Source organism: Lentibacillus sp. L22 (assembly GCF_040812445.1).
Lineage (GTDB): Bacteria > Bacillota > Bacilli > Bacillales > Amphibacillaceae > Lentibacillus_C > Lentibacillus_C daqui.
The window spans coordinates 1-47523 of record NZ_JBFNXI010000024.1 but is presented as its reverse complement, the minus strand read 5'-3'; the positions used below and the strand labels follow the sequence as shown (position 1 = coordinate 47523).

Sequence of the window (47523 nt, the reverse complement as noted above, 5' to 3'; positions counted from 1 at the left end):
ATTTATTTAGCACCATTACCATATTTACCTATCAATATCAACCATTGGTTTTGGTGTTGACCCAACAAAATAGCAAAGAACATTCACAGTGGAATAATGGATAAAGTAGGTCGAGTTACGGGAACAACAGTCGACATTTGGCAAAACAGACAAGTTTTTGATAGATTTAAAGCATAGAAGGGAGACGGGAATACAATGGAAAGATGGAGCTATAAAGGGTTTATGAGTGAAGTGCAGCGGCGACTGGCTGATTATTCAGCAGAAGAAATCCGGAATCTGATAATGGAATGGGCGGCTGAAGAACTTCCGGATAAGCGGATGGATTTTTTGAACAAATTGAAACTGGAAAATCAGGAGGGAATGTCACAAACAGATGCTGATACCTTGAGGGGTGAAATTGAAACTTTTGCTAAGGATGTGGAAGATGGTGCTTATGTCGATGGGTATGGATGGGATGATGATCTAAAGGAAGAAAGGGACTTCGGTGATGAGAGCTGGTCCGGGGAAATGGACAACTTTTTCCTTAAAGCCCGAAACTTGCTTCGTGAAGGTCATCATGAGGCTGCAGAAGAAGTATATAGAAAACTGTTCGACATACTGGAAATGGGAGAGGAACCGGGATTTCTTCCGGGAGTTTTGGACATCAATCATATGCTGGAAGTTGATCTGCACGAGCAAATTGCTCTTTTCCTCAGGTCGGTTTACTTGAATGCCAAACCTGAAGATCGGGTGAATCTACTATTTGAAACAATGAATGAATTTGCTTATTGGACCTCACCAAGGGTTAACCTTACCGATGTATGCGATTCATTGGATGCGCCATTACCAGACTTTCACGCCTTTTTGACAGATTGGATTGAATTCTTAAAGGAAAAACCACCTTTCCATGTTAATCAGTTACTTCGGGAAGCTGTTTTTCTTAAGGGTGGTATTCAAGCCATAGCAGCTTTTGCAAGCAGCTATGCAGACAAATTTCCGGAAGCATATATGGACTGGATTTGGGCTTTGGAAAAAGAAGGTAAAGAGGAGTCCATGCTTAAGGTTGTTACAGAAGGATTGGAAAAAATTCCGGACAACTTTACAGTAAGGGCGAATATTGCCGAAAAGATGACAGAAATTGGTCGTGAACACAATGACAGCAGAATGGAATTAAAGGGTCTTGGGGAAAGTTTTCATTCCAATCCTTCCATCAAATATTTGCTGGATTTGTATATTTTGGCTGAAAAAGAAGACTGTTTGGATGAGATAAGAGATGAAGTGGAAAATAGAATGAATGAATTAAGGGATGAGGGAAGTGTACGTGGTGAAATATTTAGATTTACAGATAGCCGGCATACAACAATCGATGAAGGAGATTACATTCAAGCGCTTATCTTAGGCGGCAGATATGAGAAAGTATTTGAGATGTGTCAAGGAAAGGGCTCTTTGGGGTGGAGTTCCGCTGCGCATCCTAAACCGATTATGCTCACCTTTTTGATGGATGTATTGTCTAGGGGTAACAATAATTCAAAAGTTCTTAAGGATCAGTGGAGGTATGCTATTTCCAGGGGTATTTTTGGTAATCAAGAGATAAATATGGATAAATACAATCAAGTCCTAAATCAGGTGAAAAGCGCTGTTTATTTAACAGAAGAACAAGAAGAATTTTATTTGACATGGTGCAGAAATGAAACGGGAAGGAGGATAGACGCGATCGTGGGTAATAAACACAGGGGAAGTTATAATAAGGCGGCGAAACTGTTGGTTGCAATGGCTGAGACGCTGGCAAGCAGTAGAAATAAACAAGATGGACTTCGCTTTGTCGAGAAATATCGCAGTAAATATTGGAGACATTCGGCATTTAAAAGAGAAGTAGCCGAGGCACTAGAAACGTCTGAGTTATGAGAGGTCGGTAATGAAAAATATCTGTCACGTGATAATTTGCAAATGGCTTGTTCGGTTCCTACAGCTGCGAAGAGCAAAAAAATACAGCGATATTGATATGATAGTAGAATTTAGTGATGCGGACTTGTCTTTTGATAATTACATGGACTTAAAATTCAACCCTGAGGATCATTTTCAGAAGCCGATAGATTTAGTCATATTAGATGATATTAAACCCGCTTTAAGACCCAGTATTTTGGGGGGAGTGCTATATATGCAGAGGGAGCCTAAAGTTTTTTAGAAGATATTTTATCCGCTGCAGTTAAAGTGGAGAAATTCACTAGAGGAGTATCCTATATCGAATCCACTATCCCGGCCGAACTCCTTCATTCAAATTTACATGAACATATGCGTTGTAGAATGCATATAATTTTTTAAACTTTAAATACCCAACATGGGTATGGTAAATTAGAAAGGAATTAAAATAAGGAGGTAATTTGAATGACCAATAAAACACTTAACGTACAAGGTATGTCTTGTGGACATTGCGTGAACGCTATCGAAGGAAATATTGGAGAACTAAACGGGGTTGAAGCGGTACAGGTTCACTTGCAAGATGGAAAAGTCGACGTAACCTTTGATCCAGAAAAACTGGACTTGAAGGATATTACAGAAGCTATTGAAGAACAAGGGTATGATGTCGCCTAGTGATCGTGCTTATGTAGTGCGATCTCTATATAACAACATTTTATATCCTTTTAGTCAGAGAGCTATGACAAGCAAAAGTGAGTTTCTCCAGGTATTTTATATTTTGGGTTGGTTATTTTAACGTATAGCTTGATTACTGGAGATAGCCCCTTTCAAAGTAGCGGAATAGACCATAACCAATATAAAATTTTAGAAGTAGTTCACAAGGAGGAAGAAACAATGGATCACAGTCAACATCATCATCATGAGTCTCATGTCGAATCAGAGGTCAAAACGAATGTCACATACAATAATGGGAAAGTTTTCATTGAATTGGAAGATGATACGGGGAACCCTCCTGAACTTGCAATACAACATGAAAAAGAGATGCATTTCATCATGGTCTCTAATGATTTAGAGGAGTATTATCATTTGCATCCAGAGAAGGAACAACAAGGATTGTATGCTGTAAACCAGGCTCTAAATGATGGTACCTATCAGGCGTTCGTTGATATTGCACCGGAGAATAAGGTATACCAAATTACACCAAATACGTTACAGGTCGGGACAAATGAAACAAGTAAAGTACGTCTTGATGGAAAGGATAATTGGACGAAAGAGCGTGATGGGAAGACAGTCACGTTAGATGCCGTGGATGCAATAGTTGGGGAAGAAGTATCTTTGAGATTTGACACACACGGGGAAAAATCGGATCCATATTTAGGTGCCTTAGGTCATGTGGTTATTGTAGATGAGGATGTGAAACAGTATATTCATGTCCATCCAGAATCAGATGATACAACCACGTTCAATGCGCATTTTTCTAGACCTGGCATGTACAAAATCTGGGCGGAATTTAAGTTTGGAGATGGAGTGCACGTCTATCCTTTTATTATCGAAGTAAAAGCATGAGCAAGATCATTAATAAGCTACGAGGGGTAGGATAATATGAACAACTATCAACTTGAAGTCTACACCAGACCTACTTGTTCTGATTGCCAAGACTTGAAAAAGTTCTTGCAAAGCCATCATATTCCTCACAAGGAGTACGATTTAGCAAAACAACCAGCAAAAGAAAAAGATCTGATAAAGGTAACGGGAAATAGAATCGTTCCGGGAATCGTTTTTTCTCAGTCCTCCTTCTTAGGGTTGAGAAAAAAGCCAAAAAGCATGACAGGGTTTGAGAGGAATAAGGATGAAATAAAGAAGCTGTTAAATGTAGGGTAGCTGTCATTATATACCCTGATATCTCGGTTAGGGGAGTTTTTTTTTTTTTTTTTTGAAAAAATTATACCCGCCCCCAGTAAGGTAAGTAGTAAAATTAAAATGTAATACTGGAAGGAATATTAGTATGTCTACACATTCACCGACAATTTCGCAACCTGATCCAAGGCGTTGGAAAGCACTCTTTTTGTTGCGCTTTGCGAATTTCCTTGTGATGATGGATGCTGTGATTATTCAGATTACGCTACCATCTTTAAGTGGGCTTGATACAGGTTATTGTTAAAATGACAAATTCAGACTGTGCTTTCAATATGGTAATAACCATTTACGAGTTATTTTGCAATATATGAAGGTTTTCTGTTGACATAAATACCTTATGGGGGTATAGTATAGATAGAACAGAAAAGGAAGTGATTCATTTGGATAAATTCTTACGTGATCACCCAAGTAAACCAAGAACACAAGATGAAAAGCAAAAAGTTATTAACCGTTTGAAACGTATCGAAGGTCAAGTTCGCGGCATACAGAAAATGGTGGAAGAGGATCGATATTGTGTCGATATTTTAGTACAAATCAGTGCCATTCAATCCGCATTAAAAAATGTAGGTTTCGCCGTCACTGAAAGACATATCAACCATTGTGTCAGTGATGCGATCAAACAAGGTGAAGGTAAAGAAACGATTGAGGAATTAATGGATGTATTGAAGCAGTTTTCCAAGTAGGGGGGATTGTTATGAGTGATGCAAATCATGCAACATTAGGTATAACAGGAATGACTTGTGCTGCATGTTCCAGTCGTATTGAAAAAGTTTTAAATAAAATGGACGGTGTGGAAGCACAAGTTAATTTAACGACAGAAAAGGCCACCGTAGATTACGATTCAGAGAAAACTTCCATTGAAGATATCACCAAGAAAATTGAAAATGTCGGCTACGGTGTTTTAATGGAAAAAGCAGAACTCGATGTTTTTGGAATGACCTGTGCTGCATGTTCGAGCCGTATTGAAAAGGTTTTGAATAAGCAAGAAGGGGTTCAATTTGCCGCTGTAAACTTAACAACAGAAACCGCGTCTATAGAGTATAACCCCGGACTGGTAGATCTTAAAGCATTGATTGGGAAAATCAAAAATATAGGTTATGATGCAAAACCTAAAGCCGAAGCAGCGGAAAAGCAAACGCATAAAGAAAAAGAACTGCAACATAAGAAGACGAAGCTGATCATTTCGGCTGTATTGGCTGCACCATTAGTATTAACGATGCTCGTTCATTTATTTGGCATGAATTTACCGGCAATATTCATGAATCCATGGTTTCAATTTGTATTGGCAACGCCTGTGCAATTTATCATCGGATGGCAATTTTATGTCGGCGCCTATAAGAACCTCCGTAATGGTGGAGCGAACATGGATGTACTTGTTGCATTAGGTACAAGTGCTGCTTATTTTTATAGTTTATACGAAGCATTGAAGACTATCGGCAATCCGGCGTATGAACCGCATCTGTATTTTGAAACAAGTGCTGTGTTGATCACATTGATTTTATTTGGCAAGTATTTGGAAGCAAAAGCGAAAAGCCAGACAACGAATGCACTATCCTCTTTGCTTAATTTACAGGCAAAAGAAGCTCGCATCATAAGAAATGGCGAGGAAGTCATGGTTCCAGTTGATGAAGTTGTCGTTGGTGATCGATTAGTTGTAAAACCTGGGGAGAAAATACCTGTAGACGGCAGGCTTGTAAAGGGAAAAACTTCTGTCGATGAATCAATGATTACAGGGGAATCCATCCCAATTGAAAAGGACGTAGACGCAAGTGTTATTGGTTCGACGATAAACAAAAATGGCTCAATTGAAATGGAAGCAACAAAGGTTGGTAAAGATACTGCCCTTGCATCGATTGTCAAAGTTGTGGAAGAAGCTCAAGGATCGAAAGCGCCAATTCAACGTTTAGCTGACGTCATTTCCGGCTATTTCGTTCCGATCGTTGTAGGGATTGCCATTCTGACATTTATCATCTGGATAGCGTTTGTCCAGCCTGGCCAATTTGAACCTGCATTGGTTGCGGCAATTGCTGTACTTGTTATTGCCTGCCCATGTGCGTTAGGGCTTGCAACGCCAACTTCGATCATGGTAGGAACAGGAAAAGCTGCAGAGAACGGAATTCTTTTTAAAGGTGGAGAACACCTGGAAAGAACCCATCAGTTGAATGCGATTGTTCTTGATAAAACAGGAACCATCACGAAAGGAAAACCGGAAGTAACGGATTTTACGGGTGATGAAGAAGCATTACAATTATTAGCCAGTGCAGAAAAAGGATCAGAACATCCACTTGCAGAAGCGATCGTGGCCTACGCAACGGAGAATAACATCGATTTATTGGATGTGGATGATTTTACTGCTATACCTGGCCATGGTATTGAAGCGAAAATTTCCGGAAAACAAATTTTTGTTGGCAATCGCAAATTGATGAATGACCAGCAAATTGATATTGGTGCTAACGAGGAGAAATTAGTTGCATTTGAAACCAATGGCAAGACAGCGATGTTGATTGCCATTAATGGAAAATATCGCGGAATTGTTGCGGTTGCCGATACCATTAAAGAAACGGCCCCACAAGCAATCAAAGAGTTACAAGAACAAGGTCTGGAAGTAATCATGCTAACAGGTGATAATGAAAGAACAGCCCAAGCTATTGCAAAACAAGTAGGAATCGACCATGTGATTGCGCAGGTATTACCTGAAGAAAAAGCGGATAAAGTCAAAGAAATTCAGGACGAGGACAAAAAGGTAGCAATGGTTGGTGACGGTGTAAACGATGCACCTGCGTTGGTCACTGCAGATATTGGAATTGCCATTGGAACTGGTACAGAAGTGGCCATTGAAGCTGCTGACCTTACGATTCTTGGTGGGGAGCTATTGCTCATACCAAAAGCCATCAAAATCAGTCATGCTACGATTAAAAATATCCGTCAAAATCTCTTCTGGGCTTTCGGCTACAATACAGCAGGAATCCCGGTTGCAGCAATCGGATTCCTTGCACCATGGGTCGCTGGTGCAGCAATGGCACTAAGTTCAGTAAGTGTTGTTTCTAACTCTCTTCGCTTAAAGAGAGTGAAGATATAATTTCCAGACAACTTTAAAGGAGGTGAGAAGGTCATGAAGACAACTTTAAATGTACAAGGCATGTCATGTGATCATTGCAAAGCGTCAGTTGAGGGTGCATTAAATAAATTAGATGGTGTATCAGCAGCTGAGGTTAATTTGGAAGCGGGCAGTGTGGATGTTACCTTTGATGATTCAAAAGTAACTGTTGATGCCATGAAAGAAGCTATTGAAGAGCAAGGCTACGATGTTGTGGCCTAATATAAGCAAGAATGAAAAGCTGGTTTTCCTTTTTGGGAAACCAGCTTTTTACATAAAAAATCATTATTAACCAGTATGTCCCTCTCTATATCTTCTTCCATAATTACTATTTTTTGAGTTTGATGGTCAATTCAGCTGGAATATTTGCATCACTCTTTCGTTTAATCGTTACGTTTAAAGGAACATACAAGCCATTTGTAATGGTGTATGCTCCTTTTTTGAACACCAGATCTGCCTTTTAAGTTGTTACCAATAAGTTCATACCAATTATAAGGGATATGGCAGTCCGGGAAGGGAAAGATAATGACAGCAAGCAACATTAATTGGGAGCGAGATTCTGCTGACTTATAAATAACTAAATAATTTTTTATTACATCCTAAATAATGTAATGCCAGTGAGTTTGGCTTTGAGAAGGAGTTGACACAGGGTAAAATGAAATTTAACAAGAAAAAAATTAATGTTGTCGATATAAAACAAACGAAGAAAAGCGTGTTTGCTACAGGGGTAGGAAACGCTATGGAATGGTTTGACTTTGGTTTATATTCCTATTTGGCAGTTATTATCAGCCAAAACTTTTTTAGTGCAGTTGAGAATAATGAGCTAAAATTGGTCTTCACATTTGCCACATTTGCGATAGCCTTTTTAATGCGCCCATTAGGCGGTATTATATTTGGTAAAGTCGGTGATAAATATGGACGAAAAGTGGTTTTAACCGTCACAATTATTTTAATGGCTTTGTCCACATTACTAATTGGTTTATTACCTACATACGATCAAGTAGGTATATGGGCACCTATCCTCTTATTAATCGCTCGAATTATTCAGGGCTTTTCAACTGGTGGTGAATACGCTGGTGCAATGGTCTATATTGCGGAATCCTCCCCAGATAACAAACGTAATATGCTGGGAAGTGGATTAGAAATTGGTACGCTCACCGGTTATATATTAGCTTCACTACTTGCCAGTGTCCTCTTTATTACATTATCTGATCAACAGATGGCCTCATGGGGGTGGAGAATACCGTTTTTACTCGGCTTACCTCTAGGGTTGGTTGGCTTTTACCTAAGAAGGAGTTTAGGGGAAACGCCGATTTTTGAAAATGAACTCTCCGATGATGACATCGAGGAGGAAAGCTTCCTGTCTATTTTGAAAAACCACAAAAGAGATGTTCTGGTTTGTTTCGTGGCTGTCGCATTCTTTAGTGTGACAAACTACATGTTACTATCATACATGCCTTCTTATTTGGATGAAATTATTGGATTATCCAGCACAGTAGGAACCGTATTGATTACGGTTACAATGATTATCATGGTACCACTTGCTTTCATGTTTGGAAGGCTCAGTGATAACATTGGAAACAAGACTGTTTTCTTAATTGGTTTAGGCGGATTAACCCTGTTATCCATTTTCGCTTTTTATTTATTAAACTTGAATGGTTTAATATTTGTTTCTTTAGGCATTCTCATTTTGGGTGTTCTGCTTTCAACTTATGAAGGTACCATGCCTGGATCGTTGCCAACAATGTTTTACACAGATATACGATATCGAACATTGGCTGTGACCTTTAATGTCTCTGTTTCCATATTTGGCGGGACTACCCCATTGGTTTCAACATGGCTGGTCCACCAAACCGGGAACAACTTAGCCCCTGGTTTTTACCTGACAATCTTCAGTATTATCGGGTTTTTGGTGATTTCATTCCTGTTCAGTAGCACAACAGGAAAATCTCTAAAAGGTTCCTACCCAACAGTGGCCTCCAAGTCCGAGTATAAAGAAGCTGTTGAAAACCCAAAAGATTCATTATGGTGGGAAACAGAAAAGAGGGATGAATAAAGTGAAACTTCATTCAGTGGGGGGGTCTTTCTACCCCGCTGAATCAAGTGAACAAAACGAATTTTAATTAGAACATATACTTTAAGAAGGAAGAGGCTGTTCCAAGGTTAAAAAGTCATAACCAATCGGGACAGCCTCTTTTTTGTGAACGAATGTACTTAAACAAGCGGGCGCAAAATTTTAATCACGCATTGCGCTTGCCTCACGGGAAGTCATTGCACCTTGTCCTTCGCTTATATCTTTCTGAATTTCTTGCTTGACTTTTTTGGCATCGGTTCCGGCAAATCCTGGTTTCGTACTGGAATTTTTTGTGCTTTGTTGATCTTGTTGTTGCATACAAATCCTCCTTCATTTATTGCTTAACAAGCTTATTATTTACAAAAAACAAAAGGTGATACTGATAGAGGATGTTCAAAAAGTCCGGTAGAAATGACATGCCCCTGCAAAAGGGGTATGCCGACGTTGGCGCAAAGCCCGTTTTTAGTCGGCCTTCCTTTGAAAAAGCTCGTTGGCTTGCCGAACTATCCTCCCCAGGGCAGGTTAAACTATGGAATAAAAACCTGTCATTAGCACAATTTAAAGAGGATTCCAGTAATGCATGTAAATGGTGAATGGACAACTTTCAAGGTGAAGGGGGTTGCGATTTTGAAGAATGCCATTACACATATACTTACACACAGACTTGCCATTTTCGGAATATGTATCGCCATATTTTATCAGTTTTTGTTTATTATTTGTTGGCAAACCGGCTTTGGGAGTATCCCGAATAATACCTCACATCTGAAGGTAGCGATCATTAATGAAGATACGGAAATAGGTCCTGCTTTAACCAATGCCCTTGCAAAGCAACTCCCTTTTCGTACTAAAGTTGAACACTCTTTACCTCAAGCAAGGGAGAAATTAGAGCGACGTACTATTCAGATGATTGTTCGTGTTCCGGAAAACTTTACCCAACGTGTTGGAAATCTTCAAGACAAGGCACAAATTGATTTCTTTGTTAATGAATCAAATCCCTTGCTGATCGGAAATACGGTGACACAAACAGCTGCAACAGTGACAGCGAAGATTGACCAACAGTTTGCCACCCATGCTTTGGAAAGGATCATGGGAAAACCAAATATTCCACAAGGACAAATACAAAAACTTGTCCACCAGGCATCACAAAGGGTTATTCCCGATGTTCATAAAATCCATCAAGAAGAGAACATGGGCAATCTCATGGCACCGTTTATGTTGGGGCTGGCGGGCTTTATCGCGGCAATGATTCTGCAATTGAACTTATTTAATGCGTCGAGAATGATTGGCGATGTGGCTAACAAATGGCAGAAGTTTGCTGTAAGAAATGGAATTAACGTTGTGATTGCCATCATTTGCTCCTTTATCGCAAGTGAACTGTTGGTTTTATTTCAAGTGCCGATGGTGAAAGGCTTTTTTGCCATTTGGGGATTCCAATTTCTTGTGATGTTAGCTTTTATCGCTTTAACTCAAATTTTTGTCATCCTTTTCGGTTTGTACGGGTTGTTTTTTAACATCACGATTCTTATTATACAAACCATGTTAGCTGGTGGATCCATACCGCGCGTGGCGTTACCGGATTTTTACTATCACTTGGGGAAAGTCATGCCCATGAAATATTCCGTTGACGGCAGTTTTGATCTTTTGCTCGGCGGAACAACGGTATCAAAGGATATCCTTGCTCTGATAATCATTACAATCATTTGTATCGGCATTTGCGTCCTGTTAACCGCCATCGTGATTAAAGATGAAAAAAAGGATAAACCAGTTCAATATGCAAACAATGAAGAAGAAATCACAGATGTTTTGCCGCCATTTCATGATGGAGATCAAGGAGATGGATCAGATTCATTCAGCGGATCAGAGGGGCATACAGATGATCATGGTACAAAAGAGGAATAAGAGATACTGCATTTCGTCTGCTGATTCAATAAATTTACGTGTTTCTCCAAACCAAACCAGCTATTTTGTTGACAAAGATAATGAATCGATGTATTGTTGTTGCATCAACGTTGTCTAGTCAACAACATTTTGGGAGGATGGATGCCCTTTGAACGCGAATAATCATATGGGTGCTTTAATTCACCATGCAGATTTAACGATTGCAAATTATGTAAGGAAACATTTAAAGCCTTTCAACCTCGCACCGGAGCAAAATTTTATAATGATGATGCTTTGGAAGAAAGATGGAATTTCATCTCATGAACTCGTATCAGAACTCAAAAAGGACAAGGCCAGTATCGCACGTATGATCAATAGCCTGGAAGGAAAAGGGTACATCAAAAAGGTCGAGCACCCTTCTGATAAACGTACCTTTAGGATCCATTTAACGGATGAAGGCAAACGGCTTGCTCATTCAGTCCTGCCAGTTCAACAGAAAATACGTGAAACGATTGCTGCCAATATGACTAAAGAAGAAATGAATGAACTCCAAAGACTAATCACAAAAGTTATTGATAATGTTTTGGAAGCTTAAACAGGAGGAGGGATAGATGATGAGCAGTATGATGAGCCTTGGACTCTTGATTATTCGTCTGGTGATGGGATTAACCTTCGCCGCTCATGGTGCACAAAAGATGTTCGGGTGGTTTAAGGGTACAGGCCTAAAGAAATTTTCTGAAACCCTGGCATCCATGAATGTGAAACCCCCCATGTTGAACGCACTTGTTGTAGCTTCGGCTGAAATAGTGTCCGGACTTTTAATTGCCACTGGGTTATGGATTAGGCTTGGGGCTGTATTAGTGGTGATCACTATGCTGGTTGCCATCATTAAAGTGCATGGTAAAAATGGATATCTGCAAAAGGGTGGTTACGAATATAATCTACACCTTATTGCAATTGCAAGTGGACTCGCATGTATAGGACCGGGTGAATATGTTCTGTTTTTTTGATGGATAAGTATAAAAAATCCTGGCTTCAATGTGTTCATGCCAGGAAAATGCTGAGAGAGTGCGCCTCACGGTTGATTCACAGTGCGATTTGCTTTCCATCCGCTGAGAGAGTGTGCCTCACGGTCGATTCAATGTACGTTTGTTTTGCTTCCTATCTGCCGAGAGAGTGCGTCTGACAGACGATTCAAAGCCCAGCCTGCTTCCTATCTACCAAGAAAGTACATCTCATGATCACCAATTTTCGTTTTGGTTTTCAAGTGGTTCGATGTTGGGCCTTTCATTAATCGCTTCATTTAATGTAAACTGAATTCAAGCAAGTATTTAAACCACTATGGGTAAAAACGATAAGGAGAAACCAAAATGACAAAAGGAATCAGCAACAAAAGGGAGTTGTCACAGGAACAATGTGGAGATTTACTCAGTGTGTTGAAAGCCCGTTTTGAAAAAAATATGCACCGTCACGAAGGTCTTGAATGGGCTAAAATCCAAAAAAAGCTTGAAGTGAATACGGAAAAACTGTGGTCACTCAACGAAATGGAAAGAACTGGCGGAGAACCAGATGTTATTGGTTATGATAAAGGGAAGAGCGAATACATTTTTTATGATTGTTCAGCCGAAAGCCCTAAAGGTCGCAGAAGTGTTTGTTATGACCGTGAAGGACAAGAGTCAAGAAAAAAACATAAACCGGAAAATAATGCTATCGATATGGCAACTGCCATGGGCATCGAACTTTTAACCGTAGAACAATATCGAGCGTTGCAGAAACTTGAAAACTTCGATATGAAAACATCGAGTTGGGTGCAAACACCAGCTGATATTAGAGAACTCGGTGGTGCCCTATTTTGTGATTATCGCTTTGGGCATGTCTTCGTGTATCACAACGGTGCATCCTCTTACTATAGTGCCAGAGGCTTCCGTGGCTCACTGCGGGTTTAAAAAATATTTATATGGTGACGGGAACTGGCTGATTGTTAAGTTCAATCATCTACCTAATGAAAAGGAATCCATTTTGATCAATGTTATTTTCAAAATGGATTCCTTTCATTTATCACAAAATATGGGATTATGGCGTATTTTTCTAAACCTTACAAGGCAGACGTGGGAGCACCAATGGAATTAGGCTTCACATTATTACGGATTGGAGAAACGGTGATTAAGAGAACGATTACTACATTTTCAAGAAAGCGGTTGCCTTTTTGATTGATTATGACTGTTTTTGATGTTATTATAATGTTATTGGAGGGTTGATGCGATGTTAACAGAAGAACGGCATGCATTTATTTTACAAGTGTTAAAGCGGGACGGGATCGTGAAATCACAGGATTTAATGAACCAACTTGAATGTTCCGAGTCAACAATCAGAAGGGATCTTGGACAGTTGGAAGATGCCGGGGAGCTGAAACGCATCCATGGAGGAGCCAAACGAATTTATCAGTTAGATGAGGAATTATCTACTTCTGAAAAATCATTCAAAAACATTCAGGGGAAAAGTGCGATTGGAAAAAAAGCTGCATCGCTTATTCAAGGTAACGATGTCATCTTTATTGATGCCGGTACCACAACACTTGCCATGATTCCCCATTTAAAAGGGAAGTCTATTACAGTTGTGACAAATGGTATTCAGCATGCTTCCCTCCTTGCAGATCAACAAATAGAGACTTTTCTAATTGGGGGAAAGATCAAGCATTCAACAAAGGCTATTATTGGTTCAGTTAGCTTGAATGAATTAAAAAACTATCGCTTTAATCAAGTGTTTTTGGGTATGAATGGAATTGACCCGGAATTCGGCTGCACCACTCCTGACCCTGAGGAAGCAGCGTTAAAGCAACGGGCGCATAAACAAGCTGCTGTCACGTATCTTCTGGCGGATCAATCCAAATGGAATAAAGTCAGTTTTGCAAAAGTATGTGAAATGGAGGAAGTGTCCATTGTAACAGATAAAATACCTGACAATCTGCAATACTATAAAGAAAAAGCAACGATTTTGGAGGCAGAAGGAAAATGATTTATACCATAACGCTGAACCCTTCCATTGATTATGTGATTCAAGTTGATCAGCTGAAGCTTGGCGATTTGAATAAAATGGATGATGAGGCAAAGTTCCCTGGTGGAAAAGGGATCAATGTTTCCCGGGTGCTTGATAGACTTCAATATAAAAATACAGCATTAGGATTTCTCGGTGGATTTACCGGGGAATTTATAGCGGAACAACTACAGCAACAGGCAATCAGCACAGATTTCATTCCTATTAAAGGTGAAACGAGGATCAACATTAAGCTTAAATCGGATAAAGAAACGGAAATCAACAGTCTTGGCCCGGATATACTACCGCAAGAAAGAGAAAAATTACTCCAACAGCTTAAAAAGGTAACAGAAAAAGATACGGTTATTTTATCCGGTAGTGCTCCGCCATCTTTGCCAGGGGATTTTTATGAAAAAATGGTGAAACAAATTGACCATTCAGGAGGGGCATTTGTTATTGATACAACAGGGGATTCCTTGAAATCTGTATTGGCTTATGAACCACTTTTGGTAAAACCAAATCTGGAGGAACTAGGCGAGTTATTTGATGTAACACTTCGTAGCCGGGATGAGGTCATGCACTATGGAAAAAAGTTACTGGATCTGGGAGCTAAACATGTAATTGTGTCCATGGCTGGCGATGGAGCGTTGTTGTTTACAAAAGAGGGTATCTTTCAAGGTTATAGTCCCAAAGGTGAGGTCAAAAATTCAGTGGGCGCGGGAGACTCCATGATTGCTGGATTTACCGGGAAGTATAACGAAACGCAACATGCGCTGGAGGCATTCCGTATGGGCCTGGCAGCAGGTAGTGCCACAGCTTTTTCTGCTGATTTGGCAACAGGTGAGGATATTCAAGCATTACGAAAAGAAATAACCATCACCCGAATTCCATAGGTTGAAAAAAGAAAGGATGAAAACCATGAGAATCATTGATTTACTGAGAAAAGATATCATGATCATGGATTTGAAGGCTCAGGACAAGTCATCTGCAATCGATGAAATGGTGTCCCGTCTTGAGGCGAAACAAGTCGTAAATGATGCCGGGACATTCAAGGAAGAAATTTTAAAACGTGAGGCACAAACATCCACCGGTTTGGGTGATGGGATCGCCATGCCGCATGCAAAGACAGATGCGGTCACCGAACCAACTGTGCTATTTGCGAAAAGCACGAGTGGAGTTGATTATGAAGCACTTGACGGACAGCCATCCTATTTATTTTTTATGATAGCGGTACCGGATGGCGCGAATGATACGCATTTACAAACGTTGGCTGCACTTTCCAGAATGCTGATTGATAAAGATTTTGTGGAACAATTAAAGCAGGCAGCTACACCGGATGAGGTGCATGCTCTATTTCAACGGGAAGAATCAGAACGTGAATCCGAGGAAAACCAGGAGGAAAATGGAAAAGAGGAAACCGAAAAGCCATTTGTTGTGGCCGTCACTGCATGTCCAACAGGAATTGCCCATACTTATATGGCGGAAGACTCACTAAAGAAACAAGCCGATAAAATGGATGTTGCTATTCGTGTTGAGACGAATGGATCGGATGGTACTAAAAACGCCCTGACAAGTGAAGAAATTAAGAAAGCGGTTGGAGTCATCATTGCCGCTGACAAGAATGTGGAAATGGCTCGGTTTGATCGAAAACCTGTACTGGAGAGGCCGGTCAGTGATGGGATTAATAAAGCCGAGGAATTAATTACCAAAGCAGTCAATCAGGATGCACCCATTTTTCATGCAGAAGAGGCAACGGGTGATGAGGACAACGGAGCAAAACAATCCAAATCTGTCTGGAGAAAAATTTATAAAGATTTAATGAACGGTGTTTCCTTCATGCTCCCCTTTGTTGTAGGCGGCGGTATTCTGATGGCCATTTCCTTCTTGTTTGAAGGTTTTCTGGGGGAAGATTCCGAGCTTTTTGTGTTCTTCAATACGGTCGGTGAAAATGCGTTCAATTTCCTGATCCCGATTCTCGCTGGTTTCATTGCCATGAGTATTGCGGATAGACCCGGTTTGATGCCTGGTCTGGTTGCCGGCTTGATGGCAGTTAATAGTGATGCCGGTTTTCTGGGCGGACTGGTTGGTGGTTTTCTAGCTGGTTATCTTGTTGTTTTTGTAAAATGGTTGTTCCGTAACATACCAAAGTCACTAAATGGTTTGAAATCCATTTTGCTCTATCCTATAGCGGGACTACTTTTAATTGGATTATCCATGTATTTTGTTATTGGCCCGGTATTTTCGATGATTAACACGGCAATGATGACCTTCCTTGAGAATCTTGGTACTGGAAATGCAGTGCTGGTAGGTGCGCTGCTTGGCGGTATGATGGCGATTGATATGGGGGGACCGTTCAACAAGGCAGCTTATACTTTTTCGATTGGCTTGTTTTCCGATACCGGAGACGGCAGTTTGATGGCCGCAGTGATGATCGGCGGGATGGTTCCTCCGATTGCGATTGCTTTAGCAAGTACCTTCTTTAAAAATAAATTTACGGAAGAAGAGCGGCAATCAGGTCTGACCAACTATATCATGGGATTGACCTTCATTACGGAAGGTGCGATTCCATTTGCAGCAGCCGACCCGGTTCGCGTGATTGGTTCATCGGTAATTGGTGCGGCGATTGCAGGTGGTTTGACACAACTTTGGGCGATTTCGGTACCAGCTCCCCATGGTGGTGTTTTCGTTATTGGACTAACCGGTTTGATGCCTGCCCTGTACTTCCTGCTGGCGCTTCTCATCGGATCCGTCATATCCGGTCTCGTACTTGGACTATGGAAGAAACCCAAAGTTTGATGGGATAAATGATACTTTAAAAACACTTCATTCTATTAGGACCGTTTTGAAAAAGATGAATCGTTAATTTATAAAAATTACGCCGTTTTACCCTCTTTGGATATGGTTATCCGAGGAGGGTTTTTAATTTCCAGGGAAAAAGAGCAATTGATCAAGCGAATACATCCTGCAAGTCTGCTTCCAATCCTTCAAATAAATCGGAATGAACCGCTTGGTGGGCAATTTTTGAGTACGTTTTGTTATTTACAATTTCATTATTCTCCAGAGCGTAAATCAAAATATGTTCATTAATAGGGTCAACAATCCAGTATTCTTTGACATTACATTGTTTATATAACTCAAGCTTCTTCAGCATATCTTTACTTCTCGTGGAAGGCGATAATACTTCGACCACCAGGGTTGGCGTCCCTTTATATTTGTCTTTCTCATTCAAATTATCCTTGTCGCAAATGACCACAATATCCGGTTGGACCACACAGATGTTGTTTTCCTCCTTAAAGAAAGTCACATCAAACGGGGATGTAAGCGGTACACACGTTTTCCCTTTAAACCAATTATAAAATGTACCATGAAGTTCGCTAACTACATGTTGATGCTTGTAAGTAGGAGAGGTAAGGTTGTAGATAACACCATCAATTAATTCAAACCGTTGTTCCGATTTCTCCGTTAATTCCAGAAATTCTTCATAAGTCATCCAACCGCTTGAAGATTGATATTCTGGTTGTTCTTCCCTGATCGAATCTGTGTCATGACAAGGCACAATTGTTGCAGCATCTTTTCCGCTTTTCGTTACAATGATTTCTTCGTTAGCTTCCACGTACTTCAAGTATTTTCCGAAGTTATTTTGGATTTTAGTTGAAGGCACTCTCATTTTCGACACATCCTTTTATTAGCTAATTAACTTATACTATACATGGTATTAGCTAATAGTTCAAATGAAATTTATAAAAATAGCTAATTTGCCTTTTTTGAGATGACATCAATGTTTGACTATATCAATATTAAAAAAAGCAAAAAGTTAAGTTATATTCGCCTGTTGAATCCTATTCCAATGCTGATATACAATTGGTTTATTAAACATCTTTTTAATTAAAAATTGATGGAGGTAGGATAATTGCCGATGCAAAATGGTTCAAATCCAATACCTAAAAGTGATGAAGATCTTCAGAAGGTCACGGTTGGAGAGCGTAAACCTCACAATGCACCTATCACTCTAATAAAGTATGATCCGCGCTGGCCAGGGCTATTTGATCGGGAGGCAACTCGGATTCACTCCGTACTTGGTGACAAGGCACTGCAAGTAGAGCATGTTGGGTCAACTTCAGTGCCGGGATTATGTGCCAAGCCAATCATTGATATTCTACTGATTGTAGCGGATGCTGCCGATGAGATGGCCTATGTCCCGGACTTTGAAAGGGCTGGCTACACACTACGTATTAGGGAACCCGAATGGTTTGAGCACCGTATGTTCAAGGGGCCTGATACAGACATCAATCTACACGTGTTCAGCAAAGGGGCATCCGAAGCCGGCCGAATGTTACGCTTTCGTGATTGGCTACGTACCAACGATGCTGATCGGAGCAAATACGCGCGTGTTAAGTGCACTCTGGCTCAGCACGAGTGGCGACATGTGCAACACTATGCAGATGCCAAAAACGCGATAGTCCAGGAAATTATGGAGCGAGCAAACGCAGCCGAATAGAACGAATAATAAGTACGAAAACGTGGTTATGGAAAACAGCAGATTACCAATGTTTAAAATGCCTGAAGCATAATTTAATAGTATATATACATTGTCACCAAATGCCTGTATTGACAAGCTATTCAGAAATATATATGATTTAAATAAATCCATTATTCAGGCGATTTGGGCACAGTTAAAGTGTTAACGGTTTCAAAATGGATTGTAAACAGGGAAAAACATTTCATTAAGGAGGAGATGCATTTGCGTACAGATGTTGGAGGGATTCATGACATTATCAATGGTAGTGAGATTGTCTATCCAGATAAGGCGAGGCAGGAGTTAACTGAAATTGGTAGCAGTGAAGCGTTCCAAGCATTACTAAAAAGATCGCAGGAAGATCCTGAGGCATTTTGGAATAACGTTGCCCAAGAACTACACTGGTTAAAACCATGGAAAAAAACGATTAGTGGGAGTTTGCCAGACTTTGAGTTTTTTCAAGGGGGCATCAGTAATCCTTGCTACAACTTATTAGATCGGCATATCGCAAACGGGGCAGGTAATAGAACCGCGTTAATTTGGGAAGGAGAAGATGGAGAAACAAGTTTTTACACTTATCAAATGCTACTTATGGAAGTAAATCGTTTTTCCAACATTCTTCAGTCTTTGGGAGTGAAGAAGGGCGATCCTGTTGCTATTTATCTCCCAAATCTTGCGGAATCGTTTATTGCTATTCTTGCTTGTTTTCGATTAGGGGCCGTTTATAGTACAATCTTCTCCGGTTTTTCCGAACAATCCTTAAAGGATCGACTGTCCAGTTATGAGCCGAAAGTGGTTGTTACCGCTGATGCAAGTTTACGGCGTGGTAAAGTAATTCCACTTAAGGAAAAGGTTGATCATGTCATTGATGATATTTCCAGTGTAGAAGCGGTTATTGTTGTAGATCGTCTAGGCACGAAACCGTCTATGGAAAAAGGAAGAGATGTTTGGTGGCATGAGGAACGGCAAAAGGCAGCTATTCATTTTGAGCCTGTTCCCATTGAGGCAAATGAGCCAGGTATTGTTTTCTATACAAGTGGGACAACAGGTAAACCTAAAGGGGTTGTCCATGCTGGTATGGCTTTTGTCGTTCAAAATTATGTATATGCCAAATATCATATGGATCATCATCCGGATGACGTTTTTTGGTGTACAGCTGATGTAGGTTGGCTTACGATGCACATCTGGGGAGTTGTTGGCTCCTTGGCAAACGGAGTTACGACGGTTGTTTATGAAGGCGCCCTCAATTATCCAGAGCAGGATCGCTTTTATCAAATCATCGAAAAATATCGGGTGAACAAGTTATTTACCGCTCCAACTGCATTACGTATGCTTCGAAGTCTCGGAGAAAAGTCGCTTCAGCGGTATGATCTTTCTTGTCTTGATGTTGTTTCGTTGGTTGGAGAACCGTTTGATCCGGAAACATGGCTTTGGACGAAAGATGTATTGGGTGGAGGTAATATTTGTGTCAATAATACATGGGGACAAACGGAGACGGCAGGATGTCCTTTGGCTGGTGCTGCTTGGCTCACACCTATGAAGCCAGGCTCAGCAGGTGTTCAATTTTTGGGTGCGGATGTGGGCATTGTTGATGATGATGGAAACCCCGTTCCCAAGGGTACGTTAGGGAACCTGGTTATCCGAAAACCATTCCCGATGCTGTGCCGAACACTATGGAAAGAACCTGAGAGATATTATCAAAAATATTACAGCCAGGTGGAAGGAAGCTATTATGCTAGTGATCATGCTTTAGAGGATGAAGATGGGTATTTTTGGGTAGTGGGACGTTCTGATGATGCATTCAATGTCTCGGGTCATCGTTTAAGCACCATGGAATTGGAGAATGCCGTACTGGAATGTGCCGCCATTTCTGAAGTAGCGGTTATCGGCGCCCCGGATGAAATCAAGGGTGAAGTTCCTGTCGTTTTTGCAACCCTGGCAAATGGATTCACGGCCAATAATGATTTGAAAAAACAAATTGAAGAAAGTATCGTAGGTGGAATTGGTCAGTTCGCCCGCCCTCAACAGATCTTCTTTGTTAAGGCTATGCCCAAAACAGTCAGCGGAAAGATTATGCGGCGACTCCTAAAAGAAGTTCTGACAAGCGGGAATGTCACCAGTGATGTGACAGGACTGGAGGACCCTACAGTTATCAACCATATTGGAGAAGTGGTTTCAGCACAAATGGGTTCGAAAATATAATAATAGTATGCAGCCAGGAAATATCAATTTAACAAGAAAACAGGCTGCTGAGGATATATGAATCAGTGGCCACATTGTTATTTACGGTTACTCGTTTTTTAAAGGAGAAATAGGCTATGAACCTGAAGATTTTCACGTATAGAAAGTAGTTCAATAGTTTAGATTTCAAATTTGACAACGCTAATATGTTTTTTCATTCCGAGGAGGAGTGCAGGTTGAATTTAAAAGTTGGAGATAACATCAGGTTTGAACGGACATTCACAAAAGATGATGTTGAATTGTTTACAAAAGTATCCCGGGATGAGGGTAATCACCATACCAACCCTGATGAACAGGGAAGATTTGTTATTCAAGGGTTGTTGACCGCCACATTACCAACAAAAATTGGCGGAGATAACAATGTACTGGCTCGTACAATGAATTTTGAGTTTTTGAGACCAGTTTTCACAGGGGACACAATAACATGTGAAGTAACGATCGAGGAGCTGGAAAAGCAAGATAATAATCGGACATCGATTGTGGCATCTTTCTTGTGCACAAATCAGAAGGAGAAACAAGTGTTGCAGGGAAACTTCGCTGGCGTAATATTATAGGCTTATAAAGGATAACTGTTGAATTTTTTGTTGGCTTGCTTTTCCGCCCCTCATGTATCCAGGATAAGTATCTCCCGCTAAATTATCACAAGTATTAAAAGTAAAGGTGGATGAGTTGTTTCATTATGGATAAATTTAATACGGATTATTTAATTAAGATGAAGGATATTGTTAGAGAAGGAAACCTTATTCTGCATCAAGCCACACAAGAAGTAAAAGTGCCACCCTCCAAAGAAGATCGGGAAACACTAATTTGCATGATGAACTTCTTGAAAAGTAGCCAGGACCCGAATCTTGCCAAAAAATATAAATTACGTGCAGGTGTAGGTTTATCAGCAAATCAGATTGGTTTGAACAAGCGTATGTTTGCAGCATATTTAACAGACGAAAAAGGTAGAGAACACGAATATACCCTTATCAATCCGAAAATAATCAGTCATTCTGTATCCATGATTTATTTGCCGCAAAGCGAAGGATGTCTTTCTGTTGACCGGAATATACAAGGGTTTGTTCCAAGATATGAACGGGTTAAAGTAAAAGGGTTTAACCTATCAGGGGAAGAAATAGTATTGAAACTTAGCGGATACCCTTCCATTGTGATTCAACATGAAATAGACCATCTAAATGGAATTATGTTTTACGACCGGATAAATAAAGAAAATCCGTTCAAAGTACCTGAGGGCAGCAAGAGTTTGTACTGAAATTTAAACTCACTGATTATAAAGATAGGAAAAGATGTTGAAAGCCCTAATACAAGTTATAACGGAGTATAATTAACTTTCATGCATGTGTAAGATAACCGAGAATGCTGAGATTTCAAGACCTTATTGGTTGACGAAATAATTTAATTGTGCTATAATTTACAATTTAAACACTCTTGTGTATAATAAGATTCTCCTGGCCAGGGGAATCTTATTTTTGATTATGCGGAGGGTAATTGTATGAAGCAGAATGAGTCAAGTTTAACTTCCTTAATATCGGCTTTTGGCCGAGCATATCACAGTAAGTATGACACACCAAAAATTTTCGATGATTTTATTGCAAAAGATTTAATTTCTGAACAAGAGTTTCATGATATCAGCGAGAACATGATGCAAGGCATACAGTTTTTCAACAAAGATATAGCGGAAAGGTTTAAAAATAACCCGGAAGAAATTTTAAAATGGATTACGCAAGTCCAGCTTTCTCCAATAGCCTTGGCACGTGCTGCATATTGCGAAAAAGTATTACTTCATGAAATTAGCTTAGGGGTAAAACAGTATGTCATACTTGGAGCCGGGTTAGATACGTTTTGTTTCCGTCACCCGGAATTGGAAAGCAGCATAGAAATATTTGAAATTGATTATGCAGCTACACAAGAATTTAAAAAGAAAAGACTTGATAATGTGGGTTTTGAAATACCAAGTAACCTCCATTTTATTCCCATGGACTTCACCCAGGCGTTTTCTTATCAAAGTCTAACGGATCAAGGCTTTAAAAACAAAAAATCCTTCTTTAGTTTATTGGGTGTTTCGTATTATTTAACGAAAGAGGAAAATTCAATTTTGATCAATCGTTTGTTTAACCAAATACCAGCAGGAAGTTCGATCGTTTTTGATTATGCGGATGAAGAACTCTTTAAAAAAAAGGGATTATCCAATCGAGTTGAAAACATGGTCAAAATGGCTGCAGCAAGTGGCGAACCAATGAAGTCGTGTTTCACTTACAATGAAATCGAAGCAATGTTGGAAAATGCGGGTTTGCTAATTTATGAGCATTTATCGCCGGCTAAGATAAATGAACAATTCTTTCGTAACCGGAAAGATTACTTATCCGCATATGAAACGGTTCATTATATCCATGCTGTAAAAGAATAAAGAATAATAAATTACACATTTGCCGCTCAATGCTCCAGGTCATTGGGCGGTTTCTAATTACCCGAATTAGTTCGTTAATCTTATTTCCTTTCTATTTTATTTTTGCGGAATGATAGGTGTATAATGTTAGCGGCGTTTTTTAAATATAGCAAACTGTACATATATATAGAGAGGGGATCAAAAAATTAAAATGAAGTAAATTGGGGATGTTAATAATATGAACTACATAAGCGAATGAACACGTGTTAGCAAAAAGAAAAACAGTGTGGAAAGAGGAAAAAAATGAGTACAGAAACAGAACAAAAAGGAAACAGCAGAGTAAAACAGGTATCACAGGCAATTATAGTTATTATTGGTGCATTCATAGCAGCATATGGATTAGAGTCGATATTAATTCCAAACAGTGTATCAGACGGTGGTGTGACAGGCCTGAGTATCGTTGGGTCACAATTAACGGGAATACCGCTTGGAATACTAATTGCAGTATTAAATATCCCCTTTATATTTTTGGGATATAAACAAATCGGGAGAAGTTTTGCTATCTATTCTGTTATCGGTATTGCATCGCTCGGATTTGGGACGAGCATTATGCATCATATACCAACCATTATTCAAGGAGATACATTGTTGGTAACCGTTATTGGTGGTATTGTCATTGGTTTTGGTATGGGATTGGCATTACGAAATGGCGGTGCTTTGGATGGAATTGATATGTTGGCGGTATTACTTTCCCGCAAATTGCCTTTTGGAACCAGTGATCTCATTTTATTCTTAAATTTGTTTGTTTTTATTATTGTTTCCACAGTCTTCGGTCTTCGCGGAGCTTTCTTATCAGGAATTGCTTATTTTATTGCATCTAAGGTGATTCATACCGTTGAAGAAGGTTTAAGTGGTTCCAAAACCTATAAAATAATTACAACTAAACCCGAAGCAATGGTAGAAACTATACGTGATCGCTTGGGCCGTAGTGCAACATATAATTTGGTTAAAGGCGGTTATTCAAATGAACGATTCAAAGAAATTACTTGTGTCATTAACCGTTTAGAAGACAGTAAAATGAAGGAAATTATTTATAAAATTGACAGATACGCCTTTGTTACTGTATATGATGTGGCTGAAGTGAAGGGCGGCAACTTCAAGAAGCAAGATATTCATTAGTATTTTCCTAACCCGCCAATTTGGGAATCGCCGATAAAAGTGTGAAAATCGCCGTAAAATAGGATGAAATCGCCGAATGATAACTCAAAAACGCCGTATAATGTTCAAAAATCGCCGTAAAAAAGTACAAAACCGCTGATACTGTGTGGAGTAGTTGTTGAAAGAATTTAAAAACAATCTATGGATGAAAAAAGGTGTTTTTGAACTGTACAATGATGGTGTTGAATAATGGTTTATTTGCGCAACGGGTACTTGTCCGTTGCGCATCAGTGTCTAGCTTTGAACAATTTTATCCTTACATTCTTGCAATGGATGCTTTTACCAAATTCAAAAACTTTTCTCTGACTAAAGCTGCTACTTCTATTACTTCATCATGGCTAAGCGGTTGATCCAAAATCCCGCATGCCATATTGGTTAGACAGGAAATACCAACTACTTTCATGTTTCCATGTGCAGCTACAAGTGCCTCTGGTACAGTTGACATCCCAACGGCATCTGCGCCTAAAGTACGAATCATACGGACCTCTGCTGGGGTTTCATAGGCGGGGCCAGTCCACCATGCGTATACACCTTGCTGCATTTTTGTTCCTTGTTCTTCCGCTACTTCTAATACAATATTACGCAATTCCTTGTTGTAAACCTCGGAAAGATCGGGGAAACGTGGACCCAGTTCATCGTTATTTGGTCCAATTAACGGATTGTTTGCAACAAGATTTAAGTGATCAGTAATTACCATTAAATCCCCAGGTTCAAATGAGGTGTTTACGGCACCACATGCATTGGTGATCATTAATTTTTCGACACCGAGTGCTTTCATTAATCTAACCGGGAATGTAACCTGGTCCAATGACACGCCTTCGTAATAATGGAATCTGCCTTTCATGGCTACAATATTCTTTCCGTTCAAGTTCCCAATAACTAATTCATTTGCATGGCCGATCGCATTGGATTGAGCAAAATGAGGTATCTCGTTATAAGGGATTCTGACTGCATCTGTTATTTCATCGGCTAGCGCGCCTAAACCGGAACCTAGGATAATTCCAATTGTAGGTACGATTTCTGTCTTACTTGTTACATAGTCCTTTGCTTCTAAAATATGCTTTATATTATGCATTTGTATCCTCCTGACTCTACATACACTTCTAATTATACGATAAGTATGACTGATGTGACTGATTTTGTAAATATAATATTTTTACCACGCGTTGCGTTAATACAGCAGGATAACTGCATCAATATAGTAAGGATAATCCTTTCCGAAAAATTCAGCAGGGGAGTGCAGGCTTATTACACTACGCTCCTCCTGATGCGTTTTCACTATTATTCTCTCCGTTTTGATCGACGAACAAACTTGTAGTTATAACGATGGGTTTTGACGATTAACTGAAGTGTTTCCTTTAAGAAATCAACAGCTTTTCCGGCATAGGGTCCTTTATTGAGCATAATGCAATCAAATGAACTGCCAAACATCACGTCCGCTAATTCCGACCGTGCTGGCACACCTTTTTTTGCAAGTGTATCTAATACTTGTGTAGCTAGAATTACGGGGACATGAGCTGCCTGACACATTGCCAGCATTTCATGTTGAATGATAGATAACTTTTCAAACCCGACTTCATTAGCCAAATCCCCTCTGGCTATCATGACCGCAAACTTTGGGAAATGTAACCCTTCCAATAATATCTTTGAGAAGTTATTCACAGCATCTCTTGTTTCAATTTTAGCTACAATTGTCAAGTTGGCTATTTTATTTTTTGGGATCATCAGCCGTAAATAAGCGAGATCATCTGCAGTATGGACAAAGGATGCCCCCAAAAGATCAGCATACTTGTGAATAAATTGCAAATCGTACATATCCTTGCTGGTAAAAGCGGGTAATTTCATTGCGGTTTCCGGTAAGTTAATCCCTTTATCTTCTTTTATTTTTTTTGGCGTATCAGGATAGATAACTTTTGCGATAATAAAGTTAACATCTACGTGTTCAATGATTCCATGTATTTTCCCGTCATCAATATAAATACTTTCTCCGACTTTGACATTGGCAAATGCATCAGGAAGGGTAATGGATATTTCAGCTGGGTTGTTAATAGTGGCTGCTTGCCCCTCCATATAATTAGATAAATGTATTTTTAATCGGTCACCGTTTTTAACGAAAATATCAACAGGGCTGCTTGCCAGTTTCCCTATATGATAAACATTGTGGGAAGGTGCGTGACATAATGCAGTTCCTTCCCCGATATAACAGGTTTTGCTGATGGTAACGATATAACCATTGGGATGGATGCCTGAAACAGTGAACTTTCTTTTTTTCATACGGGCATCCCTGAATTGAAGTGTGTCTCCCACCAAAAATAATGGCGAATTTTCTTTTACAATTAATGGAATAATAAAATCAAACCCGTTTTGTTTTAAATCTTTAAAGTCTTCTCGTGTTACAAGAATTCCCGTTTTAACATTTAATGGAGCTCCATAGCGGTCTTTATTCACTTTTATTTTTAAAGGATATGTGGTTCGTTGTATTTTACCAACCCTTATTTTTGGACCCGACAAATCCATATAGATTTTGCAAGGGGGGATAGTGGTTCCATTTGCTTGTAATTGTTCTTCCATCCATCGAATAGATTGTACCAACCTTTGCCATTCTTCCCAGGTACCATAGGCGCAATTAATTCTGGCAATTGTCATACCCCGGGACAAAAAATCCTTTATTGATTCTTCCGGGGTATTTAGATCCAGTGTTACCATCACTTCAGGTGTATCACTTTGGCGAGTATTTAATATGGAATTTTTCCGTTTGATCGCTTCATGATATTGGTTCATGGGAGCTGGTCGGAGTTTCGCACCAATTCCCAGATTCATACAGGTTTTATGTAATCCTTCGCGTATATGATCGGTATAAGTTAGCACTAATCCATTGGCTCTTAAATAATCCAGCATGAATGGTTCCACGTTATTTTGAAGTTCGATGAAAGCAATCAAGTTTTTGGCACTGAACCGCTGATGAGGAGTCGGGTAATTGGATACGCTGGATTGCTTTAGAAGAATTTGCTCGTATAGTTGCAAAAGCTTTTTTGCTGTGGGATTCATTGACAACATCGATCACCCCTATAAAGTGAAAATGCGTGACAAATTTACTTTATCCGTTACATACCTAATTATTAAGTTATTCATCGCACAACATAAATATCACCATGAACATTGCAAAAAACAAAAATCCATTTTGAACAAACTTTTTTCAAAATGGATTTTTGTTTATTAGCTTTTTGTGCGTTCATTAAATTAAAGGATCAAATTGACGCGAAGACCGCTGGTTCATCCGGTTTTGATAGCGTTGATCCATATCCCTCCTCGGTGAATATTCCTCATCGTTATACTCTGAATAGTTCTTCTTCCCCGATGACTTATATCTGATTTGAAATTCTTCTTCAAATTCAGGTATCTCCTGCCCCGGGGTTGACTGTCTCATGCCTGATATCCATGTTTCAAATTTATTAGTGCCTCTGTTGTTGATTCTGCATAGATCTTCAAGGGAATCTGTCAATTCCGTTAAACAATCCAGTCCGTTCTTTAAAAGAATCCCCTTTTTTTTAGCTTTTTCCAGCGTGTGTTCCAGTCTGTAGGAATTCCCCTGGAAACGAAATTCAATGACGCAGCTGGTACGATCCCAGTTGAAATTATAATCTTCAATTTTTAAATGCTTCATCACCCTAGTCAGCTTTTTTTCCGAGGCACTTTGGTCATTGCGTGGCATCCACTTTAAGAGAATCTCCTTAAACATACGATTCACCTTCCTAAGTTGTTGTTTTGGTTTTAAACGGATTATCCTTATACTATTGTTTTCTACAATGTAAGCAAAATTCCTCTATTAATCGTTTTGCAATTATCGACAATTTTCACAAAATGGGTATGTAAAGCGTACTGGGAAATTCTCATGGATTTGGTTTAACCTTATTGTTTGATTTGCTATTTGAAAAACATATGCTATAATTATCTCAATTACTACACATGTAGTTAACACAAAATACTACACTTGTAATAATTGAGATAAAGGAAAAATGAGGTGAAGCGTTTGAGAAGCAGAATCGAAGACAAAAAGAAGAGAATTAACCCCTTTATTATTGTAGCCATTATTGTTTTAACAGGGATAGGCGGCTTTGGCCTATTTCAATTATTACATAAAAATGATAGCAACCAAGTTCAGGAAGTGGCAGATATATTTATTCAAATATTGGAGAACAAAAACTATGATAAATTAGGTGGTGTACTTGAAGAAAAATCATATACTGCATTGGATTATACCTTGGATGAAGTAATAGACAAATATAAAGACATATTTAACGGAATCAATATTAATCAAATACATGCTTCCAAAATTAAATTAGAAAAAATAAACAACCATGAACAAGAGCTCTCTTATCAATTAAGCTTGACAACCCCTTTGGGAACAATAAAGAATGTGAAATATCATGCAAAAATTATTAAAACGGATGGTAATTATTTAGTGAAATGGGAGCCATCGTTAATCTTCCCTGGGATGGAAGGTAAAGATAAAGTGGCCTTTCATGATTGGAAACCGGAACGAGGGGAGATTAAAGACCATCATGGCCATGGATTGGCAATAAACCAAGATTTTAAATGGGTTGGAATCGTACCGAAAGATTTATCTCAAGGCAATGAAAGAGAAAATCGTCTGCAAGAAATTAGTCAAACTTTTGATATATCAATAGATGAGATAAATGAGAAATTAGATCAAAGCTGGGTGAAGGATGATTTATTCATTCCTCTTAAAATAATTGAATCCGACCAAGCAGAAAAAGTGCCCGGAGTTTCCTATCAAAATACAAAGCAGCGCTATTATCCTTTGAAGGAAGCAGCGGCTAATTTAATTGGATATGTAGGAAAAGTAACCAAGGAAGACTTGGATAAAAACCCAACATTGGCTGAAGGGGACATGATTGGAAAATCCGGACTGGAAAAAGCTTTTGATAAGAAGTTACGCGGTAAAAGCGGAGGAGAAATACTTATTGTCGATGAGCAAGGGAATGAAAAAAAGGAAATTCAAAAGGTAGAAAAAGAAGACGGGAAAGATGTTCAGCTAACAATAGATAGGTATATCCAAAAGAAGGCGTTTAAACATCTAAAGGGAAAAGCCGGTTCTACCGTCGTAATGAATCCGAAAGAAGGAGGTCTGTATGCTCTGGTCAGTTCTCCTGCCTATGATCCAAATAAAATGGTTCAGGGCGTATCCCAACAAGAATATGATAAATACGCCAATGATAAAGACAAGCCGTTTATTTCAAGATTTGCTGCAGGTTATGCACCTGGATCGACATTTAAAACAATCACTGCCAGTATTGGTCTGGATGCTAAAGTGACATATCCGAATAAGGTTAGAAAAATAAATGGCTTAAGTTGGCAAAAGAACAAATCATGGGGAGGTTATTCCGTTACCCGTGTTTCCAATGTGCAAAATGTAGATATGCGTAAAGCGCTTATTTATTCCGATAATATTTATTTTGCGCAAGAAGCTTTGGAAATGGGAGAGAAAACGTTTAGAAATGGCTTAGATAAGTTTATCTTTGGGGAGGAATTAGATTTACCTATAGCCATGAGTCCCGCGCAAATTTCTAATGAATCGACATTTGGTTCGGAAATCCTGCTGGCAGATACCGCTTATGGACAAGGTGAACTGTCGATTTCTCCTATTCAACAAGCAACCATATATTCTGTTTTTCAAAACGAAGGAAAAATAGTTTATCCCAAATTGCTGGACAATAAAAGCGAACGGAAAACCAAATTGGCAATAACTGGTTCAACAGCAAATAAAATAAAAAACTATTTGTCAGAGGTGGTAAGTGATCCGAATGGAACGGCCCATTCTCTGTACAACCAACAACATCAGTTAGCTGCCAAAACGGGTACAGCGGAATTAAAAATGAAACAAGGCAAAAAAGGGAATGAAAATAGCTTTCTACTCGCTCTTGATACGGATCATGATGATTTTCTTCTTCTATCACTTGTCGAAAATTATCAAGCTGGCAGTTCAGCAACTCAATTAAATAAATCGTTCATAGATGAATTGTATGAGTACTTCCAAGGGCATTGATTACGACATATCCAGTTGGAGGGTAGGCGCTTTATTTTTCATTTAATAGTTTTTTCCGTTCCTTACCAATCAGCCGTGACAGCTAAGCTCACGGTTGATTCCTCATATTTTTCTTTTCTAATGAGCCGTGATAGCCACGCTCTTGACAGATGGATATGTGCTTTAAAAAATTGATCCTTCTTGCTATAATAAATACTACAGATGTAAGAGTGGGAGGGACATCATGAAGGAAATTCCGCAAATATCAGAGTCAGAATATGAAGTGATGAAAGTCGTTTGGAAATATGAGCCGATTTCTACGCCGGAAGTAGTGGAGAAGGTATCAAAAGAAATTGACTGGAAACCGAATACGATTCAAACCATGCTTGCCAGACTGGTAAAGAAAAAAGCTTTGCAAACAACAAAACAAGGAAGAGCACTTGTATACACATCACTAGTTCAAGAGCATGAGTATGTAGAACAAAAAAGTAAATCATTTCTTAAAAAGTTTTTCGGTGGCACATTAAATTCCATGGTATTAAATTTTATTGAAAACGATCAGTTGTCAAAAGAGGATATTTCTGAACTAAGGGAAATATTGTCCAAGCGGGATACGAAGGATGGGGAAAAATGATGGATACCCTTATACTCCGTTTTTTGTTAAGTACACTAGTGGTATCCCTCTTGATTTTGGCCATTCTTATAACGAAAAAAGTATTGTATAAACATATGTCAGTTCGAACACATTATAAGATCTGGTATTTTCTCTTATTGTCCCTTGTTACTTCCTTTTTTCCTTGGAATATTTTCCGGCTTGGAGAGGTACCTCAATATCTTAAAAGCCTACTCTCCACTGGAAAATACTCAACTTTTAGAGGTGAAAGTATAAGTAGATTAGATCATTCTGCTGCCTCAAATACAGATCTATTGCATGACTTTACCGTATCTGTGAATAAGTCAACGCCGGATGTTATCTATCATACATTCATTACGGTTTGGGTTATTGGAATAGCTATGTTCATTGGTTTGGCAATTTGCTCACTCTATCAAATTCATCAAATAAAAAAATCAGCTACTACTATTCCAAATCGAAAAATAAATGAAATGTTAGCAGCGTGCAAAGAGGTTGTTGGAGTGAAGAGAAAAATCAGGTTAACAGAAACCGATAATGTTACTTCGCCGATCACACTGGGGATTTTACAACCACATATCATTTTACCAAAAAAGACACGAGAAACATTTTCATTAGCTGAATTAAAATACGTTTTTTTACACGAGTTGTATCACCAAAAAAGTAAAGATGTCTTCGTTAACTATGTCATGCTGCTAGTTCAAGCGATTTATTGGTTTAACCCATTTGTATGGCTCGCCTTAAAAAGGATGCAAAAGGATCGGGAACTTGCTTGTGATGCTGGTGTTCTGAATCTGCTGGACGAGAGGGAATACATCGAATATGGGCATACCATCATTCATTTTGCAGATAAAAGTGCTGAACGCTCGTACGGACGGCTTGCCCCAGGAATAGGGGGAACAAAACAACAAATAAAGCAGAGGGTGCAAAACATTGCTAACTTTCACAGAGATTCACCGTTATTGAAGTGGAAAGGAAAAATCATCTGTGCGGTTCTAGGGGTTTTTGTGTTATTGCTTACTCCATTTACTGCTGTTATCGCTAGTACAGATGATGTATTTGATTTTAACGGGAAGAATACAGTATACGAGGATTTAAGTTCCTATTTTGATGGCTATAATGGCAGCTTTGTTTTGTATGACGCATCGAAAAAACAATATCAGATTTATAATTCAAAAATGAGCAGGCAGCGGGTTTCTCCTGATAGCACATATAAAATTTATTCCGCATTATTTGGCTTAGAATCAAATGTTATTTCCGCGAATAATAGTGAACAAATGTGGGATGGACAGATTCATCCTTATCAAGAATGGAACAAAAATCAAAATTTATCTACCGCATTGGGTAACTCCGTAAATTGGTATTTTCAACATATCGATCAAGAGGTAGGCAGAAAACAACTAAACAATTATTTTCACAAAATAAAATATGGCAATGAGGATCTTTCGGGAAATTTGGATCGTTATTGGATGGAATCCTCATTGAAAATTTCACCAATTGAGCAAGTGCAACTATTATATGCGTTGGAAGAAAATAAATTTGGTTTTAAGGAGAAGAATATTCAAGCGATCAGAAAGGCACTTTTAATTGGCGAGCAAAACGATCGGCAATTATATGGAAAAACTGGCACAGGTACGGTAGATGGAAAAGATGTGAATGGTTGGTTTGTTGGCTTTGTTACGAAGGCTGGTCATACGTATTATTTTGCAGTCAATATTCAAGATGAAAATGGACGGGCAAGTGGAGACAAGGCTGCAGAGATTGCAGATATGATTTTACGTGACAAGAATATCTATTAATAGCAGACTTCTAAAGGGTGCGGGTTTTTTGTGGTTATTATCCTTGTTCACCATTGTTAAAGCATATATTTAAAAAAGGCGACCTGTTCACAAAGTTATCGCTAATATTTACGATAATTCTGTGAACAGGTGCCTGTTATCCATAAGCGATTGCCTGCTTTGTATTTATTCCAATAGTAGTTTTAGAATCACTCCGACAAAAGGCAAATCCCTTGCAAATTCGCTGCTTAGTCAATCACCTCATCAAACAATACACCGTGGCCGAATTGAATGAGTTTCATTCTGCTTGGCTTTTTGATAAAGACACTCTTGTATTTGGCTTCTCCGTCTTTATCTTTTAAAAGCACAATTCGTTTATGTGGGTTATCTTCTTTTATATCAATTGTATATGCTGTCATATCCACTTTATCTTCAAAAATTGGATATTCCGCTAACTTTTTATCACTATCATCAGCTTGATTGGATGCATCGTTGTTAGCTTTGTCCTGAGATGAATTATCCTTGTTTGAATTAACATCGGATTCGTCATCTTTATTTGTGTCCTCTTCATCAGATACATCATCTTCATCAGCATGATTCTCCTCTGAGTTGCCAGTTTTATCCTGTTCTGTACTACTGCTTGTATTACTGTTTGCTTCTTCCTTCCCTGTTGTGTCATCGTTACCGGCACCACATGCTGAAAGTACAAGTAGTGCAATACAAGCGATGATTAATCTCTTCATCATTCACTCACCTTTTCTTTTTTATTTCAAATGTATAGTATACTAGAGGTCTTAAGATAAAGACAACATTAGATGGTGATAAAATTTGAGAAGAAATTAGCGGACACCCATGGAAGTGGTTGCTTTTACTTTTAACCGATGACAAGGGATAAGAAATTAATGGTCACTTTTTGTGTATCTCTTCCGGGTAGCATCTTTATTGTTAAAAACCGATGCATTAATCAACCCGCCTATTAACAGCACAACCGCAGTTAGATAAAACCATATCATTAAAACGATGATGCTTCCAAGTTGTCCGTATAATTCCGTGTAATTACTTACTTCAACATATTTTGCAAAGCCAATGGATACAACTTGCCAGCCGATTGTTGCAAATATTGCTCCCGGAAAAACCTTTTTCCATGGCAAGTGAATGCTGGGTATTACTTTATATAAGATAGTAAAGAAGAATAAAAGGAATAGGGTACCAAGCCCCCATTTTGTAAAAAACCATAAACGGTACCATAGTGCCTCGACCGTAACCTTTGTCAGCACAAAATTGCGGACAATATTCTCCACAATCGGGATAACTAGTGACAGGGACAAAACAATCATAAAGCCAAAGGTGATTAGCAAATCGGTCATAATTCCCTGCATAAAGAATGACTGATTCCGTCTGATTTTATATGCTTTGTTTAATGATCGTACAAGTGATTGAATAGCCATCGATGCCAGCCAAAATGCAGCAATCAGACTAAAGGATAACCATTGGCCCTGTCCTTTGGCTAAGATACTTTCCAAAGTATTGCGTATCACATTGTAAGTTGCTTGGGGTGCAAACGGTTCAACCATTTCCAGAATAGTATCTGGGTCAACCCGGAGAAATCCGATAAGGCTGAAAACGAAAATAAGAAAAGGGAACAAGGATAACATAAAGTAATAAGCCATTTGTGCGGATTGGTCATAGAATCGCTCCGAGAAAAAACGGATAATGATTCGTACGGTGTTTGTTATAAAATTCACTGGTAAGTTTCCCCCTTGTCCATCGACAGCGTGTTCATATAGCTTATTACTATGAATAAAAAAGCCTTTTTATCCATTACAGAGACATGACGAAAAAAGAAGGGAGATGATATTGGAATTAATAGACGGTTTAGCACATCATCAGCGGATCTTTGCATTAAATCGGGGGATAGGTATACAGGAACATTTTTGAATAAATGTAAAAAAAGGTTTAATGTTGTCGAATTTTCGATTATAATTATATTATTCGTCGTTTTATTACTGTAATTATGAAATAACAGATTACTCCAACCTAGGCTATTTCGTAACCAAACAACATAACGTTTTTGCTAAAAAGAGGGGGTAATACATATGTCAAGTGAAACAGCAAATGAAAGACAACTGGAAAGAGGACTGAAGAACCGCCATATTCAGCTGATTGCGATTGGCGGGGCAATTGGAACTGGTTTGTTTCTTGGTGCCGGGAAGTCGATACATCTGGCTGGTCCGTCGATTATGCTCGTATATTTGATCATTGGCATCGCGCTGTTTTTTATGATGCGTGCTCTGGGTGAGTTGTTGCTTTATAAGCCTGATGCCGGTTCTTTTGCCGAATTTGCCGAGACATTCATAGGTTCTTGGGCAGGATTTATTACTGGCTGGACATATTGGTTTTGTTGGATAGCGACGGGTATTGCCGAAATTACTGCTGTTGGGGTTTATATACGATACTGGTTGCCGGATGTACCGCAATGGGTCCCGGCACTTGCCTGTGTTCTTATTTTGTTTTTAATTAACATGACCGCAGTAAAGGCATTTGGAGAAATTGAATTTTGGTTTGCACTTATCAAAATTATTACGATCATCGCCTTGATTGTAATTGGTATTGTGCTTGTTTTGATGAGCTTTAAGGGAAGTGATGCGGAGGCGTCTTTCTCAAACCTGTGGACATACGGGGGTTTCTTTCCAAATGGTGCTTCAGGTTTTCTACTTTCCTTTCAAATGGCTGTTTTTTCCTTTGTAGGGATCGAACTTGTTGGTATTACGGCAGCTGAAACGGTTGATCCAAATAAAACGATACCAAAGGCGATTAATAATATTCCGATTCGGATACTAATCTTTTATATTGGGGCCTTGTTTGTAATTATGTCCATTTACCCTTGGAATGGAATCAATCCGGCAGAAAGCCCATTTGTAAAGGTTTTTGCATTAATTGGTATTCCGGTTGCCGCGGGAATTATTAACTTTGTTGTTTTAACCGCAGCGGCGTCATCCTGTAACAGTGGGATCTTTAGTACAAGTCGAATGGTTTATACGCTGGCCAAAGAGGGACATGCGCCAAGAAAATTGGGTTCTTTAAGCAAACAGAATGTTCCAGCGCCTGCATTGATTTTTTCAACGCTTGTGTTACTGATCGGAGTGTTGCTTAACTATCTTCTCCCGGATCAGGTGTTCACACTAGTTACCAGTATTGCAACCATTTGTTTTATCTGGGTTTGGGGCATTATCCTGTATGCACATATTCGCTTCCGGAAAACGATGCCGGAAGCGGCGAAAAAAAATCCTTTCCGCATGCCGTTTGCTCCATTTATGAACTGGCTGGTGCTCGCCTTTTTCATATTCGTGATTGTGATTTTAGGTTTTGCTGCTGATACGAGGGTTGCACTATTTGTCACACCAGTTTGGTTTCTAATCCTTGTCATTGCTTATCAAATGATAAGAAATAAACAGGATAAGCATAAATCGGAATATTAATTGTAAAAATAGCCTGTTTGGGGAAAGCATATCCTAAACAGGTTATTTTTTTCGTTCTAAGTGGGACGTTTCCGCACTCCAAAGAGGTTTGAGACATTACGCTTGCATGAGGTGACAAAGTGGGTTATTATGTAATTGATCAATCAATAATAAACTGTGGGCAGGGGTTTTGCAATGGTTAGACCGAAAAAGGCGAATCGGAAGGAAGAGATTCTGGAGGCGGGGTTAGAAGTATTTGCGAAACGGGGTTATTATAATACAACGACCGCGCTTATTGCAGAAAAAGCAGGCATATCTCAACCATATGTCTTTAGATTTTTTAAAACAAAGGAAGAATTGTTTGTCGCGGCTTTAGACCGATCATTTGAAAGAATCCTTCAAACCTTTAAAAGTGTGGAGGCTAACTCGGACCAATTGGTTACCAAAATGATTGAAGCCTATGAAGCGTTGTCTGTATTACATCCGAATGAAATTTCCTTGCAGGTGATAGGAATTTCCGTAACGGAAGAAGCCATACGAAATTCGATGAAAGAGGGATTGTCTCGTATTAGAAGCTACACCTTGGAAAGGTTTAAATCAGCGGGGATAAAGAATGCTGAAAGAGAAGCTACTACATTTCAAGCAAGAGGGATGTTATGTAATATTTCTTATTTCTTAGATCTTCCCGAGCTTATTGATCAAACGAAATAAATAATCGAGTCAAGTTGATTATTTATTTTTTAAATTCAATTTAGTGATTGATCAATAACTAATTGTGTTAGAAGAGTGAACCAAACTTATGCATAAAAGAAGTTTGAAATGTTATGTTTCATATTTTCTAACGTTAATTGATTGATCAATCAATAAATAAAAAGGAGCAGAGCAAAATGAAAACTGCAATTGTATTAGGAGCAACTGGTGGAACAGGACAGGTCATTGTTTCAGAACTATTGGATAGAGGAATAGAAGTCATTGCTTTCGGACGTTCCGAAAATAAATTGAAAGCATTAGCAAAAAAACACGATTTTAAACAGGGATTGTCATATAAGTTGGGTGATATATTTGATTACCAAACAATTATCGATGCGGCAAAAGATGCGGATGTTATATTCCAATGTGCAAATGTTCAATATCAAGAGATGGAGGAAAAACTTCACCTGCTTGGGGAAAGTGTGATGAAAGCAGCGGATATTATGCGGAAGAAGATTGTCATTGTTGATGGCATTTATGTATATGGACATCAAGTCGCCAAGGGTGATGAAAATCATCCACAACATCCACATACAAAAAAGGGGAAGATAAGGGTTGCATTCGAGCATTTAATATTCAGTAACAAATGGGAAAATGTAAAAGCTTTAATTGTTCGGCTTCCGGATTATTATGGTCCAACCTCACAAAACTCTTATTTGCAGCCTACATTAGAAGGAATGGCTGCTCAAAAGACTTCTTTTTTTATTGGAAATTTGAAGACACCTCAGGAATATGTCTATTTACCAGATGCCGCGAAGATGATTGTGAATATAGCGGAAAAGGATGATGCTTACGGAGAGAACTGGAATATACCTGGTGCGGGATTGATTTCAGGTAAACAAATTGTCCAAATAGCTCGCAAGGTCACCGGTAATCGAAAAATGGTTATCCCTTTAAATAAAAATGTCATTCGTTTCATTGGTTTGTTTGATCCGTTTATGAGAGAAATTGTTGAAATCATGTACCTAACTAAAGAAGGGTTTGTGTTGAATGGTGAAAAATATGAGGAACGTATCGGGGAAATTTCGGCTACTCCGTTCAAAAACGGTCTTGAAGAAACGTTACGACATTACATGTGGGAAAAAAATTAGACTTTGACCGTTCGGAGTATTATAACAGTTTAGGCAGATTTATAACGTTATGCTAATGTAAGCGGTAAGGCTATAGCATAAACACCTGGAAAGATAACTGATAGACCAAAGATTCCCATTCTACACCTTACGTGTCAAAATTCCATGTTTGTGGTATTCTATATATAGAAGATCATACAATATTAAAAACCGCACCATGTTCCAGCATGGCGCGGTTACAATAAGACCAACCCCATCAAGAGGGGTTAGGCACAGAAGGTTAGTAATCCCTCAATGCCAGGCTATGGTGCATGAGGGGTTATTTTTATTTCCCATGAATTAGGTTTGAAAGGAGTAGCAAATAATGAAGCTGGGAATTTTGGATCAAATGGCACAACCTAAAGGCATAGGTGCAGAGGAAACAGCGCGAAGAACCATTGAAATGGCGCAAGCGGTCGAACGATTCGGTTATGAGCGATATTGGTTTGCGGAACACCATGCTACAAAAGGATTGGCATCAAGTTCACCGGAAATTATGATGGCGGCCGTTGCTGCAAAAACAAACAGGATGAAGGTTGGCAGTGGCGGGATTTTGTTGCCACAGTATAGTGCGTATAAAATAGCAGCCCAGTTATCCCAGTTACAGGCGCTTTTCCCAGGAAGAATAGAGGCAGGTGTGGGACGTTCGCCTGGTGGTGGAGAAACAATCCGGGCATTATTGGCAGATGGAAAACCAAATCAGTTGGCTGACTATCCTGAAAAATTGACGGATCTAATCACCTTCTTGAATCGGGATGGAAAGGTTCAGGCAGCACCACGTACGGAAAGTGGTCCAAGTTTATATTCGTTAGGGCTGGGAGAAAATAGTGCAAAACTTGCAGCTGAACTGGGCATAGGCTATGTGTACGGCCATTTTATCAATCCTGCCAGAGGAGAAGCGGCCCATGAAACGTATCGGGAATATTTCAGGCCGGGTTATTTGGATCAACCTCGGGAACGCTCAGCAATTTTTGTGATCTGCGGGGAAACGGATGAACATGCCGAGGAACTTGCGATTAGTCAGGATGTTTGGCTACTTCAGGTCGAAAAAGGTCTGGACAGCAGGATGCCAAGTGTGGACGAGGCCAAGACAAAGACAAAAAGCTGGAGTAAGGATGAACAAAAACAGATGCATAAAAACCGGGAACGGATGATTATTGGAGGACCTCAGAAAGTGAAAAATGAATTACTCCGCTTGTCTGAACGTTATCAATGTGACGATTGGCTGATTCTGACCAATATTTACAGTTTTGATGAAAAGATTCATTCTTATCAGCGAATGATGGAATTGTTTGCATAAAAAATAAGCAGCAAAGCCCCAGTACACAGGACCTGCTGCTTATTTTGGTGTTCCCCCAAGCAAAGGGTGCAACCGCCCGAACAGGAAGCAAAACCCAAAACCGCTCGAACCTTGAGTGCAACCACTCGAAAAAGCAGCTGAGACGCTCAAGTATAAGTTTCAACCACACAATAAGCAGCAAAGCCCCAGGTACGCGTTTTGCAGCCTGTTTTGTTTAAAGGGTTCTTAGGTCAAAATCGTCCTGATTTAAGAATCGAATACAATAACCAAAGAAACATTAATATCGCCACGACAAAGCCAATTTCAATCGCCGGGAGCCTCCAAAGAATGGAGGATTGACCGCTTAATGCCGAACCGACAATAAGTCCGACCATGATAATACTGAAGGAAAGCAAGACGATACTAAAGGATAACCGGTTGCTGATGCGATCCAGTTTCTTTAAAAATATTTCCGATTTTTCAAGAGAAATTTCGATTGGTAACTTTCCTTTTTTTACCATTGAGGTTAATTCCCGAATGTTCTTGGGAATATCGGCAATAATCTCACCGTATTCCGTCCACTGGTGAAAAGCAGTTTCAACCCAATTTTTCGGATTGAGACGCTCTCTAAATAATTTACGGCCAAAAGGTTCAGCCAGTTTCATAATACTAATGTCGGGATCCAGTCTTTCTACCATTGCTTCCAAGGTAAGGAGGGTTTTCCCAAGTAATGTGAGATCAGGAGGGATCTGGATGTAATGCCGGTGTGCAACGGCAAACAAATCGTTAACCGCTTCCCCGATACTTACCTCTTTTAACGGGATATCATAATATTTGACCCGCAATTGATCAACATCTGACCGTAACAATTGGATGTTGACATCATCGGGAACCAGTCCCATGCGGCTAATCGCCTTAATCACCCCGTCTGTATTATCACGCATCATGGAAATAACCAATGATGCAAAATTGGCTTTCATTTCCGGGGTTAACCGGCCGACCATGCCAAAGTCCATAAAAACAATGGTTTCATCAGGTAGGACAGCTACATTCCCCGGGTGTGGGTCACCATGAAAAAATCCTTCCATAAAAACTTGGTGGAAGATGGCATTGGCCACCCGTTCTGCCAGTATTCTCTTATTGTATCCTTTTTCGGAAAGCTCCTCTAATTTGTTCAACTTAATCCCATCAATATATTCCATTGTCAGCACTTTCTTGGAGCAGTATTTCCAGTAGACTTTCGGGATCTGAATATGCGGATGATCACTAAATTGTTTCGTGATCTTTTCCGCGTTTCGTCCTTCTACGTTATAATCCAGTTCAGCCAGAATTGCATTGGCAAATTCATCAACGATCTCGGAAATTTGATATTGAGCAGCCCATTCCAGTCGAAATTCTGCTAACACCGCCAGTTTCCGCAGTATTTCCAAATCGGTTTTCATGTCTTTTTCGATTTGGGGGCGTTGGACTTTGACCGCAACCTGTTCCCCTGATTTAAGAACAGCATGATGGACTTGACCAATCGATGCTGCACCAAGCGGCGTTTCATCGAATGTCCGGAATATTTTGTTCAATGGCATGCCTAATTCTTGTTCGATAAGTTCCTGTACATTCTCGAATGGAAATGGTGGTACTTCATCCTGGAGTTTTTCCAATTCCCGAATAATGTCATCGGGGAGCAAGTCTGGCCTTGTACTGGCAAATTGCCCCATTTTAACAAATGTTGGTCCCAGCTCTTCCAAAAATGAGCGGATTCGTTCCCCGAGTGTTTTGTCATATTTTTGCCGTTTGGCGGCGAAACGCTTCGGTAAAGGAATAAGTTCATGCAGCCCTAATTCCTTCACAATATAGCCGAAGCCATTCCTGGAAAAGGCGACAACTATTTCCCGGTAGCGTTGCATATGACGGATACGTTGTTCAAAAATGGGAATCTCCTCCTTTACCGGGTTGTTTTTCTTTATGAGCTGTGTTTGGCAGCTTAATGATTTAATACCAAAACCAGCAGCTTGTTCGGTATATTTTTCCTTAGTTTCATTTTGTATACTATACCACTCATCGGGCGATACATACAAAGAATTGTAATGTGATCATCAGAGGATGCAATCTTTTGGAAAATGAACTGAGTCAAGAATAAAACATCAAAAAATATACGGGGAAAAAAAGAGCGCTTGACATTCTGTTAGTATTGAATATCAAATTTCTCCAATTTGTTATAAAGGGTGACGCGTGAGATTCCCAGAATTTTTGCAGCTGCTGATTTATTTCCGTTTGTTTGTCCTAGTGCGTCCATAATCCGCTGTTTTTCCATATTTTCCTTTTCTTTAGGCAAAGATGGTTGTATCGTATGGGATTCGATGCGCAACGATGGGGATGGCTGCTGGTGGAAACTTAGCAGATCCTGCCTGGTCACAACGGCTTTCTCGGAAAGGATCACGATTCGCTCCATTAAATTCCGGAGTTCTCTTACATTTCCGGTCCAGTGAAAAGTCGTTAACAATTCAAGTGCATCCTGTTCCATCATCGGAACGGGCACTTGGTATTTGGCGGCAAATTGTTTCAGAAATAATTGTGCCAGTCCCGGAATATCTGCCGTCCGTTCCCGTAGTGGCGGCATGGTTAATTGAATAATATCCAAACGATAAAATAAGTCAGAACGAAATCGCTTTTCTTCCATCAATTGTTCCAGGTTTTGGTTCGTAGCGGCGATAAAACGCACATTTATCTGTTTTCCTTTGGAGTCACCAATCCGATAAATGGTATTTTCCTGTAACACCCGGAGCAGTTTGACTTGCATTTCCAGCGGTAGTTCTCCCACTTCATCGAGAAATAATGTGCCTTCATTCGCCATTTCAATTTTTCCCGCTTTCCCATTTTTCTCCGCACCGGTAAATGATCCACCTTCATAGCCAAACAATTCACTTTCAAATAAGGCAACCGGAATCGCGCCACAGTTGACCGGGATAAATGGCCCGTCTTTTCGGGTACTTGCATCATGAATAGCCCGGGCACATATTTCTTTTCCTGTTCCGCTTTCTCCAAGGATTAGTGTTGTCGCGTCCGTTTTCGCTGCTTTGCGAGCGATACGGATGACTTGATTCAGTGCTACACTTTCTCCTTTTAATTTGGCAAAAGGTGTCTCTCCATTCGTGGTATTTACTTGTTGTCGTAGTTCATTCAACTCCACCGAGGTTGACATCAAATTATCATTTAATTTAACGATTTGTGTGATATCCCGCTCCACTGAAACAGAGCCGATGATCCGATTGTTTTGATCAAATACAGGTGCTGCATTAATCACTACATGTTTATTCTCTTGTGGACGGTGATAAGCATTTTTTACAGGTTCCTGTGTTTTGAGTACTTTTAATACCATTAAATCGTCATGATGGAAAAACTTGTTGATTGGCTGATGCAGAATCTCGGATTTGTGGATGTTGTAGGTATGAACGGCTGCATCATTCCAGTAGATTACCTCCCGATTGACGTTGATAACAGTGATTGCATCATCTTCTGCACCTAAGACGGCGTTTAAAACATGGTAATCATAATCCATTTCACTTCACCTCCGAATTGTAAGGCAATTGTAAATGTAAGCGTAAACTTATTATACACTTTTGTACATATAGTTTACAAATAATCATTTCATAGTATGCCAGAAAATATCAGCTATCATTACGTGAATAGTCGGTTATTTCATTGATATCATGGCTTTTTCACTTCCTAATTTATAATAGAATAATAAAGTTGGCATGATTCTTGCTAATATTATAGATGAAAGCGCTAAATTTTTAAGGTTTTATATCAAGGAGGTTATTATATTGGCATTACCTTTTAAACATGAACCATTTACAGACTTTAATGATCCCACGAACCGTCAGGCATTTGAATCTGCCCTAAAACAGGTTAAAGGTGAGTTGGGAAAAGAATATCCAATCGTGATCAATGGGGAAGAGATTTATACAGATGATAAGCTCGTTTCTGTAAACCCTGCTAACAAAGAGGAAGTTGTCGGTTACGTATCCAAAGCGACGAAAGAACATGTGGATCAAGCAATGGAAGCCGCTCTTGATGCGTTTAACACATGGCGCAGCTGGACACCAGAAGAACGTGCAGATGTCTTGTATAAAGCGGCAGCCATTGTCCGTCGCCGAAAGCATGAATTCTCTGCATGGCTGGCTTATGATGCAGGTAAGCCTTGGAGTCAAGCTGATGGAGGCGTGGCAGAAGGACTTGATTTCCTGGAATACTATGCTCGGCAAATGGTTGAGCTTGGTCAAGGCAAGAAAGTAGAAGATCGTGCGAATGAACAGAATTCCTATTTCTATCAGCCAATGGGACCTGGTGTCGTCATTCCACCATGGAATTTCGCTTTTGCGATTGTATGCGGTACCACAGTTGCACCGATTGTGGCGGGGAACCCAGTCCTGTTAAAACCATCGGAAAACACACCAGTCATTGCCTACAAATTGGTAGAGGTATTAAAAGAAGCCGGACTGCCAAAAGGTGTACTCAACTTTGTACCAGGTGACCCGGCGGAAATCGGCGACTATCTTGTTGATCATAAAGACACACATTTTGTTAACTTTACCGGTTCACGTGCAACAGGAACCCGAATCATGGAACGCGCTGCCAAGGTGCAGGAAGGTCAAACATTCTTAAAACGCGTCGTCGCTGAAATGGGTGGTAAAGATACGATCATTGTTGATAATGATGCAGATCTTGATTTGGCTGCAGATGCCATTGTAAATTCAGCATTCGGTTTTTCCGGTCAGAAATGTTCTGCTTGTTCACGGGCGGTTATTCACAAGGATGTTTATGATGACGTGCTTGCCAAAGCGATTGAACTAACCAAGGAATTAACGATCGGCAACCCGACCGAAGAAAATGTTTATATGTCAGCGGTTATTAATCAGAAACAATTTGATAAAATCAAGAACTATATTGAGATCGGCAAGCAAGAAGGTGAACTTGCCTATGGTGGAGAAACAGATGATTCCAAGGGGTATTTTGTTCACCCAACAATCTTCAAGGATTTGGATCCGAAAGCAAGAATCATGCAGGAAGAAATCTTTGGTCCGGTTGTAGCATTTGCTAAAGCCAACGATTTTGATGAATTGCTGGAAATTGCCAACAACACGGAATATGGCTTAACTGGTGCAGTTATCTCCAATAATCGCGAGCACTTGAATCGTGCCCGTTATGAATTCCATGTTGGTAACCTGTACTTCAATCGCGGCTGTACCGCAGCAATCGTTGGATATCAACCATTTGGCGGATTTAAGATGTCTGGTACTGACTCCAAAGCAGGCGGCCCGGATTACTTGCAGCATTTCTTGGAAGCAAAAGTAGTATCTGAAGTATATTAACCATCACGACTGCGGCAAATGCGTCCCTTACTTAGGTATTATAAAAATTAAGCGCTGTTAATAACCTGGTAAACAAGATGGGCCTCGTCCGGCTCCAGCGCCCAGCGGCTAGCAAACTTCAGGCTTCCTCCTACGATAAGTCAACATCGATTTAGGAACAAAGGAAGGCCGACTAAGAACGGCCTTTGCGGCCAACGTCGGCATACCCCTTTTGCAGGGGCATGTTTCCTTTATCTCGTAGGTAAGGATGTTCGGCTAAGGACGCCGCTTTGCGCGGCAACGCCGAACCACCCGTGTTGCACGGGCGCAGTTTGTACGCCGCTAACCGGGCGCTTACGCCTTTGTATCTTTGCCGCACGTGTTAGTTAAATGTGTGAAGGAGCAATTCAGCATGGCAAATCTAACAAGAGATTTTTTTATTGGATTATCGAATAATAAGTTTTTAAATGCTAATGCCAAAAAGTGGGGATTTCATCTCGGAGCAGAAAAGTTCGTTGCCGGTACGACGATTGATGGTGTTGCGAATGTGGTTAAAGAACTGAACCAGCATGGCATCCGCGCAACTCTGGATAATCTTGGTGAATTTGTATCTGATAAGACGGAGGCAAGTACCGCTAAAGATGAAATTATGCAAATACTGCACCGCATTCATGAAGAACGATTGGATTGTCACGTATCCGTTAAATTAACCCAGCTTGGTTTGGATATTGACCGGGAATTTTGTCTGAATAACATGCGGGAAATCCTGGCCTTGGCTGCAGATTATGGCATTTTTATCAATATTGATATGGAGAAATATAGCCATTACCAAAAAACATTGGATGTCCTGTTTAAACTTCGCAATGATTATAGTAATGTGGGTACCGTTATTCAGTCCTATTTGCGTGAAGCGGCGGAGGATTTGGAACAATTGAAAGACATTCGCATTCGGCTGGTAAAAGGGGCATACAAGGAAAATGAAGATGTGGCTTATCCATCCAAGGAAGAAATTGATCAAAACTTTATTCAAATGGCAAAAACACGTTTGAAAGGGGATACATTCACATCAATTGCTACCCATGACCATCATATCATTCAGGAGTTAAAGAAGTTTGTCGAGGATAATCACATTCCTTTGGACAGGTTTGAATTTCAAATGTTATATGGGTTCCGCACCGAAATGCATTACAGTCTGGCAGAAGAAGGGTATAATTTTTGTACGTATATTCCATTTGGCACTGACTGGTTCGGTTATTTCATGCGCAGACTTGCAGAACGTCCGCAGAATATGAATCTGATTATGAAAGATGTATTTTATACGGAAGATAATAAGTTAAAGAAAGAACCGCTGATTGCCGGGGCTGCCGCTGCTTCATTAATGGCAGTCTGGATGCGGAAAAAGTATAAAAAGGCGAACTGATTTCTAGATAGGTATCTGATAGCCTTATTGTAATCTTAACTATCTGAGTTGGTGTTAAAAAAGTAGTGTAACAATTTCGTATTCGTGGTACACTAAATAAAATCGTTCCATGCTGATGACATGAAACGGCTACCATAAGACCAACCTCAACAAAAGAGGCAGGCACAAGAGACAGGTAATCCCTCATTGCCGGGCTAAAGCATGTGAGGGATTATTTCCTTTTTTTAACGCTACTAACATGCCAAAAGAAATCATCAGTGCGACCATTGGCGACACCTCCTTCTTGGGAAATATCTCAGAAGGTAAAAACGGTGTGCCCGCCCCCCTCCATGTATAGCCGCTCCATTGTTTCTCTAGTATAGTGCACGGAAATATTAGATTCTATTAAATTTCTCTGATTAGCGTTTCATACTTATACATTGAATATCCGTATGTTATCCTTACAACAGAGGTGGATTTGCAATGATTTATATTGGACTTACCGGCTGGGGTGACCATTATTCCTTATATCCCGCCCATATCAAAGCAAAAGATAAACTTCCCGAATACAGCAGTCATTTCCCCGTAGTGGAGGTGGATGCTTCTTTTTATGCCATCCAGCCGGAACGTAATGTTACAAAATGGGTAAACGAGACACCGGATACTTTTCGCTTTGTCGTAAAGGCCTATCAAGGGATGACCGGCCATAAGCGGGACGAGCTTCCATTCGAATCGAAACAAAGACAGCGATGTTTCAGGCGTTCAAGGATTCTTTAAAGCCCTATCGAAAGGCAAATAAGCTTGCGATGGTATTGTTTCAGTTTCCGCCATGGTTTGCCTGTAAGAAAGAAAATGTTGACTATTTACGTTACTGTAAACAACAAATTGGGGACATTCCGGTGGCGCTGGAATTTCGCCATCAATCCTGGTTTAGTGATGCTTTTCGTGCTGATACTTTGGCATTTATTAAGCAGGAAGGCTGGATTCATACGATTGTCGATGAACCACAGGCAGGCGAGCGTTCCATTCCGACTGTACCGGTTGTGACGGATGAAAACCTGGCGTTGGTGCGGATGCACGGCAGAAATGTGTACGGATGGAATAAGCCGAATGGTGCTGATAATAACAGCTGGCGCGAAGTTCGTTATTTATATAGATACAACAATGCTGAGTTGTCAGAATGGAAGGACCGAATCAAGCAACTGTCAAAAGGAACCAAAGATATTATTGTCTTGTTTAATAATAATTCAGGCAGCGATGCTGCTGGTAATGCTAAGCAATTTCAAGAAATGCTGGGGATTGAATATGCGGGACTGGCACCAAAACAATTGCGTTTGTTTTAGCGGGGTTTCAAAACAGTTTAATCTAAATTATTTAAAATTAATTACTTTTTAGCAGGATTCTCCCATTTTATGTCGAACCTTGTAAGTAGAAATAAAATGAGGAGGATCGCTAACATGTATACCATC

Annotated in this window: 41 protein-coding genes and 1 pseudogene; 33 read left to right on the top strand and 9 right to left on the bottom strand. The window is 39.7% G+C overall.

Annotation, left to right across the window (positions count from 1 at the left end; all coding sequences use genetic code 11):
• The first annotated feature begins 195 nt into the window (after nt 1–195).
• The 10 genes from ABRT01_RS11605 (at nt 196) to ABRT01_RS11560 (ending at nt 8966) form a co-directional block, all read left to right on the top strand.
• Nucleotides 196–1884, top strand: coding sequence for a hypothetical protein (locus ABRT01_RS11605; RefSeq protein WP_269410977.1), 1689 nt, complete (start codon nt 196–198; stop codon nt 1882–1884).
• A 10-nt stretch (nt 1885–1894) separates the two neighbouring features.
• The gene (locus ABRT01_RS11600; protein ID WP_367747272.1) at nt 1895–2164 is read left to right on the top strand and encodes a nucleotidyltransferase family protein; all 270 of its coding nucleotides are present in this window, start codon (nt 1895–1897) and stop codon (nt 2162–2164) included.
• Between the two features lie 200 nt (nt 2165–2364).
• Complete coding sequence (gene copZ / locus ABRT01_RS11595) at nt 2365–2571, top strand: copper chaperone CopZ (RefSeq protein ID WP_269410978.1); 207 nt, start codon at nt 2365–2367, stop codon at nt 2569–2571.
• 219 nt (nt 2572–2790) lie between these two features.
• Nucleotides 2791–3462, top strand: coding sequence for a hypothetical protein (locus ABRT01_RS11590; RefSeq protein ID WP_269410979.1), 672 nt, complete (start codon nt 2791–2793; stop codon nt 3460–3462).
• Nucleotides 3463–3498: 36 nt separating this feature from the next.
• Nucleotides 3499–3777, top strand: a complete 279-nt coding sequence (locus tag ABRT01_RS11585; protein ID WP_269410980.1) for a glutaredoxin family protein — start codon at nt 3499–3501, stop codon at nt 3775–3777.
• Nucleotides 3778–3901: 124 nt separating this feature from the next.
• Nucleotides 3902–4057, top strand: coding sequence for a hypothetical protein (locus ABRT01_RS11580; RefSeq protein WP_269410981.1), 156 nt, complete (start codon nt 3902–3904; stop codon nt 4055–4057).
• A 136-nt stretch (nt 4058–4193) separates the two neighbouring features.
• Nucleotides 4194–4496: a metal-sensing transcriptional repressor gene (locus ABRT01_RS11575; RefSeq protein WP_269410982.1), complete on the top strand. Its 303-nt coding sequence runs from the start codon at nt 4194–4196 to the stop codon at nt 4494–4496.
• 11 nt (nt 4497–4507) lie between these two features.
• Nucleotides 4508–6892, top strand: a complete 2385-nt coding sequence (locus ABRT01_RS11570; protein ID WP_367747266.1) for a heavy metal translocating P-type ATPase — start codon at nt 4508–4510, stop codon at nt 6890–6892.
• Nucleotides 6893–6925: 33 nt separating this feature from the next.
• Nucleotides 6926–7132, top strand: coding sequence for a copper chaperone CopZ (copZ, locus tag ABRT01_RS11565; protein ID WP_269410984.1), 207 nt, complete (start codon nt 6926–6928; stop codon nt 7130–7132).
• A gap of 433 nt (nt 7133–7565) precedes the next feature.
• Nucleotides 7566–8966, top strand: coding sequence for an MFS transporter (locus tag ABRT01_RS11560; protein ID WP_269410985.1), 1401 nt, complete (start codon nt 7566–7568; stop codon nt 8964–8966).
• Between the two features lie 180 nt (nt 8967–9146).
• Here ABRT01_RS11560 and ABRT01_RS11555 read toward each other — a convergent pair whose 3' ends face one another.
• On the bottom strand, nt 9147–9302 hold the full coding sequence (locus ABRT01_RS11555) for a hypothetical protein (RefSeq protein ID WP_269410986.1): 156 nt from the start codon (nt 9300–9302) through the stop codon (nt 9147–9149).
• Nucleotides 9303–9560: 258 nt separating this feature from the next.
• Between ABRT01_RS11555 and ABRT01_RS11550 the strand changes: the two genes are divergently transcribed.
• The 7 genes from ABRT01_RS11550 (at nt 9561) to ABRT01_RS11520 (ending at nt 16691) form a co-directional block, all read left to right on the top strand.
• On the top strand, nt 9561–10883 hold the full coding sequence (locus ABRT01_RS11550) for a YhgE/Pip domain-containing protein (RefSeq protein WP_269410987.1): 1323 nt from the start codon (nt 9561–9563) through the stop codon (nt 10881–10883).
• A 148-nt stretch (nt 10884–11031) separates the two neighbouring features.
• Complete coding sequence (locus tag ABRT01_RS11545; RefSeq protein ID WP_269410988.1) at nt 11032–11457, top strand: MarR family winged helix-turn-helix transcriptional regulator; 426 nt, start codon at nt 11032–11034, stop codon at nt 11455–11457.
• Nucleotides 11458–11485: 28 nt separating this feature from the next.
• Nucleotides 11486–11872, top strand: a complete 387-nt coding sequence (locus ABRT01_RS11540) for a DoxX family protein (RefSeq protein WP_269412421.1) — start codon at nt 11486–11488, stop codon at nt 11870–11872.
• Nucleotides 11873–12232: 360 nt separating this feature from the next.
• Nucleotides 12233–12808 carry a DUF4256 domain-containing protein gene (locus tag ABRT01_RS11535; protein WP_269410989.1) on the top strand — a complete coding sequence of 192 codons (576 nt, stop codon included), beginning with the start codon at nt 12233–12235 and terminating at the stop codon, nt 12806–12808.
• 316 nt (nt 12809–13124) lie between these two features.
• Nucleotides 13125–13877: a DeoR/GlpR family DNA-binding transcription regulator gene (locus ABRT01_RS11530; protein ID WP_269410990.1), complete on the top strand. Its 753-nt coding sequence runs from the start codon at nt 13125–13127 to the stop codon at nt 13875–13877.
• Nucleotides 13874–14788 carry a 1-phosphofructokinase gene (gene pfkB, locus ABRT01_RS11525; RefSeq protein ID WP_269410991.1) on the top strand — a complete coding sequence of 305 codons (915 nt, stop codon included), beginning with the start codon at nt 13874–13876 and terminating at the stop codon, nt 14786–14788. Before ABRT01_RS11530 ends, pfkB begins: the two co-directional genes overlap by 4 nt.
• Before the next feature lie 25 nt (nt 14789–14813).
• Nucleotides 14814–16691, top strand: coding sequence for a PTS fructose transporter subunit IIABC (locus ABRT01_RS11520; protein ID WP_367747258.1), 1878 nt, complete (start codon nt 14814–14816; stop codon nt 16689–16691).
• Nucleotides 16692–16842: 151 nt separating this feature from the next.
• On the opposite strand, the gene ABRT01_RS11515 is transcribed toward ABRT01_RS11520, so the two are convergent.
• Nucleotides 16843–17562, bottom strand: coding sequence for a type II toxin-antitoxin system prevent-host-death family antitoxin (locus tag ABRT01_RS11515; protein WP_269410993.1), 720 nt, complete (start codon nt 17560–17562; stop codon nt 16843–16845).
• A gap of 249 nt (nt 17563–17811) precedes the next feature.
• Between ABRT01_RS11515 and ABRT01_RS11510 the strand changes: the two genes are divergently transcribed.
• The 6 genes from ABRT01_RS11510 to ABRT01_RS11485 all read left to right on the top strand — a co-directional run bounded on the left by ABRT01_RS11510 (nt 17812) and on the right by ABRT01_RS11485 (nt 24220).
• The gene (locus ABRT01_RS11510) at nt 17812–18393 is read left to right on the top strand and encodes a GrpB family protein (protein WP_269412422.1); all 582 of its coding nucleotides are present in this window, start codon (nt 17812–17814) and stop codon (nt 18391–18393) included.
• A 243-nt stretch (nt 18394–18636) separates the two neighbouring features.
• Nucleotides 18637–20613 carry an acetate--CoA ligase gene (locus ABRT01_RS11505; protein WP_367747253.1) on the top strand — a complete coding sequence of 659 codons (1977 nt, stop codon included), beginning with the start codon at nt 18637–18639 and terminating at the stop codon, nt 20611–20613.
• 215 nt (nt 20614–20828) lie between these two features.
• The gene (locus ABRT01_RS11500) at nt 20829–21206 is read left to right on the top strand and encodes a hotdog domain-containing protein (RefSeq protein WP_269410995.1); all 378 of its coding nucleotides are present in this window, start codon (nt 20829–20831) and stop codon (nt 21204–21206) included.
• A gap of 125 nt (nt 21207–21331) precedes the next feature.
• The gene (gene def / locus ABRT01_RS11495) at nt 21332–21907 is read left to right on the top strand and encodes a peptide deformylase (RefSeq protein WP_269410996.1); all 576 of its coding nucleotides are present in this window, start codon (nt 21332–21334) and stop codon (nt 21905–21907) included.
• A 240-nt stretch (nt 21908–22147) separates the two neighbouring features.
• Nucleotides 22148–23062: a class I SAM-dependent methyltransferase gene (locus tag ABRT01_RS11490; protein WP_269410997.1), complete on the top strand. Its 915-nt coding sequence runs from the start codon at nt 22148–22150 to the stop codon at nt 23060–23062.
• A gap of 282 nt (nt 23063–23344) precedes the next feature.
• A complete protein-coding gene (locus ABRT01_RS11485) occupies nt 23345–24220 on the top strand; it encodes a YitT family protein (RefSeq protein WP_269410998.1) in 876 nt (291 codons plus the stop codon).
• A gap of 295 nt (nt 24221–24515) precedes the next feature.
• Here the strand turns inward: ABRT01_RS11485 and ABRT01_RS11480 are convergent, their stop codons facing one another.
• The 3 genes from ABRT01_RS11480 to ABRT01_RS11470 form a co-directional block, all read right to left on the bottom strand.
• Nucleotides 24516–25334, bottom strand: a complete 819-nt coding sequence (locus tag ABRT01_RS11480; protein ID WP_269410999.1) for a purine-nucleoside phosphorylase — start codon at nt 25332–25334, stop codon at nt 24516–24518.
• 206 nt (nt 25335–25540) lie between these two features.
• Entirely contained in the window at nt 25541–27307 is a 1767-nt protein-coding gene (locus ABRT01_RS11475; protein WP_269411000.1) for a pyruvate kinase, read from the bottom strand.
• 187 nt (nt 27308–27494) lie between these two features.
• Nucleotides 27495–27998, bottom strand: a complete 504-nt coding sequence (locus tag ABRT01_RS11470) for a hypothetical protein (RefSeq protein ID WP_269411001.1) — start codon at nt 27996–27998, stop codon at nt 27495–27497.
• Between the two features lie 291 nt (nt 27999–28289).
• On the opposite strand from ABRT01_RS11470, the gene pbp4 reads away from it, so the two are divergent.
• The 3 genes from pbp4 to ABRT01_RS11455 all read left to right on the top strand — a co-directional run bounded on the left by pbp4 (nt 28290) and on the right by ABRT01_RS11455 (nt 32735).
• Nucleotides 28290–30326 carry a penicillin-binding protein PBP4(5) gene (gene pbp4 / locus ABRT01_RS11465; RefSeq protein ID WP_367747246.1) on the top strand — a complete coding sequence of 679 codons (2037 nt, stop codon included), beginning with the start codon at nt 28290–28292 and terminating at the stop codon, nt 30324–30326.
• A 223-nt stretch (nt 30327–30549) separates the two neighbouring features.
• The gene (locus tag ABRT01_RS11460) at nt 30550–30939 is read left to right on the top strand and encodes a BlaI/MecI/CopY family transcriptional regulator (RefSeq protein WP_269411005.1); all 390 of its coding nucleotides are present in this window, start codon (nt 30550–30552) and stop codon (nt 30937–30939) included.
• Nucleotides 30936–32735, top strand: coding sequence for a BlaR1 family beta-lactam sensor/signal transducer (locus tag ABRT01_RS11455; protein ID WP_367747243.1), 1800 nt, complete (start codon nt 30936–30938; stop codon nt 32733–32735). The genes ABRT01_RS11460 and ABRT01_RS11455 overlap by 4 nt, the downstream gene beginning before the upstream one ends.
• Nucleotides 32736–32962: 227 nt before the next feature.
• Here ABRT01_RS11455 and ABRT01_RS11450 read toward each other — a convergent pair whose 3' ends face one another.
• Both ABRT01_RS11450 and ABRT01_RS11445 read right to left on the bottom strand, forming a co-directional pair.
• Nucleotides 32963–33457, bottom strand: a complete 495-nt coding sequence (locus ABRT01_RS11450; protein ID WP_367747240.1) for a hypothetical protein — start codon at nt 33455–33457, stop codon at nt 32963–32965.
• A 156-nt stretch (nt 33458–33613) separates the two neighbouring features.
• Nucleotides 33614–34459 (bottom strand): YihY/virulence factor BrkB family protein, encoded by an 846-nt coding sequence (locus tag ABRT01_RS11445; protein ID WP_367747237.1) that lies wholly within the window; start codon nt 34457–34459, stop codon nt 33614–33616.
• A 351-nt stretch (nt 34460–34810) separates the two neighbouring features.
• On the opposite strand from ABRT01_RS11445, the gene ABRT01_RS11440 reads away from it, so the two are divergent.
• From ABRT01_RS11440 to ABRT01_RS11425, 4 genes are all read left to right on the top strand, one after another.
• Nucleotides 34811–36193, top strand: coding sequence for an amino acid permease (locus ABRT01_RS11440; RefSeq protein WP_269411008.1), 1383 nt, complete (start codon nt 34811–34813; stop codon nt 36191–36193).
• Nucleotides 36194–36367: 174 nt separating this feature from the next.
• Nucleotides 36368–36883: a TetR/AcrR family transcriptional regulator gene (locus ABRT01_RS11435; RefSeq protein ID WP_269411009.1), complete on the top strand. Its 516-nt coding sequence runs from the start codon at nt 36368–36370 to the stop codon at nt 36881–36883.
• Between the two features lie 152 nt (nt 36884–37035).
• A complete protein-coding gene (locus ABRT01_RS11430; protein WP_269412424.1) occupies nt 37036–38013 on the top strand; it encodes an SDR family oxidoreductase in 978 nt (325 codons plus the stop codon).
• 343 nt (nt 38014–38356) lie between these two features.
• On the top strand, nt 38357–39331 hold the full coding sequence (locus tag ABRT01_RS11425) for an LLM class flavin-dependent oxidoreductase (protein WP_269411010.1): 975 nt from the start codon (nt 38357–38359) through the stop codon (nt 39329–39331).
• Between the two features lie 230 nt (nt 39332–39561).
• Here the strand turns inward: ABRT01_RS11425 and ABRT01_RS11420 are convergent, their stop codons facing one another.
• Nucleotides 39562–41211 carry an ABC1 kinase family protein gene (locus ABRT01_RS11420; RefSeq protein ID WP_269412425.1) on the bottom strand — a complete coding sequence of 550 codons (1650 nt, stop codon included), beginning with the start codon at nt 41209–41211 and terminating at the stop codon, nt 39562–39564.
• Between the two features lie 278 nt (nt 41212–41489).
• Nucleotides 41490–42863 (bottom strand): sigma-54 interaction domain-containing protein, encoded by a 1374-nt coding sequence (locus tag ABRT01_RS11415; RefSeq protein ID WP_269411011.1) that lies wholly within the window; start codon nt 42861–42863, stop codon nt 41490–41492.
• Between the two features lie 265 nt (nt 42864–43128).
• Between ABRT01_RS11415 and pruA the strand changes: the two genes are divergently transcribed.
• From pruA to ABRT01_RS11400, 3 genes and pseudogenes are all read left to right on the top strand, one after another.
• Entirely contained in the window at nt 43129–44676 is a 1548-nt protein-coding gene (pruA, locus tag ABRT01_RS11410) for an L-glutamate gamma-semialdehyde dehydrogenase (protein ID WP_269411012.1), read from the top strand.
• 391 nt (nt 44677–45067) lie between these two features.
• Nucleotides 45068–46075 (top strand): proline dehydrogenase family protein, encoded by a 1008-nt coding sequence (locus ABRT01_RS11405; RefSeq protein WP_269411013.1) that lies wholly within the window; start codon nt 45068–45070, stop codon nt 46073–46075.
• A 462-nt stretch (nt 46076–46537) separates the two neighbouring features.
• Nucleotides 46538–47397, top strand: a pseudogene (locus tag ABRT01_RS11400) (DUF72 domain-containing protein).
• Nucleotides 47398–47523 lie beyond the last annotated feature (126 nt).

What these genes read in the sequence shown, in the direction of transcription:
- ABRT01_RS11460 (WP_269411005.1), top strand. Translation starts at nt 30,550, where the DNA reads ATGAAGGAAATTCCGCAAATATCAGAGTCAGAATATGAAGTGATGAAA.
- ABRT01_RS11470 (WP_269411001.1), bottom strand. Translation starts at nt 27,998, where the DNA reads ATGTTTAAGGAGATTCTCTTAAAGTGGATGCCACGCAATGACCAAAGT.
- ABRT01_RS11520 (WP_367747258.1), top strand. Translation starts at nt 14,814, where the DNA reads ATGAGAATCATTGATTTACTGAGAAAAGATATCATGATCATGGATTTG.
- ABRT01_RS11580 (WP_269410981.1), top strand. Translation starts at nt 3,902, where the DNA reads ATGTCTACACATTCACCGACAATTTCGCAACCTGATCCAAGGCGTTGG.
- ABRT01_RS11440 (WP_269411008.1), top strand. Translation starts at nt 34,811, where the DNA reads ATGTCAAGTGAAACAGCAAATGAAAGACAACTGGAAAGAGGACTGAAG.
- ABRT01_RS11450 (WP_367747240.1), bottom strand. Translation starts at nt 33,457, where the DNA reads ATGAAGAGATTAATCATCGCTTGTATTGCACTACTTGTACTTTCAGCA.
- def (WP_269410996.1), top strand. Translation starts at nt 21,332, where the DNA reads ATGGATAAATTTAATACGGATTATTTAATTAAGATGAAGGATATTGTT.
- ABRT01_RS11590 (WP_269410979.1), top strand. Translation starts at nt 2,791, where the DNA reads ATGGATCACAGTCAACATCATCATCATGAGTCTCATGTCGAATCAGAG.
- ABRT01_RS11550 (WP_269410987.1), top strand. Translation starts at nt 9,561, where the DNA reads ATGCATGTAAATGGTGAATGGACAACTTTCAAGGTGAAGGGGGTTGCG.
- ABRT01_RS11605 (WP_269410977.1), top strand. Translation starts at nt 196, where the DNA reads ATGGAAAGATGGAGCTATAAAGGGTTTATGAGTGAAGTGCAGCGGCGA.
- copZ (WP_269410984.1), top strand. Translation starts at nt 6,926, where the DNA reads ATGAAGACAACTTTAAATGTACAAGGCATGTCATGTGATCATTGCAAA.
- ABRT01_RS11405 (WP_269411013.1), top strand. Translation starts at nt 45,068, where the DNA reads ATGGCAAATCTAACAAGAGATTTTTTTATTGGATTATCGAATAATAAG.
- copZ (WP_269410978.1), top strand. Translation starts at nt 2,365, where the DNA reads ATGACCAATAAAACACTTAACGTACAAGGTATGTCTTGTGGACATTGC.
- ABRT01_RS11570 (WP_367747266.1), top strand. Translation starts at nt 4,508, where the DNA reads ATGAGTGATGCAAATCATGCAACATTAGGTATAACAGGAATGACTTGT.
- ABRT01_RS11510 (WP_269412422.1), top strand. Translation starts at nt 17,812, where the DNA reads ATGCAAAATGGTTCAAATCCAATACCTAAAAGTGATGAAGATCTTCAG.
- ABRT01_RS11425 (WP_269411010.1), top strand. Translation starts at nt 38,357, where the DNA reads ATGAAGCTGGGAATTTTGGATCAAATGGCACAACCTAAAGGCATAGGT.
- ABRT01_RS11560 (WP_269410985.1), top strand. Translation starts at nt 7,566, where the DNA reads ATGAAATTTAACAAGAAAAAAATTAATGTTGTCGATATAAAACAAACG.
- ABRT01_RS11540 (WP_269412421.1), top strand. Translation starts at nt 11,486, where the DNA reads ATGATGAGCCTTGGACTCTTGATTATTCGTCTGGTGATGGGATTAACC.
- ABRT01_RS11555 (WP_269410986.1), bottom strand. Translation starts at nt 9,302, where the DNA reads ATGCAACAACAAGATCAACAAAGCACAAAAAATTCCAGTACGAAACCA.
- ABRT01_RS11480 (WP_269410999.1), bottom strand. Translation starts at nt 25,334, where the DNA reads ATGCATAATATAAAGCATATTTTAGAAGCAAAGGACTATGTAACAAGT.
- ABRT01_RS11485 (WP_269410998.1), top strand. Translation starts at nt 23,345, where the DNA reads ATGAGTACAGAAACAGAACAAAAAGGAAACAGCAGAGTAAAACAGGTA.
- ABRT01_RS11585 (WP_269410980.1), top strand. Translation starts at nt 3,499, where the DNA reads ATGAACAACTATCAACTTGAAGTCTACACCAGACCTACTTGTTCTGAT.
- ABRT01_RS11455 (WP_367747243.1), top strand. Translation starts at nt 30,936, where the DNA reads ATGATGGATACCCTTATACTCCGTTTTTTGTTAAGTACACTAGTGGTA.
- ABRT01_RS11415 (WP_269411011.1), bottom strand. Translation starts at nt 42,863, where the DNA reads ATGGATTATGATTACCATGTTTTAAACGCCGTCTTAGGTGCAGAAGAT.
- ABRT01_RS11435 (WP_269411009.1), top strand. Translation starts at nt 36,368, where the DNA reads ATGGTTAGACCGAAAAAGGCGAATCGGAAGGAAGAGATTCTGGAGGCG.
- ABRT01_RS11475 (WP_269411000.1), bottom strand. Translation starts at nt 27,307, where the DNA reads ATGAATCCCACAGCAAAAAAGCTTTTGCAACTATACGAGCAAATTCTT.
- ABRT01_RS11490 (WP_269410997.1), top strand. Translation starts at nt 22,148, where the DNA reads ATGAAGCAGAATGAGTCAAGTTTAACTTCCTTAATATCGGCTTTTGGC.
- ABRT01_RS11515 (WP_269410993.1), bottom strand. Translation starts at nt 17,562, where the DNA reads ATGAGAGTGCCTTCAACTAAAATCCAAAATAACTTCGGAAAATACTTG.
- ABRT01_RS11535 (WP_269410989.1), top strand. Translation starts at nt 12,233, where the DNA reads ATGACAAAAGGAATCAGCAACAAAAGGGAGTTGTCACAGGAACAATGT.
- ABRT01_RS11600 (WP_367747272.1), top strand. Translation starts at nt 1,895, where the DNA reads ATGAAAAATATCTGTCACGTGATAATTTGCAAATGGCTTGTTCGGTTC.
- ABRT01_RS11530 (WP_269410990.1), top strand. Translation starts at nt 13,125, where the DNA reads ATGTTAACAGAAGAACGGCATGCATTTATTTTACAAGTGTTAAAGCGG.
- pfkB (WP_269410991.1), top strand. Translation starts at nt 13,874, where the DNA reads ATGATTTATACCATAACGCTGAACCCTTCCATTGATTATGTGATTCAA.
- ABRT01_RS11420 (WP_269412425.1), bottom strand. Translation starts at nt 41,211, where the DNA reads ATGCAACGCTACCGGGAAATAGTTGTCGCCTTTTCCAGGAATGGCTTC.